Source organism: Microbacterium sp. AK009 (assembly GCF_013410955.1).
Classification (GTDB): Bacteria; Actinomycetota; Actinomycetes; order Actinomycetales; family Microbacteriaceae; genus Microbacterium.
The window spans coordinates 225,889-282,941 of the sequence record NZ_JACCCG010000003.1; the positions used below are offsets into that span (position 1 = coordinate 225,889).

The following is a 57,053-nucleotide window of genomic DNA, read 5'->3' on the forward strand; positions in this document are numbered from 1 at the left end:
CACCGGAGCCGAACTCGGCGTCCTGGTGTCGGACAGCGAAGGCGACAGTCTGGTCCGGCTCGACGACCCCGACCGGGTCGGCCGGCTGCTGTCAGGGCTGCGGGCGGATCTGGACATGTCGGCGGCGGTGCGGTGGGGTCCGATGGTCTCGGTTGTGCAGGCCGCCCTGCGGACCCGACTCGCCGAGCTCGACGCGGGCATCCTCGATCCCGCGCTCGCACGCACGGATCGCCGGCGACTCGTGCTCACCGTTCCCGGCATCCTCAGCGGGGTGCCGTGGGGGATGCTGCCGTCGATGGAGGGACGGGTGTTCACGACGGCGACCTCGGCGACGCGCTGGGTGCGCGCCATGCGCGCGACTCCCGCCGTCCCCGGCAGGGGGACCGGATTCGTCGTCGGACCGGGGGTGCCGCGCGGGGAAGAGGAGGTCGCCCGGGCGGGGTCTGCCTGGTCGGCATCGGCGACTCTCCTGGCGGACCGGGCCACGGTGCGCGGGGCGGCCGAGCTCGCCGCGTCATCCGGTGTCCTCCACGTCGCCGCGCATGGCCGCCACACGGCCGACAACCCGTTGTTCTCGGGCTTGGAGCTCACCGACGGCGTGCTCTTCGGGTACGACATCGATCTGATTCCCGATGTGCCCCGCGTCGTGGTGCTCTCGGCGTGCGAGGTCGGGCGGTCCTCGGTGCGGTGGGGGGAGGAGGCGCTCGGCATGGCGCGCATCTGGTTGCACGGCGGGGCGGACTCGGTGGTGGCTGCGCCCGTCCGGGTGGCCGACGACGATGCGTGCGAACTGCTGGCGGTGATGCACGAGGGCCTCGCCGCCGGTGAGGCCCCGGCGGAGGCGCTCGCCGCCGCGGCCCGGCGGACGGGGATTCGCGCGCCTTTTCAGGTACACGGCCGTGGGTTCTAGAAAACTTCCGCGCGGCGTGTATCACGGCTGCCTCGCGCCGCTCCGTCACTGTGAAGCGGCAGTGAGTGCGGTCGGCCGAAGCCCGACCGGGGGGCACTCAGGATCTGCCGGGGGGCGCGCTCCCGCGGGGCGTGAAGATCCATGCTGCTTCCAGGGGTGTCGCGAGGGTTTCGGTTCGCGGCACCCCTGTCTCACGTGCGCGACGAACGGGCGCTGCGGCCGCGGACGATGCCGATGAAGGTCTGGATGTGCGCCGCGACCTCGTCGTCGGGCGGATGCAGCGGCCACGCCAGACCGACGGGTGACACAGGGCCGCCGATCAGCGGACGGAACGTCGCGTCACGGCGGTGGTGCAATCGCGCGAGCGACATCGGGACGATGACGATCCCGGCCCCGCTCGCTGCCGTGGCGATGGCGTCGGCCGTGTCGAGCGAGCCGTCCACGGCCGCCGCGACCGTTCCGGCGACCTCGATGCCGAGCACATCGTCCGACGGAGTGAAGACGATCTCACCCGAAAGATCCTCTGAGCTCAACTCCTCCGCGACGCTCAGGTGGGACTCGGTGGACATGACGACGACGGCTATCTCGTCATAGAGGGGGATGAGGTGCAGACCGTCCCTGTTGATGGGCTGACGAACGAGCGCCGCGTGCACATCACCGGAATCCAGGCGACGTCGCTGCTCTGACACCGAGATCGGCACGAGCTCGAGCGCGACCTGCGGCATCCTCTTGTTCCAGATCCCTATCCATTTGCCGGGGGTGGCGCCGGGAACGACGCCGAGGAGGAACGGCCGGCCAGTCATGCGTTCAGGCTAGCGGCGGCGGGTGCGGCTTCCGCGCCGGCCGGGGTCATGCAGCCAGACGGAAGCCTCGCCGGTCCGTCGCGACGCGCTCGCCGTCGGCGATCGTCTCATCGTCACGGATGAGGGAGTTCACTGCGACCCGCGCGTTCGCGCCGATGTTCGTCCGGACGCCGATGCGGGCGCCGGCGCCGATGACGGCACCGGGACCGACGTGGGCGTGAGGTGCGATGTGGGCTTCGGGGCCGATGAGTGCCTCCGCCTCGATCCACGCACCGCGTCCGACACGAGCGCCGGCCGCGATCTGCGCGCCGGGTTCGACGTAGGCGCCGGCTTCGACGATGGCAGTCGGGTGCACCTTCGCGCCGTGGGCGATCAATCCGCGTCCGTTGACGTGCTTGCGGTAGCGGAGCGTCTCGCCCTGGTCGTTCTCGATGTCGACGTAGTTCTTACCCACGATCTCCTCCTTCAGCGCGGTTGTTGCGCCGAGTACAGATACAACCGATGCCTGTACAGATACATTCCCTCGCATCAGCCCGATTGGATGCAGGGGCTTGCAAAGTCTTCGTCGCAGAGGTACGCAGCGGATGGGAGGGCCCGGCGACGGCGTGTCAGGTCTGACAGACGGGGCACCAGAAGATGATGCGCTCCCGTGTCGGATCCGGCCCGAGTTCTCCGCCGAGGATCTGCGTGCCGCATCGTCGGCAGGGGCGGCCGTCGCGCCGGTAGACCCAGGTGCTCTGCCCGGGGCGGGAGTCCCCGGTGAATGTGCGGCCGGAGCGATCGCGATTGGCCCGGATCATCCGGGTTCCGACCTCGAGCAGTGCCGCGGCGTCGACCTCGGACGCGGGAGTGGTGGGAAGGATGCCGCGGACGAAGAGGATCTCGTTGGCGTACTCGTTGCCGAACCCGGCGACGTTGCGCTGATCGAGCAGGGCGACATGGATCTCGCGAGGGTCGGCGACGAGTCGCCGCGCGGCCTCAGCCGGATCCCAGTCCTGTGCCAGGGGGTCGGGTCCGAGATGATCGACGAGTTCGCCCTCGCGCTCGGTGGGGACGACGGCGATGTCGGCCAGGTCGAATCCGACGGTGTCCCATTCGGTCGTGCCGACGACAGCGCGCGCTTTGTAGCCGGGTTTGCGCCACCGCCCGCCGCGGCGATAGACGTGCCACTCACCCTCCATCTTGAGGTGGCTGTGCAACGTCCAGGCGCCGATGCGGTGGAGGATGTGCTTGCCTTTCGGAATCACCGCGTGCACGGTCTCGCCGGTGAGATCGACCGTCGCGACCTGCGGAACGCGCAGATCGAAGCGCGCCACCGGGTGGCCGGCGAGGGCTTCGTGCAGTCGACGCGCGGCGCGAAATACGGTGTCGCCCTCAGGCACGACGCCCCGATCCGGGGGTGGCTGCCGCGGTGGCGCGACGAATCGTCAACCCACGAGGGCTTTCGACGAAACCGGCCTCGCGGAGCGCGCCGCCCACGGGCGTACCGAGGACGAACGACCCGTTCACCTGCTCGATCGTGACCGTGTCGAGCCGGCGGGCCGTGATCGTCGCCGCGAGGTCACGCGTCGCCGCCTGCAGCGACGCGACATCCTCGGTGAAGGCGAGGGTCGACTTTCCGCCGCGCTCGACGTACAGCACGAGGCGTCCGTCGACGATCACCACGAGCCCCCCGGCTTTGCGTCCCGGGCGGTGGGAGACGCCCTCCACCCGCGGCCAGGGGAGGGCGGCGCCATAGGGATTTGCAGGGTCGGTGGCGGCGAGGGTGACGGCGGCGAACGGCGGCGGGTCGGCGAGAGCGGCGAAATGCCGCAGCCGGTCCACGGTGCTCGACGCGGCGAACTGGGCCGCGCCGAGCTTCTCGATCACGTACCCGCGTCGGCAGTGACCGGCCTCCTCGAAGCCCGCCAGCACTCGGTACGCCTGCGCGAACCCACCGGGCATCCCTTCGGACTGGACGGAGCCGCGCGTCACCACTCCGTAGCGGTCCAGCAGCAGGCTCGCCGCCGCGGTCGCGCGAAGCGCGGGGTCGGGCTCGGGGTCGGGGAGAAGAGACCAGCGTCCTCCGATCGCCGGCGGCCGGGGCGGCGCCGACGGGGTGACGCGCGGCAGGGCTGCGCCGCGATACATTCGCGCGCGCGGCGCCCGCCGGCTCACGCGGTGCGCCTGCGACCCGCCGGTCAGGAGGGTGCGAATCGGCGCGAACGTGTCGTTGGTGACGCGTCCGCTCCACGTCAGTGACCAGAGGGCATCGATCACGGACTGCTCGTTCTCGGCGTCGGCGAGTGAGCGCAGCTGCGCGGCGAAGTAGGCGCCCCCGGCCTCCAGCACCTCGATGATGCGCGCCTCCAGCGACCCCTCGGCGAGCTCGTCCTCCGCCGGCGCGAGGGTGAGAGGGACGGTGTCGGCTGGATGCAGCGCGATCCAGCCGTCGCGTCCCGGGAGCGATCCGTGTCCGGACCAGACCACCTCACCGCTCGTCGTCAGCTCGTCCAACAGCGCCGGGGTGTAGTCGCTGACCCGTGACGGGAGGATGAGCGACTCCCACGCACTCGCCGGGATGGGCACCCCGGCGAGCTGCTCGATGACGGCGGCGACGCCGTCAAGACCTTCCAGGGGTCGGGTGACGTGCTGCCATTCGGGGAGGAAGCGCGCGAAGGCGTCGGGGGGAACGGGCTCGACGCTGCCGCGGATCGCGGCCAGCGAGCGCATCCGCAGGCGTCGCAGCACCTCGCTGTCGCACCACTCCGCCTCCTCCGCGCGCCCGGTCCGGTCATCGCCGACGGGGAGGAAGAACCCGCTCGACAGGCGTCCCTGCGCCTCGAGGCGCTGGAGGGTGAGACGTGCCACGGCGGAGCCGATGCCCAGACGAGTCGCCACGTCGTCGGTGCGGAACGGCCCGTGAGTGCGTGCGAACCGCGCCACGAGGTCGCCGAGCGGATCGGCGAGCGGCTCGAGGAAAGCCACCGGGATGCCGACGGGGAGAGCCACCCCGAGGGCGTCGCGGAGGCGGCCGGCGTCTTCGATGCCCGCGACCCGGGCGACGCCGCCGATCGTGACCGGTATCGCGCGGCGCGCGTCGACGAGGGCGTCGAGGAGGGCCTGGGCGGTCCGGGCATCGGCAGGCGCGTCGCCGGTGTCTTCGTCCGTTCCGTGCTCCGTCTGCAGCCGGGCCGCGACGTCATCCGCGTCGAGGGGGCCGAGGAGACGCAGCAGGTCTGCGACGCCCTCGATCCCTTTGACGCGCCGTTCGGGGTCGAGTCGCTGCACCTCGCGCTCGAACTGGGCGATGACGTTGGGGTCGAGAAGCTCCCGCATCTCGACTTTGCCGAGCAGTTCACCGAGCAGCGCAGGATCGACCGACAGCGCGGCGGCTCGACGTTCGGCGAGGGGCGAGTCACCCTCGTACATGAACGCACCGACATATCCGAAGAGCAGGTCGCGTGCGAACGGTGAGGGCTGGCTCGTCGTGGTCTCGATGAGACGGATCCGCCGATCGGCGATGCTCGCCGCGATGCGCAGCAGCGCCGGCAGGTCGTAGACGTCCTGCAGCACTTCACGAAGCGTCTCGAGGATGATCGGAAAGGTCGGGTAGCGCCGCGCGACCTCGAGCAGCTGTGCCGCCCGCTGGCGCTGCTGCCAGAGGGGACTTCGGCGGTTCGGGTTGGTACGCGGCATGAGCAGCGCCCGCGCGGCGCACTCGCGGAACCGGGAGGCGAACAGCGCCGACCCGCCGACCTCGTCGGTGACGATCTGCTCGAGCTCGTCGGGCTCGAACACGAAGAGCTCCGCGCCGGGAGGCTCGGCCGTGGCATCCGGAACCCGCGCGATGATGCCGTCATCGCTGGCGACCGCCGCGCCTTCGACGCCGAGGCGTTCCCGGATCCGCGCGTTCACTGCGAGCGCCCACGGCGCATGGACCTGCATTCCGAATGGGGAATGAAGGATGACGCGCCAGTCGCCGACTTCGTCGCGCGAACGCTCGACGGTGAGCGTGCGATCGGTCGGAAGCGACCCGGTCGCCTCGCGCTGCTCGGCGAGGTAGGTGAGGAGGTTCTGCTGCGCGTGCGGGTCGAGACCCGCGGCGTCGAGGCGCTCGGCCGCCTTCTCTGCAGCTGCTGAGGTCACCTCTCGGGAGAACCTGCCGAGGGCTTCGCCGAGTTCGGCGGGGCGCCCGATACCGTCACCGTGCCAGAACGGAAGCTTTCCGGGCTGACCGAAGGCCGGCACGACGTTCACCCGGTCGTGGGTGATCTCCACGATCCGCCAGCTGGTCGTGCCGAGGGTGAAGACGTCGTTGACGCGAGACTCGTAGACCATCTCCTCGTCGAGTTCACCCACGCGGGCGTTGCTGCTCTCCCCGGCGACGAACACCCCGAACAGGCCCCGGTCGGGGATCGTCCCGCCGCTCGTCACCGCGATCCGCTGTGAGCCGGGCCGACCGGTGAGGGTGCCGTGGTCGCGGTCCCACACCAGCCGCGGCCTGAGCTCGGCGAACTCGTCCGACGGGAAGCGCCCCGCCAACAGGTCGAGCGTCGCCTCGTACGCGGAGCGGGGAAGGGTGCGGAACGGAGCGCTGCGCTTGACCGTCTCGAACCAGCCCTCCACATCGATCGGCCCCAGCGCACACGCGGCGACCGTCTGCTGCGCGAGGATGTCGAGCGGATTTTGGGGCACGGCGATCGCCTCGATCTGCCCCGCGAGCATCCGCTCGGTGACGATCGCGGTGTGCAGCACGTCGCCGCGGTGCTTCGGGAACAGCGCGGCCCGGCTCACCTCGCCCACCTGGTGGCCCGCACGCCCGATCCGCTGCAGGCCGGACGCCGCGGACGGGGGAGCCTCGACCTGGATCACCAGATCGACTGCGCCCATGTCGATACCGAGCTCCAGGCTCGAGGTCGCGACCACGCACCGCAGCACGCCCGACTTCAGCTCCTCCTCGACCTGGGCGCGCTGCTCCTTCGACACCGAGCCGTGATGGGCCTTGGCGAGGACGGCGGGTGCGCCGGCCGAGGACCCGGCCTGCGCCATCATCGCGGCGGGCACCGTCGCGTCGGGCACATCGACTCCGATGCGCTCGGCGTAGATCTCGTTCAGGCGACCGGTCAGGCGCTCGGCGAGACGCCGGGAGTTGGAGAACACGATCGTCGATCTGTGGCCGAGGATGCGGTCGACGATCGCCTCCTCCACGTGCGGCCACAGCGATCCGGTCCGCTCCTCCGGAGCCGAGTCCGACGCGTACCAGTCGCCGGACGCGTCGCCGCCGGCATCCGGCTCGGGCGCGGCCCCCGGGGGCGGCGGCGGGTTGAGCATGTCTTCGACCGGCACCACCACGCGCAGGTCGAACGCCTTGGTCGAGCGCGGCGCGACGATCTCGACCGGCTGCGACCCGCCGAGGAAGCGGGCGACCTCGTCGATCGGCCGGACCGTGGCGGACAGGCCGATGCGCTGCGCCGGCGCAACGCCCGTCTCGTGGGACTGACGCAACGCGTCGAGGCGCTCCAGGCTCACCGCCAGGTGGGCACCGCGTTTGGTGGCGGCCACGGCGTGCACCTCGTCGATGATGACCGTGTGCACCTCGCGGAGAGTGTCGCCGGCCTGGCTCGTGAGCATGAGGTACAGCGACTCGGGCGTGGTGATGAGGATGTCGGGGGGATCGGTCACCAGCTTCCGCCGGTCGCTCGAGGAGGTGTCGCCCGACCGCACACCGACGGTGACGTTCGGCACGGGCTGGCCGAGGCGCCGCCCGGACTGGCCGATGCCGACCAGGGGTGAGCGGAGGTTCCGCTCGACGTCGACGCCGAGGGCTTTCAGCGGCGAGATGTAGAGCACGCGCGTGTGAGCGGGAGGGGTTGCTCGAGCACCGCCGCGCCGGCGACGGGGAGCATCGTCGACGGTCTTCGACGGGGCATCCTTCTCCCGGAAGATGCGGTCGATCGCCCACAGGAATGCCGACAGGGTCTTCCCCGATCCGGTCGGCGCGACCACGAGGGCATGCTTGCCCCGTGAGATGGCATCCCACGCGCCGGCCTGCGCCGCCGTCGGCTCGGTGAAGGCGCTGCGGAACCAGTCCTGGGTCGCAGGACCGAAGCGGCCGAGCACCTCCGGTGCCGCGACCGTCGTGGCGTCGCTCATCCCCCCATCTTCCCGCGCCCCTCCGACATCGGGGCGGGCTCGGCTCGTTATGCATTCGTTGCCGGTCGACGCGGGCGGCGAAAGTGCGCCCGTCCTAGGTTTGTTCACGCCGGCGCGTGACGCCGATGACGACAGGACTCAGGATGTTCCGCCGCCACCGCCCCGCCGCGCTTCTCGTCGTCCTCGTCGCGACCGCGATGGTGGCCGGATGCACCGTGCCGGGGCAATCGTCGCCGTCTCCCTCCACGGGGTCACCGACGGCGACGGCGACCGCTTCGGCGACGCCCACGCCTACACCCGATGCCCTCTCGGTGGCCGGCGGTGCGAAGCCGCCGACGGTCTTCGATGGTGACTGCGAGGGGATGATCGCGCCCGCGACGGTGGCGGACATCGTGGGATTCCCGGTCACCTCGCAGGACACGGGCATGGCGACCGTCGTCGCCAACCTCGGGGGACTCAGCTGCACGTGGGAGGGGGACGGCGGGATCATCCGCGCCGCGGCGATCCCCTCGAGCGCCCTCGGAAACACGGAGTTCCCTTCCGATCAGATCCCGTACTACTTCGAGGAGTGCGATCCCGGCTGGGTCTGCGGATGGATGGGTGAGGGTCAAGGCCTGTGGACCGCCGTCTCCTATCAGCTCTGGACGGGGATGACCCGCCAGGCGGTCGACGGATGGGGCGCGGAGATGGGGGCGGTCATCACCTCGGGCTTCGCCTCATCGAACTACCCGGTGTGGGAGCGCGACGAGGCCGACTGGTGGCCCGTCCTGGACTGCGCGCGCGTCGGCGACAGCCTGGGCGCCGAGCTCGGAGCGGACGTCACGGGCGAGACGGGTGGCTTTGTGGATCCACCGTCCCCCGAGGTGGTCATCGCATCGAAGGCGGCCCGGGCGTCGCACTGCTACTTCCCGGTGATCGCGGCGCAATTGCCCCTCGAGCTGTTCACTGCCGCCGGCGAGGCCTGGGCCGTCCCTTCCTCCGCCGAAGACCAAGCTGTCGACACCGGTGTTGCCGGCATCGCCGCCTACCGCGTGGAGGGCTACGAGTCGACCATCAGCGCGGGTTTCTCCCTGACCGACGGGGTGAACTCGGTCACCGCTTACATCCCGACCGACGGCGCGGTATCCGCCGAGGAGATGCTGCGAGCAGTGGCGGTGGTGGTCGCCGACGGCTGGCGCTGAGGCGGGTCGTCGCGCCGCGACGAGTCCTCAACCAGCGTCGGCGTGTGATTCCCCGGCGCTGAGCTCCGTCTCCTCCAGCCTCCCCTCTCGCAGCTCGAGCACGAGGTCGACGCCGAGGCGGCGGAGGAACGCGTCGTCGTGGCTGACGACGAGCACCGCTCCGCGGTACGACGAGAGCGCCGCGACGAGCTGGTCGACGGTGTCGAGATCGAGGTTGTTCGTCGGCTCGTCGAGCACGAGAAGGTGCGGCGGCGGATCGGCGAGGAGCAGCCGGGCAAGCGCCACCCGGAACCGCTCGCCCCCGGACAGCGCCGACACCGGTCTGTCGACCGCCGCACCCCGGATGAGGAATCGCGCCAGACGGTTGCGCAGTTCCACCGTGCCCGTGTGCGGCGCCGACGCGGCGACGTTGGCGAGCACGGACCCGTCGTCGTCCAGCCCGTCGACCCGCTGCGGAAGGTAGCCGATCCGGTCGGTGTGAGGCTCGAGCCGGATGTCGCCGACGAGACCGCCCCCGCTCACGAGGCGCTCGAGCGCGGTGGTCTTCCCTGCGCCGTTCGGGCCGACGAGGGCCACCCTCTCGGGCCCCTGGATCACCCACGAGCGCTCGGCGCCGTCGATCGTGGCGATGCGTCGTCCCGCCGCGACCCCGGGATCGGGAAGGTCGATGTGCACCGCGTCGTCGTCGCGGACGCGCCGCTCGGCGAGATCGAGATCGACGCGGGCCGCCTGCTCTCGGTCGGCCATCTCCCCGCGGTACTTCCCCGCCGAGACCTGAGCGGCCCGCTTCCGTCCGCCCGCGACGATCTTCGGCACCCGCTTCTCGCGCTCCGCCTTCCGACCCATTGCCAGGCGGTGCGAGATGGTCGTCTCGGCTTCGATGCGATCGCGACGTTCCCGCCGGTATCGCTGAGCCGCGGCGCGCTCGGCCTGGCGCGCGGCGCCCTGTTCGGCCTCCAGCCACGCGCGCCACTGCGAATACGGACCACCGAACATCGACAGAGCGTGGTCGTACAGCTCGGCGGTGTGGTCCATGCGCTCGAGCAGGGCGGTGTCGTGACTGACGACGATGAGGGTTCCCCGCCACTGGTCGACCAGGTCGTACAGGCGGTGCCGCGCATCGCGGTCGAGGTTGTTCGTGGGTTCGTCGAGCAGCGTGATGCACGCGCCGCCGACGCGGAGGCCGGCGATCGCGGCCAGCACCGCCTCGCCGCCCGAGAGCTCACCGACACGTCGGTCGAGCATGTCGGGCCGCAGGCCCGCCTCGGCGAGGGCGGCGTGACACCGTGCCTCGATGTCCCAGTCGTCGCCGATGACGTCGAAGTGGCGCGGATCGACGTCGCCGGCCTCGATGGCGCGGGCGGCCGCCAGCGTCGACGCGGCTCCCAGCAGCGCGGCGATCGGCGTGTCGACGTCGAGTGTCACGCGCTGCGCGAGGGTGGCCACCTCTCCGCTGCGCTGGATGCGTCCGGCGGACGGGGTGAGGTCACCGGCGATCAGGCGGAGGAGCGTGGTCTTCCCCGTGCCATTGCGCCCGACGAGGCCCGTTCGGCCCGAGGGGAAGGCGCCCGAGAGGTCGCGGAGCGCGACCGTTCCATCGGGCCAGTGGAAGGAGACGTCGTCGAGGACGACGGAGGGGCGAAAGGATGATTGCGGCACGAGGCCTCCCGAGTGTCTGAGGGATGCACAGACACCGGGCGCCGGGATGCGGCAGAGAAGACCTGACGGATGCGGCGGGTCGACGGTGTCAGCGCGTGAACGCGGAGCCGTCGGATACCTTCACCGGTTTTCCTCACGTCGGGAACAGGACCTGAACACTGTAGCGGGTCGGGCCCGGGTGACCGCAAGGGGGACGTGCGCATGGCGGCGACCCGTCGCGCCCGCGCCGCGCGCCGCGCGCGGCGCGGCACACCGGAGGAGATCGACACAGCGGAGGTCTCCACCCGCGCCTCGCATCCTCCCGTGTGCGGATCTCCTCCGGTGTGCGCGGCGGCGGTGGGGGCTTCGACGCAGGCGGCGCCGGAGGTGGACGGCGGTGGGGGGCCTATGTCGCCTGGTCGAGGCGCTTGTCGAGGAACACCCGCACGTCCCGCAGCTCCTCCTCGGACACACTGTGCGTGAGTCCCGGGTACAGCCGTCCGCTGAGATCGACGTGGTCGGGGAGCCACTGCGCGGTGTGCTGGACGAGGGCCGGGGGGATGACGTCGTCGCGGGACCCGCGACCCCAGAACACCGGCGGGCGGCGTGCCGCGAGGGCGGCGTCGCCGGGGAGCGGGCCCGGCGTGACATAGCCCGACAGGTTCACCGCGAACGCGAAGCGCTCGTGATCGAGCCGCAGCGCCTGCAGCCCCACGGCCGCGCCCTGCGAGAAGCCCAGAAGGCCGACGCTCGTGGCGGGCGCCGCCGCGGCATCCAGCCACCGCAGGAGTGCCGTCGCGGCGGAGGTGACCGCTCCCGGATCACGGCTCTCGAGGCCTTCGATGGGGTACCAGGAGTACCCGGGCGAGGGCCACGGCGGAGCCAGCGGCGCGCGCACCGCGGCGACGACGAAGTCGGGCGGGAGGTGGGGCACGAGTCCGAACAGGTCGCGCTCGTCGGCGCCGTAGCCGTGCAGCAGCACCAGCAGAGGGCGCCCCGCGCGGTCGCGGGGCTCCGCTGACCACAGGGCCAGGTCGTCGGCGAGGGCGAGGGCGGGAGCGGGCTCGTCGGACATGCCGACATCCTTCCAGAGCCTCCCGACAGGCCGCCCTCCGGATCCGCGCTCCTCGGCGATCGCCACGCCTCGGGGTATACATGACCTATGCCGGTGCGTACCCCAGACCCCGACCCGAGCGAGAACGACGACGCCCGCGGCGCTCGCCGCGACCCGCTCGACGGGCTCGGCGGCGGCTCGACGGGCTCGTCCGCCAACCCCGGATGGCTGAGCGACATCGAACTGGCCGAGGCCCGCCGACGGCTGCCGATGCTCTACGTCGAGGCCATTCCCGTCCGCACCGACGGCATGGGGCAGGTGATCCAGGTCGGCATCCTGCTGCGGGCGACCCCTGTCGGGGAGATCACCCGCTCGATCGTCTCGGGACGGGTGCGGTACGGAGAGACGGTGCGTGACGCGCTGTTCCGCCACCTCGAGAACGACCTCGGCCCGATGGCCTTCCCGCTCCTGCCGCCTCAGCCCGTGCCGTTCACCGTGGCCGAGTACTTCCCCCTCCCCGGCGTCAGCGCCTTCCACGACGACCGGCAGCACGCGGTGTCGCTGGCGTTCGTCGTGCCGGTCACCGGCACCTGCGAGCCGCGTCAGGACGCGCTCGAAGTCACCTGGCTCTCGCCCGACGAAGCGTCGACCGACGCCGTCGCGGCGGAGATGGAGGGTGGCCGCGGAACCCTTATCCGCCTCGCGCTGGCGAGCGTGGGCGCGCTGCGCTGAGAGGGACGGATGCCGCAGAGCCCCCTCCTGGTCGATTTCGCCGTCGCGCTGCCGATCGCCGTCGGCATCGCGTATCTGCTCGCCCGTCTGATCCTGGCGGTCTTCGGCAGACGCCTGTCGCTGAGCGTCACGGCGATGACGCTGATCTCGCTGCTCGGATTCAGCGTGGGGATCTTCCTGGCCGGAATGTTCCTCTACGGCCAGCGGCTCTGGATGCCCACCACCCTCCTCCTCACGTTCGGCTCGAGCCTCGGGCTGTCGTTCCTCGTCGCGGCGATCGTCGCCCTCACGCAACGCGGGGTCGGCGACACCGACGTCTCGGCGGTGCTGCGCGCGGGGGAGTCGGAGCGCTCGGAGTTCAAGGAGACGGCACGCTGGAACGTGCGCGAGAGCAGGAAGGATGCACGGATGGAGCTCGCGATCGCCAAGACGATCGCGGCGTTCCTCAACAGTCGAGGCGGCGTCCTCGTCATCGGCGCGAACGATGCCGGTGAGGCGGTGGGACTCGACCGCGACCTCGCGACCCTCCGCACGCCCGACCACGATCGCTTCGAGCTGTGGCTTCGCGACATGCTCTCCACGACGCTCGGCCGGAATGCGGCGGCGCTCCCGCGCATCCGGTTCGTCGGCGTGTCACCGGGCGACGCGGTCGTCTGCGCGGTGGAGTGCCCGCCGTCACCGAAGCCGGTCTTCGTCGCGGCCGGCGGGGGCGGCGCGACGACGGAGCTGTGGATCCGAGTGGGCAACTCCACCCGTGCGCTGCCGGTCGACGAAGCCTTGGAGTACGTCCAGCGTCACTGGCGTCCGACCCTGGCGTCTGTCCTGACCGGTCGCCCCGCGGCCTGAGCGGCGGTCGCCCGATCTCCGTCCCGCGGGGGAGGAATCCGCCGACACGCGCGCCTAGCCTCGAGGGACCGACGGGAAAGGAACCGGATGACCCACACGAATCGTCCTGAATCGCCCGCCCAGATCGCGGTGTGGTACTTCGTCGGCGCGACGTTCGCCTTCTCGCTTCCGAACCTGCTCTTCCCCGACGCGGCGCTGTGGATGCGCATCCTGCTCTTCGTCGCCGGCATGGCGCTGATGATCGCCGGCGGATTCCGCCTCGCGCACGAGGTCGGCGCGCGCCGTGGCGGGCCAGGGGGCGACGTGCCGACGCCGACCGCGCCGCCCGGGCCGGGGCCGTCCGGCGACTGAGAGCGACCGAACCCCCGCGTCATCCGGGCGCGCGAGCTTGCGCCCAAAGCATGAACTGTGCTTCACTGTTCTCCGAAGGGGAGTAATCCTCGCGACGCATCGACAGTACGGTCACCCACGTGACCCGGTGCGTGGGGCAATGGACGCCGATGAGACCTTCACGACACTCGTGGAGGTTCTCTCATGTCCGTCCCCCTCTGGGCGTGGTTCGTCGTCCTCGGCGTCATCGTCGCGATGCTCGCCGTCGACCTCGTCGCCCACCGCAAAGCGCACGTCATCGGCGTCCGCGAGGCCGCGGCCTGGTCGATCGTCTGGGTGCTCTCGGGCATCACGTTCGGCATCGTCGTCTGGAACTCGTGGGGCGCGGAGTTCGGTCAGCAGTACTTCGCCGGATACGTGATCGAGAAATCCCTCGCCGTCGACAACGTGTTCGTCTGGGCGATCATCTTCGCCGCGTTCGCCGTGCCCCGCGAATATCAGCACCGCGTGCTCTTCCTCGGTGTCCTCGGCGCCCTCGTCTTCCGCGGGATCTTCATCGCCGCCGGTGCCGCGCTCATCGAGAACTTCTCGTGGATCCTCTACGTCTTCGCCGCGTTCCTCATCCTCACCGGCATTCAGATGATCCGCACGCGCAACGAGCACGTCCACCCCGAGAAGTCGCGGACCCTGAAACTCTTCCGCCGCTTCGTGCCCATGACCGACGCGTATCACGGGCAGCGCTTCCTGGTCCGGAAGGCCGGCGTGCTGCTGGCGACCCCGCTGCTGGCGGTGCTCGTGCTCGTCGAGGTGACCGACATCATCTTCGCCGTCGACTCGATCCCTGCGATCTTCGCCGTCACCAGTGAGCCGTTCCTCGTCTTCACCGCCAACGCGTTCGCGATCCTGGGCCTCCGGGCGATGTACTTCCTCCTCGCCGACCTCATCCACCGCTTCCGCTACCTCAAGATCGGTCTCGCCTTCGTGCTCGTCTGGGTCGGTGTGAAGATGGCCCTCCTCGACGTCGTGAAGATCCCGACCCTCGTGTCGCTCGCGGTCGTCGCCGCGATCATCGCGATCGCCATCACCGCGTCGCTCGTCGCGACCCGGGGCCAGGGCCGCCGTGAGATCGAGGTGGAGTCGGCGGGAGCCTTCCGAACCGCGACCGAGGAGGAGATGGCCGAACTCGAGCCGGTCTTCCGCTCGCGTCGCGCCCTGGCCGGGAGCCGGCGATGAGCGAGACCACCCGAACGCGCCGGCCCCGCGCGGCTCTCCTCATCGCCCTCCCGGCCCTCGGGCTCCTCGCCCTCCTGGCCCTCGCCGTCGTGAGCGGACCGGAGAGCGGGTGCGGCAATCCCTTCGGTTGCGGCAGCGTGAGAAACGCCGGCGACTCCGACCTCACCGTGGTCGCCTTCGAAGCGGATGGCACGGAGCGGGCCACCTACGCCGTGGCACCGGGTTCGCGCGATCCGCTGCTCGGAGTCACGAACGAGATCACGGTGCCCGAGGCGTCCTGCCTCACCGTCCACGGCGGGCCCTTCTGGCTGGACCGTGTGGAGGTGCAGACCGCCGGCGACACGGCGCGAGTGCCCATCGACCACTGGGGGGCGCGCGTCGAACTGCAGGGCGGCGCCTGCCCGGACTGACAGCGGCGGAGCGCCCCGCCCCCTTCCGGCGAGAGTGCATCTGCGCGCCGAGAACGCGGGGTCCACCCGCATCCTCGGAGGCCGGATGGATTCTCGTCGGGGCAGGGGGGCGAGGAGACGCGGAGCCGGCGGAGGCGGGGTTGGCGAGGCGCGGGCGCGCGCGACAGAATCGAAGGATGGCAGGCGGCGGCTCATGGACATTCCTCACCCACCACGCGCACGTCCTCGTCGCCGTCGCCGACAACAACGACGTCACTCTCGCCGAGATCGCCCGCATCGTGGGGATCTCCGAGCGTTCCACGGTGACGATCCTGAACGATCTCGTGGCCGAGGGATACGTCGAACGCGAGCGACGCGGGCGCCGGAACCACTACACGGTGCGTTCGACCCAGCCGCTGCGGCATCCCTCCAACGCCGGCCACACGATCGGCGACCTCATCGGGGCTCTCAGCCGAGTCACGATCAGCAGCGCATAGCCTGAAACGGTGTTCGACAGCCCGTTGTCCGCCTCGGCCTACGAGGTGCTGCAGGTCGACCCCACGGCCGATGACGAGACCCTCCGCCGCGCCTACCGCCTGCGGCTGCGCCAGACCCACCCCGACACCGGCGGCGATGCCGCGGTGTTCGTGCAGGTGCAGCGTGCCTGGGAACTCGTCGGCACCGCCGAGGCCCGCGCGGCCTACGACCGCGGGCACGGCTTCGGCGCCGAGCCGGCACCGGAATGGTCCGGATGGCGCCCGCCGGCGCCCCGCGCCGACACGCGTCCCCGCGCGCGGTCGTACGGGCACCCCGGTGGGTGGCGTCGCGAGCGGTACCTGACCCTCATCCGCGAGTGGGTCGGACGCGGTGTCACCCTCGACGATCCCTACGACCCGGCGCTCGTCCGCTCCGCGCCCCACCACCTGCGCCGCCTGCTGGCCGACGCCCTCGCCGAGGAGGAGACCGCCCGCACCGTCGCCGACCTCGGGATGGGCTACACCGTGTGGCACGACGTCGCCGCGTCGGGCCGCGACGGCGACCCCGACGTCAAGCTCGATCACATCGTGCTGGGCCCGAGCGGGCTCTTCGGGATCCTCTCCGAGGACTTCGGCGGACCGGTCGGGGTCCGGCGGGGCGAGATCGTCGGCGACGGGATCCCCGAGGGATCGGTCGCGGGACTGCTGTCGCGGATGCGGGTGGTCTCCCGCGCCGCACGGGTGAAGTTCACCGGCGCCATCGTGGTGCTCCCCGATGAGGACGTCACCGAGATGATCCAGGAGCTCGGCAAGGTCAAGGGCGTGCCGGTGGCCCTCGTCTCACGCAGTGCGCTGGCCACGGTGCTGCGCCGTGGCCTTCCCGGTGCCCGCGCCATCGGGGGAACCGAGCTGTTCGAGGTCCGCACGCGGCTGCAGCACACCGCCCAGTTCGTCTGAGGTCCGGTGCCGCTTCGCTCAGCCGGTCAGGCCGAACAGCTCCAGCGGGTGGGTGAGCCGCCACCAGAACGACGGCTCCTCGACATCCTGCGCGAGCTCGAGCCCGACGACGCTGTCATCGAGCGCGCCGGTCGCGGTGAGCGCGCCGACCGTGTCGCCTTCGGCGCGGAGATCGTCGAGGTCGAAGGTCGACTCGACGGTCGCCGTGCCGCCGTTCCACGCGATCACCGCGGCATCCGCACTCGTCACGATCGGGACGTCCTCGCCCCAGGCGGTGCGGACGTACCCGGTCGTCGTGCCCGCCGGCACCGCCACCGTCGGCTGCAGCTCGGCCTCGAGCTGGGCGTAGAGGGCGCGGGATGCCGCGAGGCGCGCCTCATCATCGGGCTGACCGAGGACGGCGGCGTAGAGGGTCACCGGCGTCTCGGCGACCGTGATGTTCTTCGCCGAGAGCAGGCTCCACCGGTCGAGGGTGCCGGTCTTGATGCCGACGACGCCCGGGTCGGCGAGGAGGCCGTTGGTGTTGGTCACGAGCCCCGCGCCGGGGATCTCCACGGCCTGCTTGGCGACGATCTCGGCGACCACGGGGTTCGCCAGCGCGCGCTCCGCGAGCGGGATGAGGGCGTCGGGGCTGGCGCTGTTGCGCTCGTCGATGCCGGTCGGCTCGACGATCGTGAGCCCTGAGATCCCGTGCCGGTCGAGCCAGCTCGCCGCGGCGTTCGCGAACACCGCGTCGGTGGGGTAGAGGTACGACGCGAGGCGATCGGCGTAGTTGTTCGCCGACCCGATGAGGATGCCCTCGAGCATCTGGTACATCGAGAGGGTGCCCCCGACGGGGACGTCGAGGGCCGATTCGCCGCCGGCCAGGTAGTTCCAGTACTCGTCGCTGTCGCGTCCGGTGAAGCGGAACTCCGGTCCCGGTTCACCCGGGGCGAGCGGAAGCTCATCGAGGACGACGAGGGCGGTGACGACCTTGGTGATGCTCGCGATGGCGTCGCGGTCGGCGCTGGACGCCAACGGTCCGCCGATGCCCTCGACGGCGACGGCGGCGCTCCCCTCGGCGGGCCAGACCGGTGCCGCGGCGGGAGCTGAGACCGGGAGGACCTGCACGGCTTCGACCTCGGGGGTCACGGCGTACAGCGGCCAGAGCCCGGTGGTCGCGGCGTAGCCGCCGACGAGACCGAGGATCACCGCGGCGGGGAGGAGGACGCCGGGGCGGAAGAGCGAGCGGCGCGGAGCGCCGGCGAGCAGGTCGGTGCCCACCGGCACGTACGGCACGCCCCCGCCGGAGAGGTCTGTGAATCCGGGCGGGCGGGCGAGGATCGCGGACTCATCGACCCAGGTGAGGGCGGTGGGATGCCGCGACTCGGCGACGATCGACGGCTCGGCCAGGCTCGATCGCGACGGTGACGGGGCGGCGTCGCCCTCGGGTGCGGTCAGCACTCCGGCGTGAGACGGCGACTGCGCAGCATCCGTCTCCCCCTGTTGCCGGCGCAGGGCGCGACGTGTGAGGGGGTGCCGGTCGTCCTCCGCCATCCGCCTACGCTACAACGCCGACGGCGATATGATGATCGCCGAAACCACGGGAGTCCGGCGAGCCGGGCTGAGAGGGAGCGGACCGCGCTCCGACCGTCGAACCTGATCTGGGTCATGCCAGCGCAGGAAGGGAGTACTGATGCACACGCACACGTCCACGACCGCGTCATCGGCCACCGGCACCGGAGGCGGCCACCGTTTCCGGTGGCGCGTCATCGACATCGTCATCGCCAGCGTCCTCGGCGTCGCGGCCGGACTGGTGTTCCTGCTGTGGAACATCGCCTATCTCGGGCCGAGCAATGTCCTGAGCCCGCTCCTGCCGGGCCTGCAGGGCCTCCTCGACGGACCGTGGCTGTTCGCCGGCGTGCTCGGAGCCCTCATCATCCGCAAGCCCGGCGCGGCCATCTACACCGAGACGCTCGCGGCGGTCGTCTCGGCTCTCGTCGGCAACACCTGGGGCGGGTTCCTCACGATCGAGGCCGGTCTCGTCCAGGGCCTGGGCGCCGAGCTGATCTTCCTGATCTTCTTCTACAGGCGCTGGAGCCTCCCCGTCGCCGTGCTCGCCGGTATGGGCGCCGCGCTCGCCGGCGGCATCAATAACCTGATCCTCTGGTACCCGGGCTCGGGGAGCCTGTTCATCACGGTGTACCTCGCCAGCACGCTCGTGTCGGGGGCGCTCATCGCCGGGGCGCTGTCGTGGCTGCTCGCGCGCGGCCTCGCGGCGACCGGCGCGCTCGACCGCTTCGCGATCGGGCGCGAGGCGCGCGCGCGCGTCTAGACCGGTGGATCCGACCGGAACACGTCCGGGCGCGCTGGAGGCGCGCGGCTGGGGATGGCGCCACGCCTCGCGTCGTGCGTGGGCGCTGAACGATGTGACGCTCCGGATCGACCCGGGGGAGCGCGTGCTCCTGCTCGGTGCGTCGGGGGCGGGCAAGTCGACCCTCCTCCACGGGTTCGCCGGCGTGCTCGGTGAGGGGGAGGACGGCGAGCGGACAGGCGAGCTCCTCATCGACGGGATGCCGGCGGCCGGCGCCCGCGGCCGGGCAGGCCTCGTGCTTCAAGACCCCGATGCGCAGGTCATCCTCGCCCGCGTCGGAGACGACGTCGCCTTCGGCTGCGAGAACCTCGGCGTCCCCCGCGCGGAGATCTGGGCACGCGTTCAGGCGGCCCTCGACGCCGTCGGCCTCGATGTTCCCCTCGACCGTCCGACCAAGGCGCTCTCGGGGGGCCAGAAGCAGCGGCTCGCGCTCGCCGGAGCTTTGACGATGCGCCCCGGCATCCTGCTGCTGGATGAGCCGACCGCCAATCTCGACCCGGCGGGGGTCGGGGAGGTGCGTGACGCCGTCGCCCGCGTCGCGGCGGAGACCGGGTTGACGCTCGTCGTCGTCGAACACCGCGTCGAGGCGTGGCTCGGGGTCGTCGACCGGGTGATCGTGCTGGGCGGTGCGGGACGCGGAGGTGCGGGTGGAGTCGTCGCCGACGGCGCACCCGACGAGGTGCTGCGCCGCGACGGCGCGGCCCTCGCGGCCGAGGGGGTCTGGGTGCCGGGACGGCCGCCGCGCCATCCGGCGCCGGCGCCCCTCCCGCCCGGTCGCCCGCTCCTCGAGGCCGACGACCTCGCCGTCGCGCGCGTGCGCGACACCCCGGTGACGCGCGTCGCGCGTGCCGTCGTGAGGGAGCGCGGGGTTCTGGCGGTCACCGGACCGAACGGGGTCGGCAAGTCCACACTGGGGTTGACGCTCGCGGGGCTTCTGCCCGCGGCATCCGGCACTCTCGTGGCGACCGAGACGCTCGCCGATGGAGAGGGACCGACGCCGATCCGGTGGAGTTCGCGAGCGCTCCTCACCCGCATCGGCACGGTGTTCCAGGAGCCCGAGCATCAGCTCCTCACGCGCACGGTGCGCGACGAGCTGGCCGTCGGGCCGCGGGCGCTCGGCGTGGCCGAGCCCGACATCGAGGCGCGGGTCGATGAGCTGCTCCGGCGGCTGCGGCTCGACCACCTCGGCGCGGCCAATCCGTACACGCTGTCGGGTGGTGAGAAGCGTCGGCTCACCGTCGCCGCGGCGATCGCGACGCGACCGCGCGTGCTCGTCCTCGACGAGCCGACATTCGGGCAGGACGCCCGCACCTGGAGCGAGATCGTCGCGCTGCTCGCGGAACTCCGCGACGCCGGGACGGCGATCGTCGCGATCACGCACGACCTCGAGGTGGTGCGCGCGCTCGGCGCCGATGAGCTGAGGATGGGAGCGGACGGATGACGCTCGAGCGCACCCGCGCGCGCACCGGCCCGGTCGCCTCGATCAACCCCGTCGCCAAGCTCGGCGCCGCGGCGCTGCTGACCGTGCCGCTCGTGCTGACCCTCGACCCGGTGTCGGCGGGGGTGGCGCTGCTGCTGGAGTTCGCGCTCTTCCCGTTCGCGGGGCTCGGGTGGCGCGAGTTCTGGCGTCGCACGTGGCCGGTGTGGCTCGCCGCGCCGCTCACGGCGGTCACGATCGCGCTCTACGGCGAGACGTCGGGACGGGTGCTGCTGGAGCTGTTCGTCGTCCGCGTCAGCGAAGGGTCGCTCGAGCTGGCGTTCTCGACGATGCTGCGCGTGCTGGCCATCGCGCTGCCGTCGGTGGTGCTGTTCGTCACCGTCGACCCCACCGATCTCGCCGACGGGCTCGGCCAGGTGCTGCGCCTGCCGTCGCGGTTCGTGCTCGGGGCGCTCGCGGGGCTGCGCATGGTGGGGCTGTTCCTCGATGATTGGCGGGCGCTCGAGCTCGCGCGCCGCGCGCGCGGCGTAGCCGACCGCGGACGGGTGCGGCGCTTCCTCGGCATGGCGTTCGCGCTGCTGGTGCTTTCGCTTCGCCGCGGGGCGACCCTCGCCACCGCGATGGAGGCCCGGGGCTTCGGCGCGCCGGGCCGTCGCACCTGGGCTCGGGAATCGACGTTCGGCCGTCGCGAATGGGCGCTGCTGGCCGTGGGCGCCGCCATCGGCGGGCTCGCCGTGGGGGCGGCCGTCCTCGCCGGCACGTGGAACCTCATCCTCGGCCCCTCCTAACCGGCGGGGCGTCGGCGCGGGTCCCAGGGCGCGACTTCGCTCGTCCCCGCCGCCACGTCCACGCCGTTCTCGACCCACACCGCCGACGGGTCGATGTGGCGCAGATTGCGGGGTTGAGCGGCGCAAGGCGACCATGTGCGCCACTTTCTCTGGGCGGCGCGGATCAAGGTGTCGCGGATGGTCGGGTTGCGCGGCGTGAGGCGGCCGATTGCGCCACTTCTGCGCCACGCAGGGGTGCAGCGACGCAGCGCCGCTGATCGATGTGGCGCAGATTGCGGGGTTGAGGCGCCGAAGGCGACCATCTGCGCCACCTTCTTTGGGATGGCGCGCATCGATGTGGCGCAGATTGTGGGGTTGAGCGGCGCAACGTGACAAACTGCGCCACTTTGCGCCGCACGTCCGCCGCACCGCCGCACCCGCATGCGTTGCCCCGCAGCCCGCCCCCACCGACCGCGCGACCACGCCCGCGCGCGGCGCTCAGCCCTCGTCGAGGGCCAGGTACTGCGCGCGGAGCGCGGGGTAGTAGGCGCTCCACTCGATCTCCGCGACGTCGCGTCCCCCACGCACCGCGACGAGCCGGTCGAGGTAGTACTCCCAGCCGGGACCGATCGAGCCGACATCCTCGCCGCCGTCGAGCCGCTGGCCGAACGACAGCACGGTCTCGCCCTCGTCCTCCTTGAGCTCGAACCACAGGTGCCACGTCCCCTCACCCACGGCCGTGTCGGCGACGAGGCGCCGCGGCCTGTCGCACTCGCGGATCGTGAACGTCTCGGCCGGTGCGTTCTCGCCCTCCGCGGTCATGCGGAACACCACTCGCCCGTCGGCGGGGTCACCCTCCCACGTGCCGATCCACCGCTCGAGCCGGTCGGGGTCGGTCAGATCGCGCCAGACCTTCTTCGCCGACGCGGAGAATGTCCGCCGCAGCACCAGGTGGCGCTCATCATCGATGGTCTCGACCGTTCCGGTCGCCCGCGGGCCCTCTGTCATGTCGCGTTCCACAGCTCTCGGTAGTACGTCATCCGCTCCGCGTCCGGGGCCACCCCGTACGCGGCCAGCAGAGTCTCGGTCCATCCTGGCCCATAGTTCCACTCGAGACTCAACGCCGCGACCGCGATGTCGGCCCAGCGGTCGGCGACGCCGAGCGCGCCGAGGTCCACGTGCCCCGAGACGCCACCGCCGTCGGTGAGCACCGTGTTGGGACTGCACGCGTCGCCATGGCAGACCACCAGGTCGACTTCTGCGGGCGGCTCGCGCAGATGATCCGGCACACGGATGCCGCGCCGCTCCGCCCCCGCGAGACGATCGGCGACCCGCCATGAGAACGGGCAGTCGGCCACGGGCAGCAGGTCGTGGAGCGATCGGAGGCCTACTCCGATCGCCGTCACCGCGGTCTCGGGTGCCGCGCTCCACCGTGGCGCGACGGCGCTCTCGCCAGGGAGGGCCTCGGTGACGAGCCACTCCTCGTCGTCGTTTCCGCCGTGGGTGATCACTCTCGGCACCGGCGCGAAGGCGGCCGCCCACGCCAGACGCTCCGCCTCGCCCTCGACGGTGGTCTCGGCGTTCCGCGGACCCCACTTCACATACCGGATGCCGCCGGCCCCCGTCGCCCGGAAGGTCAGCCCCCCGAGGTCGTTCCGCCAGACGGGCACGAGGTCATCAGCCCCGGCGAGCCGGCGAACCCGCGCGGGCACCGCCACCCCGTTCACCGGAATCGACACGCGAGCCACCCTAGCCCGTGGGGCTTTGGTACCCTGGTAGCCGCAACAAGGGGAGTACTCCCGTTTGCGGCGTGCCCGTCAATACGAACCCGATGCAGCGTTCCGGGCCGCCGACCCACTCTGGGCGGAGGAGACCTTGGGCGGTACGACGCCCTGCCCTCACTCTTGGAGCCTTCTTCGTGGACATCACCCCCACCGTCTGGATCATCACGATCGCGGTCACCATCGCGTTCTTCATCTACGAGTTCTTCGCCCACGTGCGCAAGCCTCACGAGCCGAGCATCGGCGAATCTGCCCGCTGGTCGGCGTTCTACATCGGCCTCGCACTCATCTTCGGTGTCGTCATCGGCATCGTCTGGGGCTGGGACTTCGGTGGCGAGTACTACGCCGGCTACCTCACCGAGAAGGCGCTGTCGATCGACAACCTCTTCGTCTTCCTGATCGTCATGACCGGGTTCGCGGTGCCCAAGATCTACCAGCAGAAGGTGCTGATGATCGGCATCGTGATCGCTCTGATCATGCGCGGCGCGTTCATCGCCGTGGGTGCGGCCCTCATCGAGAACTTCTCGTGGATCTTCTACATCTTCGGTGCGCTGCTGCTGTTCCTCGCCTACCGCCAGGCGTTCTCGCACGGTGACTCCGACCCCGCCAACGGCAAGTTCATGACGTTCGTGCGCCGCCACCTCCCGGTGAGCGACGAGTACAACGGCGACAAGCTCACCGTGAAGAAGGACGGCCGCCGCTTCGTCACCCCGATGCTGCTGGTCATCGTCGCGATCGGCTTCGTCGACCTCATCTTCGCCGTCGACTCCATCCCCGCGATCTACGGCCTGACCGAGGAGGCGTACATCGTCTTCGTCGCGAACGCGTTCGCCCTGATGGGTCTGCGTCAGCTGTACTTCCTCATCGGCGGTCTGCTCGAGCGCCTGGTGTACCTCGCGCAGGGTCTCGCGGTCATCCTTGCCTTCATCGGCGTGAAACTCGTCTTCCACGCTCTGCACGTCAACGAGCTGCCCTTCATCAACGGCGGCGAGCCGCTGCTGTGGGTTCCCGAGATCCCCATCTGGCTCTCCCTGCTGTTCATCGCCGGCACGATCACGGTGGCGACGATCGCGAGCCTCATCAAAACGCGCAACGACCGCGAGGCGAAGGACCGCGAGCAGATCGAGGGCGAGCCGGTCATCGCCGCGAAGGACGAGTCGCGCGGCTCGTGACGTCTCCGCAGACCCGTTAGCCTGGTGTCAGCGGTACGGCGGTGACACTCAGTCCCACGGGGGCTGACACGCCGTATCGCTGACAGGCTGGACGGTTCGAAGGAGAACGGCATGGAGATCTCGGGCGCAGCAGCCCTCGTGACCGGAGGGGCGAGCGGCCTCGGCCTCGCCACCGCCGAACGCCTCGCTCGTGCGGGAGCAGTCGTGACCATCATCGACCTGCCCTCCTCGGCCGGCGCCGAGGTCGCGGCCGGTATCGGCGGGGCCTTCGCCCCCGCCGATGTCACCGACCCCGAGCAGGTCGCCGCCGCGGTCGCGACGGCCGCAAGCACCGGACCCCTGCGCATCGTCGTCAACTGCGCCGGCATCGCTCCCCCCGCCAAGGTGCTCGACCGTGACGGCCGGCCCACTCCGCTGGCCGACTTCGAACGCCTCATCCGGGTGAATCTCATCGGCACCTACAACGTCGTCGCGCAGTCCGCCGCCGCGATCGCGCGCACTGAGCCGACCCCCTCCGGCGACAGGGGGGTCATCGTCAACACCGCCAGCGTCGCGGCCTTCGACGGGCAGATCGGCCAGCCCGCGTACTCGGCGAGCAAGGGCGGCGTCCACGCCATGACCCTCCCCATCGCCCGCGAGCTCGCCCGCCACGCCATCCGGGTGCTCACGATCGCCCCCGGCATCATGGAGACGCCGATGCTGAAGGGCCTGCCGCAGGCGGCGCAGGATTCGCTCGGCGTGCAGGTGCCCTACCCCGCGCGGCTCGGCCGCCCCGACGAGTACGCCGCGCTCGTGCAGCAGATCGTCGAGAACGGCTACCTCAACGGCGAGACGATCCGCCTCGACGGCGCGATCCGGATGGCCCCGCGATGACCGCCCCGCAGGACAGCCCCGCCCCGCAGGACAGCACCGCCGCGGACAGCATCCTCCTCGCCGTCGCAGACGACGGTCTCGCCCGCATCACCTTCAACCGCCCCGCGCGGCTGAACGCGATGGACTTCGACATGGCCGGGCGCTGGCGCGAGGTCGCCCACCGCGTGGCGGAGGACCCCGCGATCACCGCGGTGATCATGGATGCCGCGGGCCCGGCCTTCTGCGCGGGCGGCGACGTCGTGGCGATGTCGACCACCGGGGCCACCGGCGCCGACGTCACCGCCACCGCGCACGTCATCCACGACGGCATCCGCACCCTCGCCCTCTCGGACACCCCCATCGTCGCCGCAGTGCAGGGTGCGGTCGCCGGCGGCGGCCTCGGGCTCATGCTCACCGCCGACTACATCGTCGCCGCCGACCGCGCGGTCTTCGTCAGCCGCTACGCCAACATCGGCCTCACCCCCGACCTGGGCGTGACGACCCTGCTGCCTGCGGCGATCGGCCAGCGGCGCGCGCTGCAGCTGCTGCTGCAGGATCGCACCCTCACCGCCGAGGAGGCACTCGATTGGGGCCTCATCGCCGAGATCGTCCCGGCCCCCGACCTCGCGGCCCGTGCGGAAGCGATTGCACGCACCTGGCTCGACGGCGCCACCGCGGCGTTCGGGCAGGCGACGCGCCTCGTCCGCCAGGGGGCAGAGCGCACCTTCGCGGCCAACCTCGACGACGAGGCCGCCGCGATCGGCGCCCGGTTCGCCACCGAGGAAGCCCGCACCCGCGTCGCGGCGTTCGCCGCGGCATCCCGCACCCGTCCCCGTACGGAGGAGAACCGATGAGCCTCGCCGGAAAGACCATTCTGATCTCGGGCGGAAGCCGCGGCATCGGCCTCGCCATCGCGCTGCGCGCCGCGCGCGACGGGGCGAACATCGCCCTGCTCGCCAAGACCGACACCCCGCATCCGAAGCTCGAGGGCACGGTGCACACCGCTGCAGCCGCGATCGAAGAGGCCGGAGGACGGGCCCTCGCGATCGTCGGTGATGTGCGCAACGACGACGACATCACCGAGGCGGTGCTGAAGACGCAGGGCGAGTTCGACGGCATCGACATCGTCGTCAACAACGCCAGCGTCATCGACCTCTCGCCCTCGCTCGACCTCGCGGCCAAGAAGTACGACCTGATGCAGGACGTCAACGTCCGCGGCACGTTCATGCTCTCCCGGGCAGCCGCGCCGATCCTGCGCGAGGCGGCGAACCCGCACATCCTCTCGCTGTCGCCCCCGCTGAACATCACCCCGCGCTGGCTGGGCGCCCACACCGGGTACACCCTGGCGAAATACGGCATGACCATGGCGACCCTCGGCTTCGCCGCGGAGTTCGCCGAGGCGGGGATCGCCGCGAACACCCTCTGGCCGCGCACGACCATCGCCACGGCTGCGGTTCAGTTCGCCCTCGGGGGAGAGCGGATGATGCGGGCCAGCCGTACCCCCGAGATCTACGCCGACGCGGCGTACAAGGTGCTGACGAAGCCATCCCGCGAGTACACGGGACAGACGCTCATCGTCGAGGACGTGCTCGAGGCCGCCGGGGTGACCGACTTCTCGCACTACGCGGCAGTGCCGGGAACCCCCGACAGCGAGCTCTTCCCCGACATCTTCCTCGACTGAGACATCAGGCGAGGGGCTTGCGCAGGAACACCTGCTCGCTGCCGTCGCCCGGCACCCGCTGGGTCTCGCGGTAGCCGGCGCGCTCGTAGAGGCGGAGGTTCGCCTCGCTCAGCGATCCGGTGAACAGCTCGGCCTCGGTGGCGCCGGCGCCGCGGCCCCGCTCCTCCAGCGCCTCGAGCAGACGTGAGCCGACCCCCTCACCCTGCACGTCGGGCGCGATCGAGATGCGTCCGATCAGCAGCAGCGACCCGTCGAGACGCGCCCGCGCGGCGCCGACCATGCGGGGGCCGAGGAGCGCGACGCAGCCAAGATTCTCGGCCAGCTCGTGCTCGACCTCTTCGAGTGTCTGGGTGAACGGCGGCATCTCGACGCTGCCGTAGATGATCGCCTCCGACACGAACGCCGCGCGCTGCAGGGTCAGCACCTCGCCGGCGTCGGAGGGACGGATGTCGCGGATCTGCAGCTCGCTCACGCTCTCACCGTACGCGGCTCGGGCGTGCGCGAAAGCAGGTGGCGCCCAGGAGGCCCCCGGTACCCTGGGACGGTGACCGAGAATCCTCCTGCCCGCGGCACCGCCGGGCCCGTCCGCCAGGTGCGACCGCGTACCGAGGGGTGGAAGCAGCAGAAGGATGCCGCCGGCCGCCCCCTCCTGCAGTTCGCCAGCCCCAAGCGGGGGAAGCCGCCGGTGCACCTGGCCGACCTCACCGCCGAGGAACGCGCGGCGAAGGTGACCGAGCTCGGGCTTCCCGCCTTTCGTGCGAAGCAGCTCGAGACCCACTACTTCCGCCACTACACCAGCGACCCCGGCGAGATGACCGACCTCCCGGCATCCGTCCGTGACGACCTCGTGGCCGGTCTCCTCCCGCCCCTCCTCACCGAGGTGCGGCGGCTGCAGACCGACCGCGGCGACACGATCAAGTTCCTGTGGAAGCTGCACGACGGCGCGCTCGTCGAGTCGGTGCTCATGCGCTACCCGGGTCGGATCACGCTGTGCGTGTCGAGCCAGGCCGGATGCGGCATGAACTGCCCGTTCTGCGCCACCGGGCAGGCCGGGCTCACCCGCAACATGTCGGCGGCCGAGATCATCGACCAGATCGTCCGGGCCAACCGGCTGATCCGCGAGGGCGGGCTCGGCAAGGCCGAGCACCCCGACGAGCGGGTCACCAACATCGTCTTCATGGGCATGGGGGAGCCGCTGGCGAACTACGCCCGGGTGATGCAGGCGGTGCGGGTGATGATCGACCCGCAGCGCGGGCTCGGCATGAGCGCGCGCGGCATCACGGTGTCGACGGTCGGCCTCGTGCCGGCGATCCGGAAGCTGTCCGCCGAGGAGATCCCTGTCACCTTCGCCCTGTCGCTGCACGCCCCCGACGATCACCTCCGCGACGAGCTGATCCCCGTCAACTCGAAGTGGAAGGTCGATGAAGCCCTCGACGCCGCCCGCGAGTACTTCGACAAGACCGGGCGCCGCGTCTCGATCGAGTACGCCCTGATCAAGGACATGAACGACCACGCGTGGCGTGCCGACCTCCTGGCGGAGAAGCTCAACGCCCGCGGGCGCGGCTGGGTGCACGTGAACCCCATTCCGCTGAACCCCACGCCGGGGTCGGTGTGGACGGCGTCGGAACGGAGCGTGCAGAACGAGTTCGTGCGGCGGCTGAACGCCGCGGGCATCCCGACCACTCTCCGGGACACGCGCGGCAAGGAGATCGACGGTGCGTGCGGGCAGCTGGTGGCGACCGAAGCGGATGTCGCGGCGGCCGCGTCGAACTGAGCGTCATCCACCGAACGGTGGATGACGAACCCACCGTCAGGTTGTCCTGGTAGGGCCCCCAATGCGGCATGGTCGGAGTATGACCAGTGTTGTCGAGGTCGAAGACCTCACCAAGACTTATCGCGGCGGCTTCCAGGCGCTGAAAGGCGTGAGCTTCGACATCCGCCGCGGCGAGACCTTCGCCCTTCTCGGGCCCAACGGCGCGGGCAAGAGCACGACCATCGAGATCCTCGAGGGCTACCGCGACCGCTCCAGCGGCGAGGTGCGAGTGCTGGACGTCGACCCCCGGCAGGGTGATCTGCGCTGGCGGTCGCGGCTCGGGATCGTGCTGCAGAGCACCGGCGAAGCGCCGTCGGCGAGTGTGAAGGAGCTCCTTTCGCACTTCGCCTCGTTCTACCCCCGGGCGCGCCGTGTCGACGACGTCATCGAGGCGGTCGGGCTGTCGGAGAAGGCCAAGACACCGGTGCGCAAGCTCTCCGGAGGTCAGCGCCGCCGCGTGGACGTCGCCCTCGGGATCATCGGCTCACCAGAACTCCTCTTCCTCGATGAGCCGACCACGGGTTTCGACCCGGAGGCCCGACGGGTCTTCTGGGAGTTGATCCGCGGGCTCCAGCGCGAGGGGACCACGATCCTGCTGACCACGCACTACCTCGACGAGGCCGCCGAGCTCTCCGAGCGCGCGGCGATCGTCGTCGGCGGGAAGCTCGCCTCGCTCGGCCCGGTCGGGGAGCTCGGCGGCGCCGAGGCCCGCATCCCCATCGTCCGGTGGCGCGAGAGCGGACAGCTGCGTGAGCAGCGCACCGACCAGCCGGGGCGTGTGGTCGCCGACCTGTGCGCCGCGCTCGGCGGCGAGCCCGAGGCCCTCGAGATCGTCCGGCCGAGCCTCGAAGACGTCTACCTGTCCTTCGTGGAGGGCGAGGATGCAGCATCCGATCCCGACACCGAGATCGTCACGGAGGTGACCCGATGACCACCACCCGCGCGTCGCACAAGGTCTCGTTCGGCCCCGCTCGGACGGTTCGCCTCGGCCTCCGCCGCATCGTCTTCGAGGTGCGCGCCTATTTCCGCCAGGGCGATTCGGTGTTCTTCACCTTCCTCTTCCCGGTGCTGTTCCTGTTCATCTTCGCGGTGGCCTTCAGCAGCAGCACCTTCGGGCCGCCCTCCGACGAGGTCACTGCTGCGGGGTACTACCTGCCGGCGATGCTCGCGGCGGGTCTGCTGCTGTCGGGCACCCAGCTGCTGGCGATCGACATCGCGATGGAACGCAGCGACGGCACCCTGAAACGCCTCGGCGGCATGCCGCTCTCGCCGGTGTCCTACTTCATCGGCAAGCTCGGGCAGGTGCTCGTCACCGGTGTGTTCCAGGCCGCACTGCTCCTCGTGATCGCGGCGGTGTTCTTCGGCGTCGCCCTCCCGACCGATCCCGAGCGATGGCTGACGTTCACCTGGGTGTTCCTCCTCGGCGCCATCACCTGCGGGGTCCTCGGCATCGCCCTGAGCGCCCTGCCGCGCAGCGGTCGGAGCGCGACGGCCGTCGTCATCCCCATCGTGCTCGTGCTGCAGTTCATCTCCGGGGTGTTCATCCCGTTCGACACGCTGCCCGAGTGGCTGCAGAACTTCGCCGCGATCTTCCCGTTGAAGTGGATCGCCCAGGGGATGCGCTCGGTCTTCCTCCCCGAGGTCTTCGCCGACGTCGAGCCGGGGGGGTCGTGGCAGCACCAGGAGACCCTCATCGCGCTCCTCATCTGGCTCGTGGTGGGACTCATCCTCGCCCGGCTCACATTCCGGTGGATCCGCAAAGATGCCTGAATGAGCGCACCGGAGCGAACCGATGGGGCGGTCGGCGCGTGGGGCTGGGGGGTCTCTCTCGCCGCCGCCCTCGTCGCGTGCGCGGTCGCGGCCTGGGTGGCCGTCGCGCCCGGTGGCCAGTGGGGACTCTTCGTCGCGACGATCGCGATCGGCGCCGGATACCTGCTGCTCTTCCAGCTCGTGCTGCGCCGGATCCCGGCCGACACCCCGGGCGTGTGGATCGTCGCGGTGGTCACGATCCTCGTCGCCGGCGGGATGACAGCCCTCGTCCCGAGCAACGCGGCCCTGCAGTTCTGGGCCTTCCCGGCGCTCTGGGCGCTGCAGTCGCGGCTCGTGCCGACGCTGGCGCTGACCGCTGCCCTCACCGTGGCGGTGTTCCTGGGCTTCGCCGTCAGCACCGGCGACCAGCCCGGATGGCAGGTCACCGCCCTTCTCACCCAGGGGATCTCCTACGCCTTCAACATCGTCATGGGGCTGTGGCTGCGGCAGGTGTACCTCGTCTCCGAGGCCCGCGAACGCCTGCTGGCCGAACTCACCGCCGCGCAGGACCAGCTCGCCACCCTCCACCGCGAGGCCGGCACCGCGGCCGAGCGGGAGCGCATCTCCCGCGAGCTGCACGACACCATCGCCCAGTCCCTCGCGGGAGTGGTGCTGCTCGTCCAGCGCGCCAGACGCGAATTCGCCGCAGGAACCCTGACGGACGACACCCTGCAGATCACCGAGGATGCCGCCCGCGCGGCCCTCACCGAGACCCGCACCCTCGTCGCGGGGAGCGCCCCCGTCGAGCTTCATTCCGGCGGGCTCGCGTCGGCGCTCGGCACTCTCGCCGACCGCTTCCGCCGTGAGACCGGGCTCGAGGTCGCGGTCGAGGCCGATTCCGGTGTCGACGACGTGCTCGACCGGGAGCGCGACGTGGTGCTGCTGCGCTGCGCGCAGGAGGCGCTGGCCAACGTCCGCAAGCATTCCGACGCCCGGCGCGTGCGCATCGCGCTCCGGCGGGATGACGCGGGCGCGGTGCTCGAGGTCGGCAACGACGGTCGCGGATTCGATCCCCTCTCGGCTCCCGCCGGTTACGGGCTGCCGGGTCTCCGCGACCGCCTCGCCCTCGTCGGTGGCGCGCTCGAGGTCGACGGCACCGACGGGGCGGTGCGGTTGCGCGCGCATGTGCCACGGGGAGGAGACGCATGATCCGCATCCTGGTGGTCGATGACCACCCGATCGTCCGATCGGGGATCGTCGCCCTGATCGACGCCGCCGTCGACCTCGAGGTCGTCGGCACCGCCGACACCGGGGAGCGCGCCGTCGACCTCGCCGCCGCACTCGCGCCGGACATCGTGCTGATGGATCTCCGCCTGCCCGGCATCGACGGAGACGAGGCCACCGCCCGCATCGTCGAGGCGCTTCCCGCCACGCGCGTCGTCGTGCTGACCACCTACGAGAACGACGACGCGATCCTCCGTGCCATCGGCGCGGGCGCGAGCGGGTACCTGCTGAAGGCCGCGCCGGAGGCGGAGCTGCTCGCCGGCATCCGTGCGGTGGCGGGGGGCGAGGTCGCGCTCGCTCCGAGCGTTGCGCGGGTGCTCGTCGCACGCGCGACCCGCTCCGAGCGCCGGGACCCCGACCCGGTCGCCCTCTCCCCGCGCGAACGGGAGGTGCTGCGCCTCGTCGCCGAAGGGCTCAGCAACCGCCAGATCGGCGAGCGACTGCATCTCGGCGAATCGACCGTCAAAACCCATCTGCTGCATGTCTTCGGCAAGCTCGAGGTGAGTGATCGGACCCACGCGGTGATGCGGGCGATGGAGCTCGGGCTGCTCGGTCCGCCTGACACCGTCCGTCCCGCCTGACACGGTCCGACCGGCCTGACACAATCGACCTATGCCGGCCTGGGTGATCGTAGGGCTTCTCGCGATCGTGTTCGCGCTCATTGCGACGTGGGTGGCGCGGCGCCTCCTCGATCGGAGGATCGGCGAGATCCGGGCGCTCATCCTCTCCGTGCTCGTCTTCCTCGTCAGCGCGCCGGTGGGGCTGTGGATGCTGCAACGCTCCGGTGTTCTCGACGACGACTTCGTCTTCGCCGTCGAGGGGTTCATCGCCCTGGCGTTCCTCGCCCTGACGCTCGGCTGGATGCTCGCGATCGTCGTCGCCGTCATCATGGCGGTGGAATTCCTGTGGCCTTCCCGCGGCTTCCGCAACCCCGTCACGGCGTTCCGCCAGGCTCTGCGGCGCCGCGACCGTGCTCGCCGTTACGCGCAGATCGTCGCCATCGGATCGCGGCATGGGCTGGGGCTCTACCAGCGCCATCGTCGCGGTGACGGTGACGATCTGCCGTCAGCCCTCGTCGCTGCGCTCAACCAGGCGGGGGTCACCTTCGTCAAGCTCGGGCAGACCCTGTCCACGCGCGAGGACGTCCTCCCGCCCGAGTTCGTCCGCGCCCTGTCCACCCTGCAGATGGATTCGACCGCCATCCCGTGGGCCGAGGCGGAGGCTGCGATCGCCGCCGAACTCGGGCGGCCGCTGAACGAGGTGTTCGCGACGGTCGAGGAGCACCCTCTCGCCGCGGCATCCGTCGCCCAGGTGCATGCGGCGACGCTGCTGTCGGGGGAGGAGGTCGTGGTGAAGATCCAGCGGCCACGCGCCCGAGCGCAGGTGACGACGGATCTCGACATCCTCGAGCGTCTGGCCGCCGACGCCGAGCGCCGCATGGAGTGGGCGCGCGACTACGGACTGCGTGCGCTGGTGATCGAATTCGCGCGGGCGCTGCGTGAGGAGCTCGACTACCGCGTCGAGGCGGCGAACACCGAGCTGCTGCGCGGCGCCATCGCCCGGTCGACCGACTCGCAGGTGTCGGTCCCGAAGGTGTACGCCGAATACACCACCACCCGGATGCTCGTTCTCGAGCGGGTGACCGGAACGCCGTTCAGCCGCCTCAACCCCGGCGATCTCCCGCCCGAGCGCGCGGTGGCCATCGCCGACGGCGTCGTGGACGCCGTGTTCGAGCAGATCGCCGTCCGGGGCGTCTTCCACGCCGACCTGCACCCCGGGAACCTGGTCCTGCGTGATGACGACAGCGTCGCGCTCGTCGATTTCGGCGCCATCGGCGTGCTCGAACGCAGCATGCGCCACCTCCTCGTGCCCTTCCTCATCGCGATCCTCAACGAAGACGACATCGCCGCCACCGATGTCGTCCTCCTGCTGTGTGCGCCGGCCCGGGGCTCATCGGCTGATCGCGCCGCGCTGCAGCACGACATCGGGGTGGTGCTGACCCGCATCCACAACGACACCAACGATCAGAACGTGTTCCGGGCGCTGATCGACGTCCTGCGGGCGCACCGGCTGGCCATGCCGCCGTCGCTGCTGCTGGTCTTTCGCACCCTGGCCTCTCTCGAGGGCTCCATGCGACGGCTGCAGGCCGACTACGACATGGTCGGCCATGCGCTCAGCCGCGCCCCCCACACGGCGCGGCTGATGAACACCCCCCGGGATCTGCTCCTGTCGGCACAGTCCAACGGTGCGCTGCTGGTGGAGCAGCTTCGACGTCTGCCCCGTCGTATGGAGAACCTCGGCCGGTCTCTCGAGGACGGCACCTTCGTCGTGCAGCTGCGCCGTTTCTCCAACCCGACCGAGCGCAGCTGGCTCGACGGTCTGCTCGGTCAGGTCACCGTGACGATCGTCGGTATCGCGCTGCTTCTCATGGGCATTCTGCTGGCCGTCGCCGACGGCGGGCCGGAGCTCACGGCTCAGGTGGCGGTGTCCCCCTTCCTCGGCAGCGTCGTCGCCCTCGGTGGCTTCCTGCTGCTGCTGCGAAGCCTCCGGCGGGCCCTCCGCCTCCGTGGCGACGTGCTCGACGGTGACGCCTCGGACGGCGAAGCCTGACGCCTCGCCGGGCCGTTGTCCAGCCGGTACGGGTGATTCGCCCACCGCCTAGTGTGGGGACGCATGCCCTGACGCCGAGAAGACTGACGCCGAGAAGAGGACCGCCATGAAGAAGATCCCCCTGGGCGCGAAGGATGCCCCCAACGTCGTCCTCGGCGTCATGCGCATCGCCGACAAGACCGACGACGAGGTCCGTGCGCTCGTCGGAGCCGCCCGCGACGTCGGAATCGACTTCTTCGACCACGCCGATGTCTACGGCAACGAGCTGCACGGCTGCGAATCGCGCTTCGCCGACGCCCTCCAGCTCTCGGCCTCCGAGCGCGAGCAGATCACCCTGCAGACCAAGGCGGGCATCGTGCGGGAGGGGCCGTACTTCGACTTCTCGTACGACCACCTCGTCAGCTCCGTCGAGGGGTCGTTGACGGCGTTGAAGACCGACTACATCGACATCCTGCTCCTGCACCGGCCCGACGCGCTCGTCGAGCCCGAGGAGGTCGCGCGCGCGTTCGATCACCTCGAAAGCTCCGGCAAGGTCCGCGCTTTCGGTGTCTCCAACCAGACGCCCGCGCAGATCGAGCTGCTGAAGACCGCCGTCAGCCAGCCGCTCGTGGCCAACCAGCTCCAGCTGTCCGTCACCCACGCCCCCATCGTGGCGCAGGGCGTCGCGGCGAACATGGCGGGCACCGACCAGTCGGTCGTGCTCGACGGCGGCGGGATCATCGACTACTGCCGCCTGCACGGCATCACCGTGCAGGCCTGGTCGCCCTTCCAGGCCGGCTTCTTCACCGGAACCTTTCTCGGCTCCCCCGACTACCCCGAGCTCAACGCCGTCATCGACCGTCTCGCGAAGGCCTACGACGTACCCGCCATCGCCATCGCGACGGCGTGGATCACGCGGCATCCGGCGAACATGCAGGTAGTGCTCGGCACCACCACCATCGAGCGCGTGCAGGGCGCCGCGCTCGGTTCCGACATCCCCCTCACGCGGGCGGAGTGGTACGAGATGTTCCGTGCCGCCGGATACCGCGTGCCCTGAACCGCACCAGAAGGAGGACCCACGTGGTCGCATATCGCTATCTCGGAAACAGCGGACTGAAGGTCTCGGAGATCACCTACGGCAACTGGGTGACCCACGCCTCGCAGGTCGAGGACGACGCGGCTGTGAAGACGGTGCACGCCGCCCTCGACGCCGGCATCACCACCTTCGACACCGCTGACACGTACGCCAACACCGCCGCGGAGGTGGTGCTCGGCAAGGCGCTGGAGGGTCAGCGGCGGGAGTCGCTGGAGATCTTCACCAAGGTCTACTTCCCCACCGGGCCCGGCGGACCCAACGACACCGGGCTCAGCCGCAAGCACATCATGGAGTCGATCAACGGGTCGCTGAAGCGCCTGGGCACCGAGTACGTCGACCTGTACCAGGCGCACCGCTTCGATCACGAGACGCCGCTGGAGGAGACCTTTCAGGCGTTCGCCGACGTCGTGCGGCAGGGCAAGGCCCTGTACATCGGCGTCTCGGAATGGACCGCCGAGCAGCTGCGCGAGGGCCACGCCCTGGCGAAGAGCCTCGGCATCCAGCTCATCTCGAACCAGCCGCAGTACTCGATGCTGTGGCGCGTGATCGAGGGCAAGGTCGTTCCGGCCTCGGAGGAGCTCGGCATCTCGCAGATCGTGTGGTCGCCGATGGCCCAGGGCGTGCTGAGCGGGAAGTACCTGCCCGGCCAGCCCGTGCCCGAGGGGTCGCGCGCGACGGATGAGAAGAGCGGAGCGCAGTTCATCAAGGGGTTCCTGCGCGATGAGGTGCTCGAGGCCGTGCAGCGGCTGAAGCCGATCGCCGAGCAGGCAGGGCTGACGATGCCGCAGCTCGCGATCGCGTGGGTGCTGCAGAATCCCAACGTCGCCGCAGCCCTCGTGGGCGCGTCTCGCCCTGAGCAGCTCGCCGACACCGTCAAGGCCTCGGGTGTGACGCTCGACGCCGACACGATGTCGGCGATCGACACCGCCCTCGGCGGCGCGGTGTTCACCGACCCCGAGCACACCTACGGGGTGTCGCCGAAGAAGCGCCTCACCTGATGCAGAGCGCCGGCATCCTCCTCTTCCGGCTCGGTCCGCACCCCGAGGTGCTGATCGCCCATATGGGCGGGCCGTTCTGGGCGAAGAAGGATGCCGGCGCCTGGTCCATTCCCAAGGGCGAGTTCGGTGACGACGAACGTCCGCTGGATGCCGCGCGGCGGGAGTTCCACGAGGAGCTCGGCGTCGCCGCACCCGATGTCGACTACGCCGAGGTCGGCACCTTTCCGTACTCCTCGGGGAAGCGGGTGACGGTGTTCGTCGGGGACGGCGCGGGGTTCGACCCACCGACGTCAGGCTTCGGCGAGTTCGAGATGGAGTGGCCGCCGCGGTCAGGGAAGCGGGCGACGTTCCCCGAGGTCGACCGGGCCGAGTGGGTCGGGTTCGACGTGGCGCGCGAGCGCCTGGTGAAGGGGCAGCGCCCCGCCATCGACGCTCTGGAAGCGCGGCTCGCCGAGGTGTGACGCGCCCGCGCCGCCGCGGGAGGCGACGACGGGCTACTGGGTGCCGGGTGCCGGGACGGCCGTGCGGGCGGGTTCGGGTTCGGAAGCCGACGCAGGGTCCACGCCTGGACGCGCGACGACCTGCCCGTCGGGCTCGAGCGTGTAGCCGACGTAGGCGACGTCGCCGGGCGACGCGGCATCGAACTGGGGTGCAGGGAAGACGAGGGTCTTGGGCAGCGGAGCGAAACCCCAGATCTCCGGGTCCAGACACACCGTCACCGCCGACGGGTCGCTCTCGACGATCATGCAGAACCGGTCGTCCTCGGTCGGCCCCGCCCCGACGAGGCGGCCGTAGAGCGTGCCGTAGGGCCGGAACCGGTCGTACACCACCCGGGATGCGACGCCCTCCGCGCCCGGCAGGGTGAGAACCTCGTCCCGCTTGCCGTCGAAGTACAGCTCGTAGGGGTTCCGATGAGGCGCGTCGTCGTCGCGCGCGAGGCGCTTCGCGGCGGCGTCGGCGGCGTCTTGCCGCACGGCCGCGAGGTCATCCCCCTCCGGCGGCGGCCCCATGGTCGACGCGGCGAGAGCGGTACCGGCGACCACCAGAGCGGCGCCGCCGGCGACGAGCAGGAGGGTCGTCCGCCGGGTGGCGCGACGGGGGAGAGCGGATGCTGGTGCCGCGGCGTCGGCGCCGGACTCGGCCCCGACCGGGTCGTCGCCTGCGCCGCCGGTCGCGCCTGCGCTGCTGGTCGTGCCTGCGCTGCCGGTCGTGCCTGCGCCGCCGGTCGTGCCTGCGCTGCCGGTCGTGATCGTGCCACCGGTCTCCCCGGCCCCGACGGTCGTGTCGGCGACTCGGCTGTCGGTGCCCCCGTCATCACCCCGCTGTGGCGCCGGCCGCGCCGCGGCGGCCTCCAACGTGCGCAACCGGGCGAGCGCCGCCGGGTCGCTGTGGATGTCGGCGTCGGGTCCGTACGCCCGTCGCTGGAGCGCGCGCAGCTCGGCGCGCTCCTCAGAGCGCAGGCGGTGGGGCTCCTCTGCCACGATTCCAGGCTAGAACCGCAGCGCCGCGTCGGGGCCGGTCAGCGTCCGTTCTTCGGCGCCGCCGCGACATCCAGCTTGGGGTGCGACCCCAGGGACGACCAGGCGCTCTCCTTCCCCTCGGCGGCGTGCTCGGCGGCGCGCACCGCGCGCTCGTCGGCCCAGGCATTGAGCACGTGGCCGGAGTGGCCGCGGACGTGCTGCAGCACGACGTCGGGAAGGCCCGCTGCACGTCGCGCGTCGCGTGCGGCGATCAGCTGCTCGAGGAGGTCGCGGTTCTTCGTCGGCGATCCGGTCGAGGTCTTCCAGCCGCGGCGGCGGTGCCCGTCCATCCACTTCGTGTACGTGTCGATGGCGTACATCGAGTCGGCCTGCACGATGAGGTCGACGACCTCGCGGTGATCCTCGATCGCGCGCAGCAGCCCGGTCAGCTCGCCGATGTTGTTGGTGCCGAGCGCGATCGACCCGGCGGCCCAGTGGCCGTCCTCGCCGACCCACGCCCAGCCGGTCGGGCCGGGGTTGCCCTTGCAGGCGCCGTCGGTGGCAACGGTGTAGCTGGTCACCCCGATACGCTACCCGGGCTCGCGGGAACGCCGGCACTCAGGGGAAGGCCAGCACGGTGTCGCCCCAGCTCTCCCGCAGCTTCCGATCGAGGTCGGGCACGACCCGGTCGACGGTCTCGATGACGAGGGTCGCCCGCTCGGTGGTGTCGTAGGGCGGCCACGTCTCGGCGTCCGTGGCATCCGGACTCCCGCCCGCGGCGAACGCGACCCAGCGCTCGCGCATGCGTGCCCCGATCCGCTCGGCGTCGCGGCGCCCACCGAGGCGGAAGGTGATGTCGGGGGAGTTCACGCCGAAGGTGCCCCAGACGTACGCCAGCTCCGAGCCGTGGGTCGCGCCGATCCGCAGCAGCGTGAGCATCGGGGTGGCGTGGTCGAAGCGGTACAGCCAGGTCGCCGCGCGACGGCTGTGACCTTCGGCGACCCACAGCGTCGGCATGCGGAAGCCGATGTCGCGGGCGATCCCCATCCCGATGGCGTGGTGGCGCACGCCCTCGTAGGCGGCGTGCACTTCGGCGCGCGTCGGCACCTCGAGCTCGGGACGTTCGCGAGAGAGGTCGGCGATCATGCGGTCGATCGATGCGTCGTCCACGGGCAGGAGTGGCGATTTCATCATGCGGAACAGCGACGCCTCGTCGCGGTTCGTGCCGATGAGGAGCGGCACCGGGTGTCCGTCGCCGCGCGCCAGCACCGCAGCAGGGGCTTCGGGCACGAGATCGCCGTCGATGACCGGGGCAAAGGCGATCGTGCCCGGCTCAGCCGCCGGGATCGCGGCGAACACAGCCATCTGCGCGGCGACGATCGCCGATGGCTTCGCGGCACGGAGCCCCGCGACGTCGGAGACACCCAGCTCGGTGAGCAGGCGGTCGGTGATCCCCGCGGCGCGGTCGGCGTCGTAGACGCTCGATGCCGGCGACGACTCCGCGATCGCCCGCCAGAAGAGGCCCTTGGCTGCCGGGGTGGTGAGGAGGGTCGTGACGAGGCCCCCGCCGGCCGACTCACCGAACACCGTCACGCGGTCGGGGTCGCCACCGAACGCGGCGACGTTCTCCTGCACCCACCGGAGGGCCAGCAGGATGTCACCGAGCGCCGGGTTCGCGGTGAACCCCTCGCCCGGGAACACGCGCGTGAGGTCGAGGAATCCCAGGGCGCCGATCCGGTAGTTGATGGTCACCACGACCGCGCCGGCACGCGCCAGCGCGTCGCCGTCGTACATCGCCTGGCTGCTCGCCCCGAAGATGTAGGCGCCGCCGTGGAGCCACACCATCACCGGGGCCGGGCCGTCCTCCGCGGCATCCGGACTCCAGATGTTCAGCGTCAGGCAGTCCTCGTCGGTGGGGGTGTCGGCGGGAAGCTTGACCGCCGGGGTGTGCCCCTGCGGTGCGGCGGGCCCGAACGCCCGCGCGTCGACCGGCCCGGTCGCGGGCGGGGCCGCCTCGGAGGGTCGCCACCTGCTGTCTCCGGCGGTGGAGAGGGCATAGCGGATGCCGCGCCAGCGGCGCACCCCGCCGGCGAGGCCGTCACCGTGGAAGACGCCCGCCGGCGCGGTGGCGGTGGCGGTGTCTGTCATCAGCTCGGGCTCCTGCCGGTCGATTCCTGCCATTCCACGACGAGTTCCGGCATCCGCTTCTCGAGGTACCGGAGAAAACCGGCGATCTCCCGCGCGCGCTCGACGGATGCCGGCGCATCGGCGTTGTCGTCGGCGATCGCTTCGATGTCGTCGGCGAGCCGCCCGTACATGGGCGTCTGGGAGACGACCATCGAGCGCCAGCCGTCGTCGATGAGGTCGAACCGGGCGACGCGCTCGCCGGGTCGGGAGAGACGGTGCACCATGCGCATCGACTCGAGGTAGCGGACCGCGCCCGAGACCGCAGCGGGAGAGACCCCCAGGCGTGCGGCGAGATCGGCGGCGGAGTACCCCTCGTCGGGCGAGCCCACGAGCGCCATCATCACCCGGGCCGGCATCCTGGGCATACCCGCCGCCGCCAGCATCGCCGCGGCCCGCTCCGCGCGCTCGACGCCGGGGTGGGTCCTCTCCGGTTCAGCCACCCGTGGCAACCTCTCTGCGTCGCATGAGCATCAGAGACGACGCTACCCCGGCGACGGTGAGCACGATCAGCCAGGCGCTTCCGTTCCAGGCGATGCCGTCCGCGTCGGGCACGGGCGTCGCGGCGAACGGCGACAGCGACACGACGTCTTCGTCGAGGCCGAGGAGCGTGCCGAACAGTGCGAGCGATGCCGCGGCGATCACGAGCACCCACCCGAGGGTCGACGTCGCGCGGGGGAGCAGGGTGAAAACCAGCGCAGTCAGCACGGGGAAGACCGCCGCGCCGAGGATCTGTCCGGCCCCGGCGACCACCACGTCGCCGAGGATGGCGGGGTCGCCGCCGCGCGCGAAGACGGCCAGCGACGCGGCCGCCATCGCCGCCGCGACGATGACGACGATTCCCCCCAGCGCAGTCGTGAGGAAGGCGCCGAGCCACCCCACCCGCGCGACCGGGGTCGCCAACGTCTGCTCGGCCGTGCCGTGGGTTTCCTCCTGGCGTGCGCGCTGCACCGTCTGCACGCCGAAACACGCCGCCAGAGTGCCCACCATGACGAAGAAGGTGACGACGAGTCCCTGATCCATCGACCCCTGAGCGGCGAGTCGATCGAGCATCTCGGTGACGGCGGGGTTCTGGGTCGCGATCTCGTCGATGACGTCACCGAGCGACGTGGAAAGCGCTCCCACAACGGCAGAACCGACGACCCACGCGACCAGGGACCCGGCACTCACACGGACGGCGAGTCCGAACGGGCGGGAGAGCAGAGCGGATGCCGCGGCGCGGCCCGGGCGCGGAGCGATCACGCCCGCGCCCAGATCGCGGGTGGCTTGGAGCGCGGCGGCGACCGTCAGCAGTGCCGCGCTCACCCCGACAGCAAGGAGGATCGGGCCCGGAGCGTCGTCGGCGAAGGCGCGCACGTTCTCCGCCCAGGCGAAGGGCGATACCCAGGCCAGCCCCGAGCTCTCCATCCGCGTGAGGTCGTCCGACGGCGTGCCGAGGGCATTGCCGATCCCCGCGACGAGGAAGGCGCTGAGGATCACCCCGACCGAGAAGGAGTTGGCCGCGCGTGAGCTGCGGAACAGCTGCGCAGCGACGAGACCGACCCCGAGGAACACGGCCGCCGAGGCCGCAAGAGCACCGCCGAGCGCGATGCTGCCGCCGGCCTCGAGACCCGCCGCGATGAAGGCGACGGCGGTGGCGGTGCCCAGAAGCACGCAGGCGAGGATTCCGTGGACGACGGTCGCGACGAAGGGCGCTCGCCGACCCGCGGGGGTCGCAGACACCGCGTCGGCGCGGCCTGACTCCTCCTCCGCGCGCACGTGGCGCACCGCGAGGAAGCTCGCCATCAGTGCCCCGAGGAGCACGAGGAACGGGAGGATGGTGAAGACCAGGAATGCACCTTCGCTCGTCCCGAAGGGCAGTCCGCGGAAGAGGAGGATGGTGGGATTCGCCAGCGCGACGGCCAGGAGCGTCCGTCGTTCGGATTCGGCGGCGAAGGCTTCGTTGACACCCGCCGTGGCCGAGAAGCAGAGGGCTGCCGTCGCGAGGATCCACACCAGCAGCTGCACGCCGTCGCGTCGCAGACGCTGGGTGAGGAGGATCACGACGCCTCCACGGGTTGGTCGCCGTAGTGGCGCAGGAACAGCTCTTCCAGGCTCGGCGGCTCGATGCGCAGACCTTCGACGCCGAGCCGGGCCAATTCGGGAAGTGCAGCGGTCACCTGGTCGCTGTCGAGGGACAGTCGGATTCGACCACTCTCCACCTCGACGTCGTGTGCTCCGCGAATCGTGGGGACGGATCCGTCACCGGCGGTGAACGAGACCGAGGTGCGGGTGAGGTGGCGAAGCTCGGCGAGGGTGCCGGACTCCACGACCCGGCCGGCGCGGATGATCGAGACGTGATCGCAGACCTGCTCCACCTCGGGGAGGATGTGGCTGGAGAGCAGCACCGTTGCCCCGGCATCCTTGGCTCGCCGGAGCTCCTCGCGGAAGACCAGTTCCATCAGTGGGTCGAGGCCGCTGGTCGGCTCGTCGAAGATGTACAGGTCCGCAGGCACGGCGAAGGCGGCGATGAGCGCGACTTTCTGACGATTGCCCTTCGAGTAGGTGCGGCCCTTCCTGCGCGGGTCGAACTGGAATGCTTCGCACAGCCGCTCACGTTCCACCCGGTAGCGGCCGTCGTTCCGGCGTGCTCCGCGCAGTCGAGAGAGGAAGTCGATGGCCTCGCCGCCCGTGAGGTTCGGCCACACGCTGACATCGCCGGGAACATAAGCGATTCGGCGGTGCAGGCGCACCGCGTCGCGCCACGGGTCCTCGGCGAAGACCGTGGCCTCACCGGCGGTGCGGCGGGCGAGTCCGAGGAGGATGCGGATCGTGGTGGATTTCCCCGCCCCGTTCGGTCCGAGGAATCCGTGGACCTGGCCGCCCGACACCGTGAGATCGAGTCCGTCGAGCGCGGCGACGCGGCCGTAGCGCTTGACGAGTCCTCGAGTGCGGATGATCTCTGTCATGCCGCTGAAGCTACACATAATTCACGAATTTGTGAAGAGTGTCTTGAGTCGCGCGTTCTTGTATACCCAGAATGCGCGGGGGCGACGGTGACGAGCGGAAATGCGTACGATCTGTATACACTGGCGGTGGCCACGGGGAGGTGACGGTATGCGGGCGAGCGATCGGGCGTATGCCACCCTGCTCGACGAGATCCAGCAGGGGGTTCTCGCGCCCGGCGCGGTCCTCGGCGAGGTCGAGCAGTCCACCCGCCTCGGCGTCAGTCGCACACCCCTTCGGGAGGCGCTTGCGCGGCTGGCCGCCGACGGGCTCGTGGTGCAGCAGTCTCCGCGCGCGACGGTGGTCGCACCCATCGACTCCGACGACATCCGTGCGCTCTTCGAGGTGCGCCGCGCCCTCGAGGAGGCCGCGGCTCGCGCCGCCGCCCGCAGCGCCCACCGCCGCGGGTTCGCCGAGCTGGCGGAACGCTTCGCCGAGGTCGATGTCAGCAGTGACGCTGCCCGTGAGCAGTACTACGCCCTCATCGCGCGCTTCGATGCCGCCATCGACGCCGCGCACGGCAACGACTACCTCGCCGCCGCTCTCCGCACCGTTCGCACCCACCTGGTGCGGGTGCGTAGGCTCGCACGCGAGCACACCGGCCGCTTGGCGGCATCCGTCTCCGAACACCACCTGATCGCGCGGGCCATCGCTGACGGCGACGCCGACCTCGCCGCGCACGCGACACACGTCCATCTCCACCACGCGCTCTCGCACGTGATCACATCCCCCCGCACCCAGCAAGGAGCAGCATGACCGTCACGCACCACCTGCGCGTCCACCGCAGCGATGAGCACCTCGCCCGTGAGGGACAGCTCGCCTGGCACATCGCCGAGGTCGCGGCAGACCCGGTCGAGGTCGACGCGGACACGACCGACATGGTCATCAACCGCATCATCGACAACGCCGCGGTCGCGGCCGCCTCCCTCACCCGCGCGCCCGTGAGCGCCGCGCGCCAGCAGGCGCTCGATCACGCGGTGTCTGTGGGTGGCGACGGCGCGACGATCTTCGGGTGCGCGCTCGAGCGTCGCACGAGCCCCGAGTGGGCGGCGTGGGCGAACGGCGTCGCCGTGCGGGAACTCGACTACCACGACACCTTCCTCGCCGCCGACTACTCCCACCCGGGCGACAACATCCCTCCCATCCTCGCCGTCGCCCAGCACGTGGGTGCCGACGGGCGGGCGCTGCTGCGCGGCATCGCCACCGGGTACGAGATCCAGATCGACCTGGTGCGGGCGATCTGCCTGCACAAGCACAAGATCGACCACGTCGCCCACCTCGGCCCGTCGGCGGCCGCCGGGATCGGCACACTGCTCGACCTTCCCGTGGAGACGATCTACCAGGCCGTCGGCCAGGCTCTCCACACCACCACGGCCACGCGGCAGTCGCGAAAGGGCGAGATCTCGACCTGGAAGGCTCACGCGCCCGCGTTCGCCGGGAAGATGGCGGTCGAGGCCGTCGACCGGGCGATGCGGGGCGAGACCTCGCCCTCACCGATCTACGAGGGTGAGGACGGTGTGATCGCCTGGATGCTCGACGGCCCCGACGCGTCGTACGACGTGCCGCTGCCCGCCGCGGGCGAGCCGAAGCGCGCGATCCTCGACTCGTACACCAAGGAGCACTCGGCCGAGTACCAGGCGCAGGCCTGGATCGACCTGGCGCGCAAGCTCCACGGGGAGCACCCCGTGGCCACGGACCCGGCGAATGTGGCCTCGATCGTGCTCCACACCTCGCACCACACCCACTACGTGATCGGCTCGGGCGCGAACGACCCGCAGAAGTACGACCCCACCGCGTCGCGGGAGACCCTCGATCACTCCATTCCGTACATCTTCGCCGTCGCACTGCAGGACGGCGGGTGGCACCACGTGGACTCGTACACGCCCGAGCGGGCGGGGCGCGCTGACACGGTCGAGCTGTGGCAGAAGATCACCACGGCCGAGGATGCCGAATGGACCCGCCGGTACCACTCGGACGACCCGAACGAGAAGGCGTTCGGCGGGCGCGTGGTCATCACGCTCGCCGACGGCACGGTGATCGAGGACGAGATCGCCGTCGCGGACGCGCATCCGCTCGGGGCGCGCCCGTTCGTCCGCGAGGACTATGTGCGGAAGTTCCGGCTGCTCGCCGAGCCCGTGCTGACGCCCGAGGAGATCGAGCGCTTCCTCGACCTCGCGGAGCGTCTGCCCGAGCTGACCGCCGACGAGGTGCGGCAGCTGTCGATCGTCGCCAAGCCCGGGGTGCTGGCCGCCGCGCCGGCGCCGAAGGGCCTGTTCTGATGCTGTACTCCACCGTTCCCGCGCACGAGAAGCGGCGGGCGTTCCGCGAGCGCCTCGCCTCGGGTGAGCTGCTGCGGTTTCCCGGCGCCTTCAACCCACTGTCGGCGCGCCTCATCGAACGGAAGGGCTTCGAGGGCGTCTACATCTCGGGAGCGGTGCTCTCGGCCGACCTGGGGCTTCCCGACATCGGGCTCACCACCCTCCCCGAGGTGGCGGGACGCGGCCAGCAGATCGCCCGGATGACCGACCTGCCCGCGCTCATCGACGCCGACACCGGGTTCGGTGAGCCGATGAACGTCGCCCGCACCATGCAGACCCTCGAAGACGCCGGCATCGCCGGCATGCACATCGAGGACCAGATCAACCCGAAACGGTGCGGACACCTCGACGGCAAGTCGGTCGTCGACGAGGACACCGCGATCAAGCGGATCCGCGCAGCGGTGGATGCGCGCCGCGACCCGAACTTCCTCATCATGGCGCGCACCGACATCCGTGCCGTCGAGGGCCTCGATGCCGCCGTCGACCGCGCTCGCGCCCTCGTCGACGCCGGAGCCGACGCGATCTTCCCCGAGGCGATGCGGGACCTGTCGGAGTTCGAAGCGGTGCGGCGGGCGATCGACGTGCCGATCCTGGCGAACATGACCGAGTTCGGCAAGAGCGACCTCTTCTCGGTGTCGCAGCTGCGGGACGTCGGTGTCAACATCGTCATCTGGCCGGTGTCTCTGCTGCGGATCGCGATGGGGGCGGCCTCGCGCGCCCTCGATACGCTCGTCGACAAGGGGCACCTCACCTCGAAGCTGGGCGAGATGCAGCACCGAGCCGACCTCTACGACCTCATCGACTACGAGCAGTACGCCCATTTCGACCAGGACATCTTCACCTTCCAGATCGACCGATAGGAGATCGCGTGACCGACATCAAGAAGGGCCTCGCCGGCGTCGTCGTGGACTACACGGCGGTCTCGAAGGTCAACCCCGAGACCAACTCGCTGCTGTACCGCGGGTATCCGGTGCAGGAGCTCGCTGCGACCCAGCCGTTCGAGGCGGTCGCGTACCTGCTCTGGCACGGTGAGCTGCCGAGCGACGTGGAGCTGGCGAAGCTGCGCGCCACGGAGCGCTCGTATCGCGTGCTTCCCGCCGACGTGCGGGCCGCGATCGACCTGGTTCCCCGGGATGCGCACCCGATGGACGAGGTGCGGACCGCTCTCAGTCTGATCGGTGCGCGAGACCTCGCCGGTACGGGCTCGGTTCTCGACGCGAGCGGTTCTGCCGAGGAGAATCTCGCCCGCAGCATCCGTCTCTTCTCGGTCCTGCCGGCGATCGTCGCCTACGGCCAGCGGCGCCGGCGAGGGCAGCAGCCCGTCGCGCCGCGGGACGACCTCGACTATGCGGCGAACTTCCTCTGGATGACCTTCGGTGAGGAGGCCGATTCGGTCGTCGTCGACGCGTTCAACCGGTCGATGATCCTCTACGCGGAGCACTCGTTCAACGCCTCGACGTTCACCGCGCGCGTGATCGCGTCGACGCTCAGCGACCTGTACTCGGCGGTGGTCGGCGCCGTGGGAGCACTCAAGGGGCCCCTGCACGGCGGGGCGAACGAGGCCGTGCTGCACATCTTCGACGAGATCGGCTCGGCCGACAACGTCGTGCCGTGGCTGGACGCCGCGCTCGCCGAGAAGCGCAAGATCATGGGCTTCGGGCACCGCGTGTACAAGCGCGGCGACTCGCGGGTGCCGACGATGAAGGCGGCGCTCGACACCCTCGTCGCGCACTACGATCGGCCCGATGTGCTCGCGCTGTACGAGACGCTCGAATCGGAGTTCGTCTCGCGGAAGGGCATCTACCCGAACCTCGACTACCCGTCCGGCCCGGCGTACAACCTCATGGGCTTCGACACGCTCACCTTCACGCCCCTGTTCGTCGCCGCGCGGATCGTGGGGTGGTCGGCGCACGTCATCGAGCAGCTGGGCGCCAACGCGCTCATCCGCCCGCTGTCGGAGTACAACGGCCCCGATGAGCGGCACGTCGAGGGGTACGTGCCCGACGAGGCCGTCCTCGCTGTCGCCGACCGCCCGGAGGAGTCGGCCGGGTGAGCGTCTGGTTCGGTAATGCGACCGCCGTCGAGCTCGATGCGATGGCGCCCGGCACGATGATCGAGAACCTCGGAATCGAGATCGTCGAGGTGCGGGATGACGCACTCGTCGGGCGGATGCCGGTGGATCACCGCACGACTCAGCCGGCCGGGGTGCTGCACGGCGGCGCGTCGGTCGCCCTAGCCGAGACGCTGGCGTCGTGGGCGGGGTACCTCGCCGTCGACCGCGAGAAGTTCCACGTGGTGGGGCAGGAGATCAACGCCAATCATCTGCGTCCGGTGTCGTCAGGGTGGGTCACCGCCACCGCGTCGCCGGTGCACCTCGGGCGCCGCGCGCAGGTGTGGGAGATCCGGATCGTGGATGATGCCGACCGGCTCGTCTGCATCAGTCGGTGCACCCTCGCGGTGATCGAGCAGCGGAGCTCGTATTCCACCCCCGACCGGAGGCTGGCGCTATGACCTCGGCCGTCATCGTCGATGCGGTGCGGACGGTCGCGGGGCGAGGCAAGCCGGGGGGTGCGCTGTCGGAGGTGCATCCGGTGGATCTGGCCGCCGGGATGCTGCGGAGCCTCCTCGAGCGGAACGGGCTGCCGTCGACGCAGGTCGACGATGTCATCCTCGGGTGCGTGAGCCAGATCGGCGATCAGGCGATGAACATCGCCCGTCAGGCGGTGCTCGCGGCGGGGTTCGATGAGGCGGTGCCTGCGACGACGATCGACCGGCAGTGCGGATCGAGCCAGCAGGCGGCGCACTTCGCGGCGCAGGGCGTGATCGCCGGGGCGTACGACATCGTCATCGCCGGGGGAGTGGAATCGATGAGCCGTGTTCCGCTCGGCTCGTCGCGGCAGGGCGGGTCCGTGGCATCCGGTCTGCGCGCCCGGTATCCCGAGGGCCTCGTGAACCAGGGGGTTTCGGCGGAGCTGATCGCTTCGCGGTGGGGGCTGTCGCGGGAAGCGTTGGACGCCTTCGCCGCCGAGTCGCACCGGCGCGCTGCGGAGGCCTGGGCGGACGGCCGGTTCGCATCGCAGGTGATCCCGGTTGCGGGCGTCGACGTGTCGGCCGATGAGACGGTACGGGCGGGGACGACGACCGAGAAGCTCGCGGGGCTCGCCCCGGTGTTCCGCACCGACGAACTGGCGGAGCGCTTCCCGGAACTGGCGTGGCAGATCACCGCGGGCAACTCCTCGCCGCTGACCGACGCGGCCTCGGCGGTGCTCATCATGAGCGAGGAGCGGGCGCGTGCGCTCGGTCTGACGCCGCGGGCACGATTCCACTCGTTCGCGGTGGTCGGCGACGATCCCCTGATGATGCTGACCGGCCCGATTCCGGCGACGCGGCGGATTCTCGAGCGCAGCGGACTGTCGATAGACGACCTGGACGCGTACGAGGTGAACGAGGCGTTCGCGTCGGTGCCGCTGGCGTGGCTGACCGAGGTCCGCGCCGACCCGGCGAAGCTGAATCCGTGGGGTGGCGCGATCGCTCTCGGCCACGCGGTCGGCGCGTCGGGCACGCGGCTGCTGGGAACGTTGCTGGCGTATCTGGAGGCAACCGGTGGCCGGTACGGGCTGCAGACGATGTGCGAGGGCGGCGGCATGGCGAACGCGACGATCATCGAGCGGCTCGGCTGAGCCGCGGCGCGCGCCGGCCGGTCGTTCAGCGAGGAGCGCAGCGACGAGACGAAACGCGGTGGGGGTGTCGTTTCGTCTCGCTCCGCTCGCTCAACGACCGGGATGAGCGACTACCCGAAACGCGCCCTTCGGGTGACGCGCGCTCAGGCCAGCCCGTTCGGAGACGGAGCCTGCGAGCATGGTCGCGTGGGGGCATCCGAATACATCCGATCCCTTCGTGCCCGGATCGGTCACGATCTGCTCCTCCTTCCCGGGGTCACGGCCGTCATCCGAGACGGTGACCGGATGCTGCTGGCCCGGCACGCCCACTCGGGAACGTGGAGCCTCGTCGGCGGGGCGGTCGAACCCGGCGAGGAACCTCTCGAGGCCGTCATGAGGGAGGTGCGCGAAGAGCTCGACGCCGAGATCGACGTGACGGGCATTGTCGGCGTGTACGGCGGTGAGCCTCTGATGGTCACCTATCCGAACGGCGACCGCGTCGGCTACGTCACGACCGCGTACGAGTGCGTGCTGCGGACGCCGCCCACACCGGACGGCGTCGAGCTGGTCGAGATCGGATGGTTCGCGCGACGCGACATCGCTTCCCTCGACCGTCGGGGCTGGATCGACCGGGTGATCGCCGACGTCAGGGGTTGAGGAGGTCGGTCTCGGCGATCAGGTCGAGGCGAGTGAGAAGAAGATCGCCCGAGCTCTCGATGGCGCCGAAGGCGTGCGCGGCGACGACCATCGCGATGAGCGACACCGCGAGAACGGCCGGCAGGGCGTAGCGACGACGGATCGTCAGGCCGACCATGACGACCGCTGTCAGGATCGCGATCGTCTGCCCCGCGACGGTCGCCGCGTGCATGCGGAACGCCGAGTCGACGGTCAGCGCACCGTAGCCGTTGAAGATCGCCGAGATCGCGAACGGGATGACGAGAATGCCGACGACGAAGATGATTGCGCGGCTGACGGGGCGCCGCGGCGCCGCGATGGCGGCCGGCTCGACCGTCGACTGCTGCGTCATGGTGCGACCTTAGCCTCCGGGCCTCCGTGGGGCCAGGCTCGGGTCCTGGCGGTGGACGGCGAAGCCGTCGCCCGGCGGATCGTGCGAGCCGCCTGCATAACTCCTCTTCACCGCGCAGATCGCGCGCCGGAAGGGCGTTTCTCGGCGATCGAACGCGGAATCTGAGGAGTTGTGCCGGCGCTGTCGTCCCGAACTCCTGCAGATTGGGCGCGGAACCGGGAGATTCGGGGCCGCGGCGATCAACGGGGCGTGAGTTGCAGGAGTTCGGGACGCCGTCCGCGCTCGGGAGGCGGCTCAGTCCCGTGGCGGGGTCGATCGCGGCGTCGCGCCAGCCCCGTACGGGCGTGTCATCGACGCTTGGTAGCGTTCCCGCATGCGCGACTCCGACCTCGACCGCATCGCCGTCGGCTACCGGCGGTTCGCCGACCTCGAAGCCCGCGGCACCTCGGCGATCTACGAGGCCTGGGCGCGGGCGATCGCGGTTGACCCCGAGATCCTCGCGCTCCTCGCGGAACTGCCGCGGCGAAAGCAGCAGCCGCACCTCATCTTCGCGTGCGCGCGCCTGCTCGGCGCGCCGGTCGGCCCATTCCCGCCGATCCGAGAATGGATGCTCGCCCACTGGCCGGAGCTCCGCGCGGAGGCGCTCGTGCGCGCGACGCAGACGAACGAGGCGGGGCGGTGCGCTGTGCTTCTTCCCGTGCTCTCGCGGTTGCCTGGTCCCCTCGCCCTCATCGAGGCCGGCGCGTCGGCGGGGCTCACCCTCTACCCCGACCGGTACAGCTATCGCTATGACGTCGGCGGCCACGTCCGCGCACTGGATCCCGCCGGTGGGATGAGCAGCGCCATCCTCGAATGCACGATTGATGAGGCGAGCGTTCCCGAGAGGCTCCCCGAGGTCGTCTGGCGGGCGGGGATCGACCTCAACCCGCTCGATATCACCGACCCCGCCGCCCTCACCTGGCTCGAGACGCTCATCTGGCCCGAGCACGAACACCGTCGCCGGCGCCTGGATGCCGCAGCGGCGATCGCCGCGGCCGACCCGCCTCGGCTCGAGCAGGGCGACATCCTCGATCGTGTTCCCGATCTCGTCGCCCGCGCCCCGCGCGGCGCCCGGGTGGTCGTCTATCACAGCTCGGTCGTGATGTATCTCGATGCCGAGCGCCGTGCCGCGTTCGCCGACCTCATGCGCGGCCTCGACGACGTCACCTGGGTGAGCAACGAGGGGTCGGACGTCTTCACCGAGATCACCATGAAGGCGGGGGTGGATGCCGGTGGGCGCAACATCCTCGCGGTGAACGGCGATCCGATCGCCCTCGCGGGCACGCACGGGCAGAGCTACCAGGCGATCCCTGGCGCCCCACTCGGGGTCTGACCCCGCCGCTCCTTCGGAGAATCGCGCTCACGCGGATCATCGGAGCGCGATCATCCGCGGGGAGGCGGAAAACCGCGGGTTCGCGCGGGCGCGCGAGCGCGCAGCGGAACAAGCGTCGCGAGCGCGGCGACCACGGCGCGGCTCAGTCCCGCAGGTAGCCCGTGGTGGGGTCGATCTCGCCCAGGAACGCCGCAATGTGATCGCGCGCCTCCTCCTCGGCGAGCGCGGCGCCGTCGGTTCGGCCGATGGCGAAGCCGTACCCGGCGTGGGGGCCACTGAGCCATGCGAACTGATTCGCGCCGTCACGCAGGCTCCACTCGAAGGTTTCGCCTCGGACGATCAGAATACGGCCCTCACGCACGGCGCTCCGGCGTCCGCCCGCGCACCAGCGACGGCAGGCGGTGATCGATCAGGGTGAGGATGATCGCCAGTACGATGCCGATCGCGAGCACGACCAGCGAGTTGAGGATCGACGCCGTGAGCCCGATCTCCGTGACGTCCAGGAACGGGTACGGATACCAGCCGGTCACCGCGCCGTGGATGAAGGTGTACACCAGCCACAGCACCGGCCAGATGAAGGCCAGGAGCGTCGTCAACCACGAGATCCGCGGCCGCGGCCCGAAGATCAGCCAACCGATGAGCGTCGCCCACGGCGCGATGTAGTGGAACCCGATCGTCGCGACGAGGGCCCACCCCTGCGGATCGACGAGCCGGGCGAGGACGGTCTCGTAGACGAGCCCGGTGATGACGATGCCGAGGAGCGCGTCCATCCGGAGAACCCGCCAGATCTTGCCGTCGCGGTGGACGTTCAGCATCAGGGCGATCGACGTTCCGAGCACGAACAGGTTGCTCTGGATCGTGAAGAAGCTGAACAGCCGGACCAGGCGTGTGCCGATCGGCCCGGTCGCGTTCGACCCGGAGTTGGCATCCTGGCCCCCGGTGAGGATCAACACGATCTGGATCACCAGCGCGATCGCCACGACCACCGCGATCGCGCCGTACCAGGCCCGCGCGACCCGGACCTTCGTGCTCTGCGCCTGCTCCACCGTCACGGCCACGTCGTCCCCATTCCCGGAGCCATCCCCAGCCCCGGGTCAGCGTAGCGGCGCAGGCGCGCGCGAGGTGGGAGGCGGGGACGCGTCGTGCGGAGCGGCCGGTGCGGGCGTTTCGTCTCGCTTCGCTCACTCAACGACCGGGTGGTGGGGGGCGTCGTTTCGTTTCGCTTCGCTCGACGACCGACCCCGCTGTAAGCGATTGCGGGGATGCGGCAACAAACACAGAGCTACGCGCCGAGATCCTCAACGTTAAGGGATTCTCATGATGTAAGCGCTTGCAAACAGAGCGCTTTCCCAGGTACGGTCACCCGGAGTCCCCCATCCGCACGTCGCCGTGCCGCCCCCTCAGGAGCCCCGTGTCGAAGCCGACCTCCTCCCGTGTCCGCCGCGTTCTGGCTGCCGTCACCGGCGCCGCGCTCGTCCTCACCGGGAGCGTCGCCCTCACGCCTGCGGCGACAGCCGCGACTCCGCCTGACGACGCGCGCACCGTCGCGCTCGTCGGCTCGCTCCAGTCCGAGCTCGGCTGCTCCGACGACTGGCAGCCCGACTGCGCCGCCACGGAGCTGACCCTCACTGACACCGAGGGCGTGTACTCGGCCGAGTTCGAGGTGCCCGCCGGCACCTACGAGTACAAGGTCGCGCTGAACGACGCGTGGGATGAGGCGTACGGCCTCGACGGCGGCGCCGACAACATCCCGCTCACCGTCGCCGGCCCGACGACCCTGCGCTTCACCTTCGACGACACGATCGACCGGGTGGGCCTCGAAGCACTCAGCCTCCGCAGCGCCTACGAAGACGCGGATGACGCGCTCGTCGCGCCTCCCGTGCGCCAGCCCGGCAGCGACGAGCAGTTCTACTTCGTCATGACCGACCGGTTCGCCAACGGCGACCCGTCGAACGACACCGGCGGCTTCGAAGGCGATCGCCTCGCGACCGGGTTCGACCCGACCGACAAGGGCTTCTTCCACGGCGGCGACATCGCGGGGCTCCGCTCGAAGCTCGACTACATCGAAGGCCTCGGCACCAGCGCGATCTGGCTGACCCCGAGCTTCGCCAACCGCCCGGTGCAGGGCGAGGGTGAGAACGCCAGCGCCGGCTACCACGGCTACTGGGTCACCGACTTCACCCGCATCGACCCGCACCTCGGCACGAACGAAGAGCTCGAGGCGCTCATCGCCGAGGCCCACGACCGCGGCATCAAGGTCTACTTCGACATCATCACCAACCACACCGCCGACGTCATCTCGTACGAGGAGGGCCAGTACTCCTACATCGATCAGGCGACCTCGCCGTACCTCGATGCGGCCGGCAACGCCTTCGACCCGGCCGACTTCGCCGGCGGCGACACCTTCCCCGAGCTCGACCCCGCGACATCCTTCCCCTACACCCCGGTCATCGCGGAGGCGGATCAGGACGTGAAGATCCCGGCGTGGCTGAACGACCCGACGCTGTACCACAACCGCGGTGACTCGACCTGGTCGGGTGAGTCGGTCACCTACGGCGACTTCTCGGGCCTGGACGACCTCATGACCGAGCACCCCACGGTCGTGAACGGCTTCGTGCAGGTGTACCAGGACTGGATCGACCTCGGCATCGACGGCTTCCGCATCGACACCGCCAAGCACGTCAACTTCGAGTTCTGGGAGACCTGGTCGACCGAGGTGCTCGACTACGCCCACGCGCAGGGCAAGCCCGACTTCTTCATGTTCGGCGAGGTCTACGACGCCGACCCGGTGAAACTGTCGCCGTACGTGCGTGACACCGACATGAACAGCGTTCTCGACTTCGCCTTCCAGTCGTCGGCGATCAGCTTCGCCGCGGGCAACAGCGCCAAGGGCCTGCAGAGCCTCTATGCCGGCGACGACCGCTACACGACACCCGACAGCTCGGCGACCGCGCTTCCCACCTTCCTCGGCAACCACGACATGGGCCGGGTGGGCTACTTCCTGAAGAACACGGATGACGCGCTGGCGCGCGACCTCCTCGCCCACGAGCTGATGTTCTTCGGGCGCGGCCAGCCGGTGGTCTACTACGGCGACGAGCAGGGTTTCGCCGGCGCCGACCCCGGCAACGACAAGAGCGCCCGTCAGAGCCTGTTCGCCAGCCAGGTCGCCGAGTACCAGGAGCAGGCGCTCCTCACCGGCGAGACCGCCGGCGCCGTCGATCGCTTCGCCACCGACGGCCCCGTGTACACCCACATCGCCGCGCTGTCGCAGCTGCGCGCGGAGCACCCCGCGCTCGCCACCGGCGCTCAGATCGAGCGCTACGCCGACAACGGCGCCGGTGTCTACGCCTTCTCGCGCGTCGACCGCGGCGACAAGACCGAGTACCTCGTGGCGCTGAACAACACCGCGGCCGACAAGACCGTCGAGCTCGCGACCCTGACCGCCGGCGCGACGTTCGCGCCGATCTACGGCACTGACCAGGGTCTGGAGACGGATGCCGCTGCCGCGACGTCGGTCACCGTGCCGGCGCTCTCGGCTGTGGTCTACCGGGCCGATGCGACCGTCACCGCGCCCGAGGCCGCGCAGGAGATCTCGGTGTCGGCCCCGGCGCCGGGTGCGGCGCTGTCGGGTCAGGTGGCCATCGGAGCGGATGTCGCCGACGCGACCTGGCAGGAGACGAGCTTCGCCTGGCGCGTGGTGGGCTCGGACGAATGGACGGCGCTCGGCACGGCCGAGGACACCGACCCCCGCGTCTTCCACGACATCCGCGGCCTCGACAACGGCACGCTGCTGGAGTACCGCGCGGTCAGCGTCGATGCGGCAGGACAGCGGTCGGCGGCCTCGACCTACGCCTCGGTCGGCAACGCCGTGACGCTCGAGGTTCCCGAGGTGCCGGAGTCGCCGATCGACATGGTGACCGTTCCCGGGAGCCTCAACTCCGAGATGGGCTGCGCCGGCGACTGGGCGCCCGGCTGCGAGGCCGCCAAGCTGACCCTCGGCGCCGACGGCATCTGGACCGGCACGTTCGACATCCCCGCAGGTGACTACGAGTACAAGGCAGCCATCAACGGGTCGTGGGATGTCAACTACGGCGCGAACGGCGTCCTCGACGGACCCAACATCGCCATCACCCACGCGGGCGGCCCGATCACGTTCTACTTCGACCCGCGCTCGAACATCGTGCAGTCCACCGCCGAGGGCCCCATCGTGACCGTCCCCGGCTCGATGCAGGAAGAGCTCGGCTGCGCCGGCGACTGGGCGCCGGATTGCCTCGCGACCCTCATGGCCGACGGCGACCGCGACGGCGTGTACGAATTCACCACCGATCAGATCCCCGCCGGAGCCTACGAGGCCAAGGTCGCTCACGGCCTGAGCTGGGACGAGAACTACGGCGTCGGGGGCACGCCCGGCGGCGGCAACTACAGCTTCAGCGCCGCGGACGGCGAACTCATCGTCTTCCGCTACACCCTCGACACCCACGTGCTGGAGATCGAGGTGACGAACCCGCCGCTAGCGGGCACCGGTGAGCTCCGGGCGCACTGGATCGACGAGAACACCCTCGCCTGGCCGCGCGACCTCGGCGCTGACCCCGCGGACGCCACCTGGCAGCTGCACGCCTCCCCCGCGGCATCCCTCGCTCTCGAAGACGACGAGGTCGTCGGCGGCGACGCGTTCGATCTGACCGTCATCGACGGCGGACTGACCGAGGGTCAGCGAGCGGCTTTCCCCGCTCTTGCCGACTTCGTCGCGCTCGAGGTGTCGGATGCCGACGCCGGAGCGCTGCTGCAGGGGCAGCTGATGGTGTCGCAGCGCGGAGCCGACGGTGCCGTCAGTGCCTTCACCGGGGTGCAGATCCCGGGCGTCCTCGATGACCTCTACGCCGGCACGGTGGCCGACCTCGACCTCGGCGTGAGCTTCGACGGCGACGTGCCGACCTTCCGACTGTGGGCGCCGACGGCTCAGTCCGCGACGCTGCTGACCTGGGAGGCCGGCGGCGACCCGGCGGACGCCGAGCGTCACGAGGCCGAGTGGGACGCGGCATCCGGAGTCTGGACCGTCGAGGACGGCAGCGCGCTGTCCGGTGCCGAGTACCTCTGGGAGGTCGTCGTCTACGCGCCCTCGACCGGCGCGATCGAGACCAACCGGGTCACCGACCCGTACGCGGTCGCCTTGACTCTCAACTCGACCGCGTCGGTCGCGGTAGACCTCGCCGACGGTCAGTGGCGCCCCGAGGCGTGGGAGCAGACCCCGGCGCCGCTCGTCGACCGCCCGGTCGACCGTGCGATCTACGAGCTGCACGTGCGTGACTTCTCGATCGGCGACACGTCGGTCCCCGAGGAGGAGCGCGGCACCTACCGCGCGTTCACGCGCGACAGCGCGGGCACCGCGCAGCTGCGTGAGCTCGCCGACGCCGGCATCAACACCGTGCACCTGCTCCCGACCTTCGACATCGCCACGATCGAGGAGGACCGCGCGAAGCAGGCGCAGCCCGACTGCGACCTGGCCTCGTACGGACCCGCTGACACCGCTCAGCAGGCCTGCATCGAGGCGATCGCCGACGCTGACGGCTTCAACTGGGGCTACGACCCGTACCACTTCTCCACCCCGGAGGGCTCGTACGCCGTCGACGCCGAGGGCGGGGCGCGAGTGCACGAATTCCGCGAGATGGTCGGGGCGCTGCACGGCATGGGCCTGCAGGTCGTGCTCGACCAGGTGTTCAACCACACCGCCCAGTCGGGGCAGGGGGAGAAGTCGGTGCTCGACAAGGTGGTGCCCGGCTACTACCACCGT

The 57,053-nt window shown here is 70.8% G+C and carries 53 protein-coding genes and 1 riboswitch (2 of these 54 only partly in view); of the genes, 34 read left to right on the top strand and 19 right to left on the bottom strand.

What is annotated here, in order from left to right:
- Nucleotides 1–910 carry the 3' portion of a CHAT domain-containing protein gene (locus tag HDC37_RS07695; protein ID WP_308472131.1) on the top strand. 1,541 nt of this gene lie to the left of the window's left edge, so 910 of the gene's 2,451 nt are visible here — the last part of the coding sequence; its start codon lies beyond the left edge, outside the window; its stop codon occupies nt 908–910.
- A gap of 191 nt (nt 911–1,101) precedes the next feature.
- Here HDC37_RS07695 and HDC37_RS07700 read toward each other — a convergent pair whose 3' ends face one another.
- The 4 genes from HDC37_RS07700 to HDC37_RS07715 all read right to left on the bottom strand — a co-directional run bounded on the left by HDC37_RS07700 (nt 1,102) and on the right by HDC37_RS07715 (nt 7,848).
- A complete protein-coding gene (locus HDC37_RS07700; protein WP_179559829.1) occupies nt 1,102–1,713 on the bottom strand; it encodes a LysR substrate-binding domain-containing protein in 612 nt (203 codons plus the stop codon).
- A gap of 46 nt (nt 1,714–1,759) precedes the next feature.
- A complete protein-coding gene (locus tag HDC37_RS07705) occupies nt 1,760–2,167 on the bottom strand; it encodes a transferase (RefSeq protein ID WP_179559830.1) in 408 nt (135 codons plus the stop codon).
- 154 nt (nt 2,168–2,321) lie between these two features.
- A complete protein-coding gene (locus HDC37_RS07710) occupies nt 2,322–3,095 on the bottom strand; it encodes an Fpg/Nei family DNA glycosylase (protein WP_179559831.1) in 774 nt (257 codons plus the stop codon).
- Nucleotides 3,088–7,848, bottom strand: a complete 4,761-nt coding sequence (locus HDC37_RS07715; protein ID WP_179559832.1) for an ATP-dependent helicase — start codon at nt 7,846–7,848, stop codon at nt 3,088–3,090. The genes HDC37_RS07710 and HDC37_RS07715 overlap by 8 nt, the downstream gene beginning before the upstream one ends.
- Nucleotides 7,849–7,973: 125 nt before the next feature.
- On the opposite strand from HDC37_RS07715, the gene HDC37_RS07720 reads away from it, so the two are divergent.
- On the top strand, nt 7,974–9,029 hold the full coding sequence (locus HDC37_RS07720; protein WP_179559833.1) for a hypothetical protein: 1,056 nt from the start codon (nt 7,974–7,976) through the stop codon (nt 9,027–9,029).
- A 27-nt stretch (nt 9,030–9,056) separates the two neighbouring features.
- Here the strand turns inward: HDC37_RS07720 and HDC37_RS07725 are convergent, their stop codons facing one another.
- Both HDC37_RS07725 and HDC37_RS07730 read right to left on the bottom strand, forming a co-directional pair.
- Nucleotides 9,057–10,688 carry an ABC-F family ATP-binding cassette domain-containing protein gene (locus HDC37_RS07725; RefSeq protein WP_179559834.1) on the bottom strand — a complete coding sequence of 544 codons (1,632 nt, stop codon included), beginning with the start codon at nt 10,686–10,688 and terminating at the stop codon, nt 9,057–9,059.
- A 385-nt stretch (nt 10,689–11,073) separates the two neighbouring features.
- Nucleotides 11,074–11,742, bottom strand: a complete 669-nt coding sequence (locus HDC37_RS07730) for an alpha/beta hydrolase (RefSeq protein WP_179559835.1) — start codon at nt 11,740–11,742, stop codon at nt 11,074–11,076.
- Between the two features lie 87 nt (nt 11,743–11,829).
- Between HDC37_RS07730 and HDC37_RS07735 the strand changes: the two genes are divergently transcribed.
- The 7 genes from HDC37_RS07735 to HDC37_RS07765 all read left to right on the top strand — a co-directional run bounded on the left by HDC37_RS07735 (nt 11,830) and on the right by HDC37_RS07765 (nt 16,684).
- On the top strand, nt 11,830–12,453 hold the full coding sequence (locus HDC37_RS07735) for an NUDIX hydrolase family protein (RefSeq protein WP_179559836.1): 624 nt from the start codon (nt 11,830–11,832) through the stop codon (nt 12,451–12,453).
- A 9-nt stretch (nt 12,454–12,462) separates the two neighbouring features.
- Entirely contained in the window at nt 12,463–13,299 is an 837-nt protein-coding gene (locus HDC37_RS07740) for a helix-turn-helix domain-containing protein (protein WP_179559837.1), read from the top strand.
- A gap of 87 nt (nt 13,300–13,386) precedes the next feature.
- Nucleotides 13,387–13,650 (top strand): hypothetical protein, encoded by a 264-nt coding sequence (locus HDC37_RS07745; RefSeq protein WP_179559838.1) that lies wholly within the window; start codon nt 13,387–13,389, stop codon nt 13,648–13,650.
- Nucleotides 13,651–13,833: 183 nt separating this feature from the next.
- Nucleotides 13,834–14,862, top strand: a complete 1,029-nt coding sequence (locus HDC37_RS07750; RefSeq protein ID WP_179559839.1) for a TerC family protein — start codon at nt 13,834–13,836, stop codon at nt 14,860–14,862.
- Nucleotides 14,859–15,272 carry a hypothetical protein gene (locus HDC37_RS07755; protein ID WP_179559840.1) on the top strand — a complete coding sequence of 138 codons (414 nt, stop codon included), beginning with the start codon at nt 14,859–14,861 and terminating at the stop codon, nt 15,270–15,272. Before HDC37_RS07750 ends, HDC37_RS07755 begins: the two co-directional genes overlap by 4 nt.
- Nucleotides 15,273–15,448: 176 nt before the next feature.
- Nucleotides 15,449–15,748 (top strand): MarR family transcriptional regulator, encoded by a 300-nt coding sequence (locus tag HDC37_RS07760; protein WP_179559841.1) that lies wholly within the window; start codon nt 15,449–15,451, stop codon nt 15,746–15,748.
- A gap of 9 nt (nt 15,749–15,757) precedes the next feature.
- The gene (locus HDC37_RS07765) at nt 15,758–16,684 is read left to right on the top strand and encodes a DnaJ domain-containing protein (RefSeq protein ID WP_179559842.1); all 927 of its coding nucleotides are present in this window, start codon (nt 15,758–15,760) and stop codon (nt 16,682–16,684) included.
- A gap of 18 nt (nt 16,685–16,702) precedes the next feature.
- Here the strand turns inward: HDC37_RS07765 and HDC37_RS07770 are convergent, their stop codons facing one another.
- Complete coding sequence (locus tag HDC37_RS07770) at nt 16,703–18,220, bottom strand: D-alanyl-D-alanine carboxypeptidase family protein (RefSeq protein ID WP_179559843.1); 1,518 nt, start codon at nt 18,218–18,220, stop codon at nt 16,703–16,705.
- Nucleotides 18,221–18,256: 36 nt separating this feature from the next.
- A riboswitch (TPP riboswitch) is annotated at nt 18,257–18,367 on the top strand.
- Between HDC37_RS07770 and HDC37_RS07775 the strand changes: the two genes are divergently transcribed.
- The 3 genes from HDC37_RS07775 (at nt 18,360) to HDC37_RS07785 (ending at nt 21,263) form a co-directional block, all read left to right on the top strand.
- Nucleotides 18,360–18,998 (top strand): ECF transporter S component, encoded by a 639-nt coding sequence (locus HDC37_RS07775; protein ID WP_179559844.1) that lies wholly within the window; start codon nt 18,360–18,362, stop codon nt 18,996–18,998. (Overlaps the previous riboswitch by 8 nt.)
- A 4-nt stretch (nt 18,999–19,002) precedes the next feature.
- Entirely contained in the window at nt 19,003–20,478 is a 1,476-nt protein-coding gene (locus HDC37_RS07780) for an ABC transporter ATP-binding protein (protein WP_308472132.1), read from the top strand.
- Complete coding sequence (locus HDC37_RS07785; protein ID WP_179559845.1) at nt 20,475–21,263, top strand: energy-coupling factor transporter transmembrane protein EcfT; 789 nt, start codon at nt 20,475–20,477, stop codon at nt 21,261–21,263. Before HDC37_RS07780 ends, HDC37_RS07785 begins: the two co-directional genes overlap by 4 nt.
- A 477-nt stretch (nt 21,264–21,740) precedes the next feature.
- On the opposite strand, the gene HDC37_RS07790 is transcribed toward HDC37_RS07785, so the two are convergent.
- Nucleotides 21,741–22,250, bottom strand: coding sequence for an SRPBCC domain-containing protein (locus tag HDC37_RS07790; RefSeq protein ID WP_179559846.1), 510 nt, complete (start codon nt 22,248–22,250; stop codon nt 21,741–21,743).
- Entirely contained in the window at nt 22,247–22,981 is a 735-nt protein-coding gene (locus tag HDC37_RS07795; protein WP_179559847.1) for an aminoglycoside 3'-phosphotransferase, read from the bottom strand. The genes HDC37_RS07790 and HDC37_RS07795 overlap by 4 nt, the downstream gene beginning before the upstream one ends.
- 179 nt (nt 22,982–23,160) lie before the next feature.
- On the opposite strand from HDC37_RS07795, the gene HDC37_RS07800 reads away from it, so the two are divergent.
- The 4 genes from HDC37_RS07800 to HDC37_RS07815 all read left to right on the top strand — a co-directional run bounded on the left by HDC37_RS07800 (nt 23,161) and on the right by HDC37_RS07815 (nt 26,728).
- Nucleotides 23,161–24,195, top strand: coding sequence for a TerC family protein (locus HDC37_RS07800; protein ID WP_179559848.1), 1,035 nt, complete (start codon nt 23,161–23,163; stop codon nt 24,193–24,195).
- A 111-nt stretch (nt 24,196–24,306) separates the two neighbouring features.
- A complete protein-coding gene (locus tag HDC37_RS07805) occupies nt 24,307–25,068 on the top strand; it encodes an SDR family NAD(P)-dependent oxidoreductase (RefSeq protein ID WP_179559849.1) in 762 nt (253 codons plus the stop codon).
- The gene (locus HDC37_RS07810) at nt 25,065–25,901 is read left to right on the top strand and encodes an enoyl-CoA hydratase/isomerase family protein (protein ID WP_179559850.1); all 837 of its coding nucleotides are present in this window, start codon (nt 25,065–25,067) and stop codon (nt 25,899–25,901) included. Before HDC37_RS07805 ends, HDC37_RS07810 begins: the two co-directional genes overlap by 4 nt.
- Nucleotides 25,898–26,728 carry an NAD(P)-dependent oxidoreductase gene (locus tag HDC37_RS07815; protein WP_179559851.1) on the top strand — a complete coding sequence of 277 codons (831 nt, stop codon included), beginning with the start codon at nt 25,898–25,900 and terminating at the stop codon, nt 26,726–26,728. The genes HDC37_RS07810 and HDC37_RS07815 overlap by 4 nt, the downstream gene beginning before the upstream one ends.
- Before the next feature lie 4 nt (nt 26,729–26,732).
- Here the strand turns inward: HDC37_RS07815 and HDC37_RS07820 are convergent, their stop codons facing one another.
- Nucleotides 26,733–27,200: a GNAT family N-acetyltransferase gene (locus HDC37_RS07820; RefSeq protein WP_179559852.1), complete on the bottom strand. Its 468-nt coding sequence runs from the start codon at nt 27,198–27,200 to the stop codon at nt 26,733–26,735.
- Nucleotides 27,201–27,272: 72 nt separating this feature from the next.
- Between HDC37_RS07820 and rlmN the strand changes: the two genes are divergently transcribed.
- The 9 genes from rlmN (at nt 27,273) to HDC37_RS07865 (ending at nt 36,718) form a co-directional block, all read left to right on the top strand.
- A complete protein-coding gene (rlmN, locus tag HDC37_RS07825) occupies nt 27,273–28,502 on the top strand; it encodes a 23S rRNA (adenine(2503)-C(2))-methyltransferase RlmN (protein WP_179559853.1) in 1,230 nt (409 codons plus the stop codon).
- Between the two features lie 79 nt (nt 28,503–28,581).
- Entirely contained in the window at nt 28,582–29,472 is an 891-nt protein-coding gene (locus tag HDC37_RS07830) for an ABC transporter ATP-binding protein (RefSeq protein ID WP_179559854.1), read from the top strand.
- Nucleotides 29,469–30,311: an ABC transporter permease gene (locus tag HDC37_RS07835; RefSeq protein ID WP_179559855.1), complete on the top strand. Its 843-nt coding sequence runs from the start codon at nt 29,469–29,471 to the stop codon at nt 30,309–30,311. Before HDC37_RS07830 ends, HDC37_RS07835 begins: the two co-directional genes overlap by 4 nt.
- Nucleotides 30,312–31,499, top strand: coding sequence for a sensor histidine kinase (locus HDC37_RS07840; protein ID WP_179559856.1), 1,188 nt, complete (start codon nt 30,312–30,314; stop codon nt 31,497–31,499).
- On the top strand, nt 31,496–32,155 hold the full coding sequence (locus HDC37_RS07845; protein WP_179559857.1) for a response regulator transcription factor: 660 nt from the start codon (nt 31,496–31,498) through the stop codon (nt 32,153–32,155). Before HDC37_RS07840 ends, HDC37_RS07845 begins: the two co-directional genes overlap by 4 nt.
- Nucleotides 32,156–32,186: 31 nt before the next feature.
- The gene (locus HDC37_RS07850; protein WP_179559858.1) at nt 32,187–34,184 is read left to right on the top strand and encodes an AarF/ABC1/UbiB kinase family protein; all 1,998 of its coding nucleotides are present in this window, start codon (nt 32,187–32,189) and stop codon (nt 34,182–34,184) included.
- Between the two features lie 106 nt (nt 34,185–34,290).
- Nucleotides 34,291–35,220, top strand: coding sequence for an aldo/keto reductase family oxidoreductase (locus HDC37_RS07855; protein ID WP_179559859.1), 930 nt, complete (start codon nt 34,291–34,293; stop codon nt 35,218–35,220).
- A 23-nt stretch (nt 35,221–35,243) separates the two neighbouring features.
- Nucleotides 35,244–36,257 carry an aldo/keto reductase family protein gene (locus HDC37_RS07860; RefSeq protein ID WP_179559860.1) on the top strand — a complete coding sequence of 338 codons (1,014 nt, stop codon included), beginning with the start codon at nt 35,244–35,246 and terminating at the stop codon, nt 36,255–36,257.
- Nucleotides 36,257–36,718: an NUDIX domain-containing protein gene (locus HDC37_RS07865; protein ID WP_179559861.1), complete on the top strand. Its 462-nt coding sequence runs from the start codon at nt 36,257–36,259 to the stop codon at nt 36,716–36,718. Before HDC37_RS07860 ends, HDC37_RS07865 begins: the two co-directional genes overlap by 1 nt.
- Before the next feature lie 33 nt (nt 36,719–36,751).
- Here the strand turns inward: HDC37_RS07865 and HDC37_RS07870 are convergent, their stop codons facing one another.
- The 6 genes from HDC37_RS07870 to HDC37_RS07895 are packed head-to-tail and all read right to left on the bottom strand — an operon-like array spanning nt 36,752 to nt 42,849.
- Entirely contained in the window at nt 36,752–37,738 is a 987-nt protein-coding gene (locus HDC37_RS07870; RefSeq protein ID WP_179559862.1) for a hypothetical protein, read from the bottom strand.
- A 38-nt stretch (nt 37,739–37,776) separates the two neighbouring features.
- Nucleotides 37,777–38,298 (bottom strand): ribonuclease H, encoded by a 522-nt coding sequence (locus HDC37_RS07875; RefSeq protein ID WP_308472133.1) that lies wholly within the window; start codon nt 38,296–38,298, stop codon nt 37,777–37,779.
- Between the two features lie 37 nt (nt 38,299–38,335).
- A complete protein-coding gene (locus HDC37_RS07880; RefSeq protein ID WP_179559863.1) occupies nt 38,336–39,865 on the bottom strand; it encodes a carboxylesterase/lipase family protein in 1,530 nt (509 codons plus the stop codon).
- Nucleotides 39,865–40,344, bottom strand: a complete 480-nt coding sequence (locus HDC37_RS07885) for a MarR family transcriptional regulator (protein WP_308472134.1) — start codon at nt 40,342–40,344, stop codon at nt 39,865–39,867. The genes HDC37_RS07880 and HDC37_RS07885 overlap by 1 nt, the downstream gene beginning before the upstream one ends.
- Nucleotides 40,337–41,944 carry an ABC transporter permease gene (locus tag HDC37_RS07890; RefSeq protein ID WP_179559864.1) on the bottom strand — a complete coding sequence of 536 codons (1,608 nt, stop codon included), beginning with the start codon at nt 41,942–41,944 and terminating at the stop codon, nt 40,337–40,339. The genes HDC37_RS07885 and HDC37_RS07890 overlap by 8 nt, the downstream gene beginning before the upstream one ends.
- Nucleotides 41,941–42,849 carry an ABC transporter ATP-binding protein gene (locus HDC37_RS07895; RefSeq protein ID WP_179559865.1) on the bottom strand — a complete coding sequence of 303 codons (909 nt, stop codon included), beginning with the start codon at nt 42,847–42,849 and terminating at the stop codon, nt 41,941–41,943. The genes HDC37_RS07890 and HDC37_RS07895 overlap by 4 nt, the downstream gene beginning before the upstream one ends.
- 148 nt (nt 42,850–42,997) lie before the next feature.
- On the opposite strand from HDC37_RS07895, the gene HDC37_RS07900 reads away from it, so the two are divergent.
- The 7 genes from HDC37_RS07900 (at nt 42,998) to HDC37_RS07930 (ending at nt 49,520) form a co-directional block, all read left to right on the top strand.
- Complete coding sequence (locus HDC37_RS07900) at nt 42,998–43,642, top strand: GntR family transcriptional regulator (protein ID WP_179559866.1); 645 nt, start codon at nt 42,998–43,000, stop codon at nt 43,640–43,642.
- The gene (locus HDC37_RS07905; protein WP_179559867.1) at nt 43,639–45,165 is read left to right on the top strand and encodes an MmgE/PrpD family protein; all 1,527 of its coding nucleotides are present in this window, start codon (nt 43,639–43,641) and stop codon (nt 45,163–45,165) included. The genes HDC37_RS07900 and HDC37_RS07905 overlap by 4 nt, the downstream gene beginning before the upstream one ends.
- Entirely contained in the window at nt 45,165–46,064 is a 900-nt protein-coding gene (gene prpB / locus HDC37_RS07910) for a methylisocitrate lyase (RefSeq protein ID WP_179559868.1), read from the top strand. Before HDC37_RS07905 ends, prpB begins: the two co-directional genes overlap by 1 nt.
- An 8-nt stretch (nt 46,065–46,072) precedes the next feature.
- Nucleotides 46,073–47,257, top strand: coding sequence for a bifunctional 2-methylcitrate synthase/citrate synthase (locus HDC37_RS07915; RefSeq protein ID WP_179559869.1), 1,185 nt, complete (start codon nt 46,073–46,075; stop codon nt 47,255–47,257).
- A complete protein-coding gene (locus HDC37_RS07920) occupies nt 47,254–47,715 on the top strand; it encodes a hotdog fold thioesterase (protein WP_308472135.1) in 462 nt (153 codons plus the stop codon). The genes HDC37_RS07915 and HDC37_RS07920 overlap by 4 nt, the downstream gene beginning before the upstream one ends.
- A complete protein-coding gene (locus HDC37_RS07925; RefSeq protein ID WP_179559870.1) occupies nt 47,712–48,884 on the top strand; it encodes an acetyl-CoA C-acyltransferase in 1,173 nt (390 codons plus the stop codon). The genes HDC37_RS07920 and HDC37_RS07925 overlap by 4 nt, the downstream gene beginning before the upstream one ends.
- A 186-nt stretch (nt 48,885–49,070) precedes the next feature.
- On the top strand, nt 49,071–49,520 hold the full coding sequence (locus HDC37_RS07930) for an NUDIX domain-containing protein (protein ID WP_308472136.1): 450 nt from the start codon (nt 49,071–49,073) through the stop codon (nt 49,518–49,520).
- Here HDC37_RS07930 and HDC37_RS07935 read toward each other — a convergent pair.
- Nucleotides 49,510–49,890 carry a hypothetical protein gene (locus HDC37_RS07935; RefSeq protein ID WP_179559872.1) on the bottom strand — a complete coding sequence of 127 codons (381 nt, stop codon included), beginning with the start codon at nt 49,888–49,890 and terminating at the stop codon, nt 49,510–49,512. The genes HDC37_RS07930 and HDC37_RS07935 overlap by 11 nt on opposite strands.
- A 373-nt stretch (nt 49,891–50,263) precedes the next feature.
- Here HDC37_RS07935 and HDC37_RS07940 point away from each other — a divergent pair, with 373 nt between their 5' ends.
- Entirely contained in the window at nt 50,264–51,262 is a 999-nt protein-coding gene (locus HDC37_RS07940) for a DUF2332 domain-containing protein (RefSeq protein WP_179559873.1), read from the top strand.
- Between the two features lie 142 nt (nt 51,263–51,404).
- On the opposite strand, the gene HDC37_RS07945 is transcribed toward HDC37_RS07940, so the two are convergent.
- Nucleotides 51,405–51,623, bottom strand: coding sequence for a hypothetical protein (locus HDC37_RS07945; protein WP_179559874.1), 219 nt, complete (start codon nt 51,621–51,623; stop codon nt 51,405–51,407).
- Nucleotides 51,616–52,320 carry a Pr6Pr family membrane protein gene (locus tag HDC37_RS07950; protein ID WP_179559875.1) on the bottom strand — a complete coding sequence of 235 codons (705 nt, stop codon included), beginning with the start codon at nt 52,318–52,320 and terminating at the stop codon, nt 51,616–51,618. Before HDC37_RS07950 ends, HDC37_RS07945 begins: the two co-directional genes overlap by 8 nt.
- A 353-nt stretch (nt 52,321–52,673) precedes the next feature.
- On the opposite strand from HDC37_RS07950, the gene pulA reads away from it, so the two are divergent.
- On the top strand, nt 52,674–57,053 hold the 5' portion of the coding sequence (gene pulA, locus HDC37_RS07955; protein ID WP_179559876.1) for a pullulanase-type alpha-1,6-glucosidase. The gene runs 1,641 nt beyond the window's last position; only the first 4,380 of its 6,021 coding nucleotides appear in the window; its start codon is at nt 52,674–52,676; its stop codon lies off the right edge, out of view.

Excerpts from the sequence above, each read along its gene's own strand:
- HDC37_RS07700 (WP_179559829.1), bottom strand. The coding sequence starts at position 1,713 with ATGACTGGCCGGCCGTTCCTCCTCGGCGTCGTTCCCGGCGCCACCCCC.
- HDC37_RS07715 (WP_179559832.1), bottom strand. The coding sequence starts at position 7,848 with ATGAGCGACGCCACGACGGTCGCGGCACCGGAGGTGCTCGGCCGCTTC.
- HDC37_RS07720 (WP_179559833.1), top strand. The coding sequence starts at position 7,974 with ATGACGACAGGACTCAGGATGTTCCGCCGCCACCGCCCCGCCGCGCTT.
- HDC37_RS07730 (WP_179559835.1), bottom strand. The coding sequence starts at position 11,742 with ATGTCCGACGAGCCCGCTCCCGCCCTCGCCCTCGCCGACGACCTGGCC.
- HDC37_RS07735 (WP_179559836.1), top strand. The coding sequence starts at position 11,830 with ATGCCGGTGCGTACCCCAGACCCCGACCCGAGCGAGAACGACGACGCC.
- HDC37_RS07740 (WP_179559837.1), top strand. The coding sequence starts at position 12,463 with ATGCCGCAGAGCCCCCTCCTGGTCGATTTCGCCGTCGCGCTGCCGATC.
- HDC37_RS07745 (WP_179559838.1), top strand. The coding sequence starts at position 13,387 with ATGACCCACACGAATCGTCCTGAATCGCCCGCCCAGATCGCGGTGTGG.
- HDC37_RS07750 (WP_179559839.1), top strand. The coding sequence starts at position 13,834 with ATGTCCGTCCCCCTCTGGGCGTGGTTCGTCGTCCTCGGCGTCATCGTC.
- HDC37_RS07755 (WP_179559840.1), top strand. The coding sequence starts at position 14,859 with ATGAGCGAGACCACCCGAACGCGCCGGCCCCGCGCGGCTCTCCTCATC.
- HDC37_RS07760 (WP_179559841.1), top strand. The coding sequence starts at position 15,449 with ATGGCAGGCGGCGGCTCATGGACATTCCTCACCCACCACGCGCACGTC.
- HDC37_RS07770 (WP_179559843.1), bottom strand. The coding sequence starts at position 18,220 with ATGGCGGAGGACGACCGGCACCCCCTCACACGTCGCGCCCTGCGCCGG.
- HDC37_RS07775 (WP_179559844.1), top strand. The coding sequence starts at position 18,360 with ATGCACACGCACACGTCCACGACCGCGTCATCGGCCACCGGCACCGGA.
- HDC37_RS07785 (WP_179559845.1), top strand. The coding sequence starts at position 20,475 with ATGACGCTCGAGCGCACCCGCGCGCGCACCGGCCCGGTCGCCTCGATC.
- HDC37_RS07790 (WP_179559846.1), bottom strand. The coding sequence starts at position 22,250 with ATGACAGAGGGCCCGCGGGCGACCGGAACGGTCGAGACCATCGATGAT.
- HDC37_RS07805 (WP_179559849.1), top strand. The coding sequence starts at position 24,307 with ATGGAGATCTCGGGCGCAGCAGCCCTCGTGACCGGAGGGGCGAGCGGC.
- HDC37_RS07810 (WP_179559850.1), top strand. The coding sequence starts at position 25,065 with ATGACCGCCCCGCAGGACAGCCCCGCCCCGCAGGACAGCACCGCCGCG.
- HDC37_RS07815 (WP_179559851.1), top strand. The coding sequence starts at position 25,898 with ATGAGCCTCGCCGGAAAGACCATTCTGATCTCGGGCGGAAGCCGCGGC.
- HDC37_RS07830 (WP_179559854.1), top strand. The coding sequence starts at position 28,582 with ATGACCAGTGTTGTCGAGGTCGAAGACCTCACCAAGACTTATCGCGGC.
- HDC37_RS07835 (WP_179559855.1), top strand. The coding sequence starts at position 29,469 with ATGACCACCACCCGCGCGTCGCACAAGGTCTCGTTCGGCCCCGCTCGG.
- HDC37_RS07840 (WP_179559856.1), top strand. The coding sequence starts at position 30,312 with ATGAGCGCACCGGAGCGAACCGATGGGGCGGTCGGCGCGTGGGGCTGG.
- HDC37_RS07845 (WP_179559857.1), top strand. The coding sequence starts at position 31,496 with ATGATCCGCATCCTGGTGGTCGATGACCACCCGATCGTCCGATCGGGG.
- HDC37_RS07850 (WP_179559858.1), top strand. The coding sequence starts at position 32,187 with ATGCCGGCCTGGGTGATCGTAGGGCTTCTCGCGATCGTGTTCGCGCTC.
- HDC37_RS07855 (WP_179559859.1), top strand. The coding sequence starts at position 34,291 with ATGAAGAAGATCCCCCTGGGCGCGAAGGATGCCCCCAACGTCGTCCTC.
- HDC37_RS07865 (WP_179559861.1), top strand. The coding sequence starts at position 36,257 with ATGCAGAGCGCCGGCATCCTCCTCTTCCGGCTCGGTCCGCACCCCGAG.
- HDC37_RS07880 (WP_179559863.1), bottom strand. The coding sequence starts at position 39,865 with ATGACAGACACCGCCACCGCCACCGCGCCGGCGGGCGTCTTCCACGGT.
- HDC37_RS07895 (WP_179559865.1), bottom strand. The coding sequence starts at position 42,849 with ATGACAGAGATCATCCGCACTCGAGGACTCGTCAAGCGCTACGGCCGC.
- HDC37_RS07900 (WP_179559866.1), top strand. The coding sequence starts at position 42,998 with ATGCGGGCGAGCGATCGGGCGTATGCCACCCTGCTCGACGAGATCCAG.
- HDC37_RS07905 (WP_179559867.1), top strand. The coding sequence starts at position 43,639 with ATGACCGTCACGCACCACCTGCGCGTCCACCGCAGCGATGAGCACCTC.
- prpB (WP_179559868.1), top strand. The coding sequence starts at position 45,165 with ATGCTGTACTCCACCGTTCCCGCGCACGAGAAGCGGCGGGCGTTCCGC.
- HDC37_RS07925 (WP_179559870.1), top strand. The coding sequence starts at position 47,712 with ATGACCTCGGCCGTCATCGTCGATGCGGTGCGGACGGTCGCGGGGCGA.
- HDC37_RS07935 (WP_179559872.1), bottom strand. The coding sequence starts at position 49,890 with ATGACGCAGCAGTCGACGGTCGAGCCGGCCGCCATCGCGGCGCCGCGG.
- HDC37_RS07940 (WP_179559873.1), top strand. The coding sequence starts at position 50,264 with ATGCGCGACTCCGACCTCGACCGCATCGCCGTCGGCTACCGGCGGTTC.